A 55,000-nucleotide genomic window follows, 5' to 3' on the forward strand; every position below is an offset into this window, starting at 1 on the left:
ATTGTCTTTTTTAATATGAATAAACATAATTCTCGAGGCGCAGAAGAGCTCTGTTTCGAAGAAATAGCACCTTCATCGAATAAGCCGATGGAACCATCACAAATATGCTTCAGTGAATTCACACCCGTGTCCCCTGTGAGACGAGCACGTTTCTCTTCGTAAAACGGCGTGAAAAGCATCATAGAGAATCATCATGTGCAGTCTTCCCCGTAGAAGAGAAATGGCGAGCCAAGACGTTGCCAGGCAAATAAATCTAGTGTCTCGAGAGAGAGGAGGTTAGAACTATCCGTTAACAAATAGGGTGGAACCTGACATAGGAGAAAAGATAATAAATATTCAGATGTTTCCAGTGGGAAAGAAAGCTAGGTCCCTTAAAAGACTTATTAAATTAAAAAGACTCACCAATTTAGTGTTTTTAGTAAGCTAAGATATCCCCCCTTTTATATATTATAAATCACAAAAAAATCTAAACTAAATATAGAATAATTATTTCAACTTAAGAATTCTACTTAATATATTTATTACATCTTTATGATTATGAAGCAAATTTTCGAGAAATACTTGACATAAAATCATGAGAATAGAGTATTTATGAATTAAGAGTCAATTTACATGGATATAAAGATACCGATCGGTTGGTATTTTTGTTTATTTGATTTTGATTTTTTAATACTTTGTAATCTCTAAGAATCCTAGTTGAATAAAATTGAAGTTTAGATAAAGCGCGTTAAAAGGAGGAAATAATGAATCACATTACAGAATTACAAACAAGGTACTGTGAATCAGATGCATTAGGGCATATTAATAGTGTTAGTTATTTTATATATTTAGAACAAGCTAGAGTTAACTTTATTCTAGATAGTAAAATTATTTCTAATATTAAAGATTGGCCGTTTGTCCTTGCCTCTATACGCTGCGATTTAAAAAGGCAAATTTATATAAACGATTTCCTATTAATAAAATCATTTATATCTGAGATTAATCAAAGTAGTTTTAAGCTGGAACACGAAATTTATAATAAAGATTCACATGAACTACTTGCTGTTGGTTCCGTTGTGATAGTGCACTTCAACTTTGATGAGCAAAAAAGTGTAGTGCTTTCATCCGATATGCGAAAGAAATTAAAGGAATTCAAAAAATAGTTAAGATTACTAATGTAATAGTTTAACTAGTTGTAAAGGTGTGATTATTTTGGCCAAGGAATCTTCCAATGTAACAAGAAGAATGGGCAAGGATACAAAAACAGAAATATTGGATATTGCTTTATCGTTATTTGTTCAAAAAGGATACCATCAAACATCAATGCGAGATATTGCAGAAACTGCTGGATTTACTAAAGGTGGATTGTATTACTACGTAACAAGTAAAGATGATATCTTATATTTTTTACATGATCGATTTATCAAGGAGGGTTTAAGTCGCTTACGTTTGGTTGCTAAAGAGAATTTAAGTCCAGAGCGCAAACTCATTAAGCTTCTAAAAACTCACCTTGAAATTATTCACCTATATAAAAATGACATTACTCTGTTTTTTGAAGCAATTAAATATTTGACACCAGAAAGGTATCACGAAGTGAGAAAAAAGAGGGAAAGTTATGAGAACTTATTTGTGAAAACAATTGAAGAGGGAAGAGAGTTAGGTGTCTTTCAAGTGAAGGATAGTCGAATAACAGTTTTATATATTCTGGGAGCGTGTAATTTTATGCACACCTGGTATGATCCCAATGGTAAAAAATCTATTGAAGAACTATCAGAATTGTTTATAGAGCTCACAATGGAAGGACTTAATAAATAGTAGATTAGAAAGAATAGTAATATTTTATGTAAATACCAAGTATTAATTAAACTGATTAGAAACATACCGGCCACTCGGTATTAATTGGGTAGTAGGCATAAGTGAGGAGGAGTATTATGACAAAAAAATTAGATGAAAATCAATTAGCTTTGAAGGAAAAATTTATAAGGGAGAGAGGATACTGGGCAGAGTTTTGGGATTATTTGCTGGAATTAAATTCAGACTTTTTCAAGGCATATTTAGAATTTTCTTCAGTACCATGGAGACATGGTGTGCTTGAACCAAAGGTAAAAGAACTGATTTATATTGCAATTGATGTTGCTACAACTCACCTTTATGAACCAGGTACAAAAGTTCATATGCAAAATGCAATTAAATACGGAGCAACAAAAGAAGAAATAATGGAAGTTTTTGAGCTAACTAGTGTATTAGGTATTCATTCATGTACGGTAGGTGTACCAATATTAGTAGATGAGTTGAGAGAAAAAGGTGTTGAAATATCCGAGGAACTTACAGAGAAACAAAAGAAGCTAAAAGAGCAATTTATTAATGAACGTGGATATTGGTCAGAGCTTTGGGATCAATTATTAGTATTAAACGACAGATACTTTGAAGCATATTTGAACCTTTCTGCTGTCCCATGGAAAAAAGGAACTATAGATCCAAAAATAAAAGAATTTATTTATATAGCTATTAATGCATCAACGACACATTTATATGAACCGGGAATTAGAATTCATATAAAAAATGCCTTGAATTTAGGAGCAACGAAAGATGAAATTATGGAAGTTTTTCAGCTAATTAGTGTGCTCGGCATTCATACTTGTACGGAAGGGGTTCCTTTGTTGGTAGAGGAATTAAAGAAGAGAGGCCAAGGTTAGTTTTTATTAGATTTTAAATACCGGACGGTTGGTAAAAAAGTGAAATAGTGATTTGTTATTTTAATAGGACGGAGGGGAAAAGGTGAAATTTTCTAAGGAAGAATTATTAAAGTTTTACGAAACCATGTTAAAGATACGTAAGTTTGAAGAGAAGGTTTCTGATTTATTTTCAGATGGACATATACCTGGCTTTTTACATCTTTATATTGGTCAAGAGGCTGTAGCAACAGGGGTGTGTTCGAACCTGAAGAAAGATGATTATATTGCAAGTACACATCGTGGCCATGGCCATTGTATTGCTAAAGGAGCTGATGTCAACAAAATGATGGCAGAGCTTTTTGGAAAAGAGACTGGATATTGTAAAGGAAAAGGAGGGTCAATGCATGTAGCTGATATTGATATAGGAATACTAGGTGCTAATGGCATTGTTGGAGCAGGAATTCCTATTGCTGTAGGCGCAGGACTAACTGCGAAAGTTAAAGGACAAGGGCAAGTTGCAGTTGCGTTTTTCGGTGAAGGAGCATCAGGTATTGGCTATTTCCATGAAGCACTAAATATGGCAGCGGTTTTAAAATTACCGGTTATCTTTGTATGTGAAAGTAACAATTATGCAGAATTCACTCCAAGAGAAAAGCACCTACCAATCCAAACTGTAGCTGAACGTGGAAGCGCTTATGGAATAAAGAGCTATATGTTAGATGGAAATGATGTCTTAGCAGTATACGAAACATTCGATGAAGTTGTATCTCGTACACGTAAAGGAGAAGGTCCTTTTTTAGTTGAATGCTTCACAGACCGTTGGAGTGGTCACTTTGTAGGAGATCCTCAACGGTATAGGCCACTAGGCGAAAAAGAAGAGTTGCAGAATAAAGATCCCATTATAAAGTTAAAAGTATTTTTACAGCAAGAGTATGAGAATGCAAACGACGAAATTAACAAGATTCACCAAACTGTCGACAATGAATTGGCGTATGCTGAAGAGTTTTCCAAAAGTAGTCCACTCCCTCATGGTGAATCAACTCTTGAGGACGTTTATGCACAGGGGAAACAATATGAGTGTAATTCGATTTAACAAGGCTATAAATATGGCTTTGAGTGAAGAAATGAAAAGAGATGCTAATGTATTCATTGCTGGAGAAGATGTAGCAGAAGCGGGTGGTTCTTTCGGTGTAACGAAAGGGTTATTAAATGAATTTGGAGAAAGCAGAGTGGTTGATACTCCCATTAGTGAAGGAGCAATAATAGGGTTAGCAGTTGGGAGTTCATTAACAGGTTTAAAACCCGTTGTAGAAATAATGTTTATGGATTTTATGGCTGTTTGCTTTGACCAAATTATTAATCAAGCAGCTAAAATGCGCTATATGTCAGGTGGAAAAATGAGCTTACCTCTTGTAATAAGAACACAAGCAGGGGCTGGTTTTAATGCTGGACCTCAACATTCACAAAGTTTGGAAGCCCTATTAATGCATATACCCGGTATTAAAGTCGTTATGCCTTCTAATCCATATGATGCTAAAGGTCTACTCAAGACAGCCATTCGAGATGAAAACCCAGTTATTTTTATCGAAAATAAAATGCTATACGGTTTGAAAGGTGAGGTACCCGATGAAGAATATGTTGTCCCATTTGGGAAAGCAAATATTGTACGCAAGGGTACTGATGTAACAATTGTAGCTTTAGGACAAATGGTAAATAAGGCTAAGAGCGTCACTAAACAGTTAGAACAACAAGGAATTTCAGCTGAATTGATTGATCCTAGAACCATTACACCACTTGATAAAGATACGATAGTAAATTCCGTTGCTAAAACTGGAAGGTTAGTGATTGTTCATGAGGCCGTAAAAACAGGAGGAGTTGGAGCAGAAATTGCAGCACTAGTACAGGAAGAGGTATTTGATTACTTAGATGCACCAATCCAACGTGTAGCTGCACCTTTTACCCCAGTTCCATATAGCAAACCGTTAGAGAATTACTTTTTACCCGATGAACAAAAGATTATAGAAGCTGTTAAAAAAGTATGTATTGGTCGTCAATTCCCACAATTAGTTGGGAGGGATTGACTTGATACAGTTTCCCGTTAAACATGTTATTGCATCACCTCGAGCGAGAGCAAAGGCTAAAAACTTAGGTATAAATCTTAGTGAATTTGAAGGCAGTGGACCTTTAGGTAGAATTATAGAGTCTGATGTGATTTTTAACCATCAACAAACAAAGTCAAATGTTGACCGCATCCTTCCTCAAAGCAAAGCGTCGCCATTAGCTAAGAAGATGGCAGAGGTCGAACAGGTAAGCTTACATTTAGTAGAGGGTAGTGGAGTAGGTGGGAAAATTGTTAGTAAAGATATTCATAATTATCTCAATTCTGCTACTCCAACCATACAAGAAATGCAACGTAAACCACTACAAGGTATTAGGAAGATAATTGCCGACAAAATGACCTATAGTAAAAAAAATATTCCCCACGTCACATTAACAGTTAAAGTAGATGCCTCCGATTTAGTCGATTTTCGTGATTCCATTAAAAGTAACTATGAAAATGTTAGTTATACCGACTTATTAATTAAAATATTAGCCAAAAGTTTAAAACAATTCCCATCAATTAATGTTTCCCTTGAAGAAGATACTATTATTTCGCATGAAGATGTAAATGTTGGAATGGCAGTTGCAATTAGCAACGGATTAGTTGTTCCTGTTATACAGAATGCAAATGAAAAAACAATTACTGAAATAGCTAAATTGACAAGTGAGTTAGTGAATAAAGCCCAGAAAGGTAAATTAACATCAACTGACTTATCTAATGGGAGATTCACATTAAGTAATTTAGGTATGTATGCTGTAGATGGATTTACACCTATTATTAATCCGCCAGAAAGTGCCATTCTAGGGGTGGGAAGAATCAAAGAAGACCTATTTGTAGAGAATAGCCAAATTAGGATCGGAAAATCGTTAGTTCTTTCTCTATCTTTTGATCATCGGGTTATTGATGGGGCCCCCGCAGCGGAGTTTTTAGGATATATAAAAGAATTAATTGAGAATTCTTCTTTTCTCAATAGAAGTTTAGGGGAATGATGATGAAGAAAAATATTATTATACCAAAAGCTGGATTAACAATGACAGAGGCAACAATTGAACACTGGATGGTTGATATAGGAGACTATGTCATGAAGGATCAGGCAATTGCAGAAATCCTTACGGAGAAAATGATAATAGAAGTAACGGCACCAGAAGAGGGAACGATAAATTCAATCATCAAGAATGTTGGGGATGATGTAAAAGTTGGTGACATAGTAGCCACGATGGAAGTAGAGGGTGAAGAAAGAGTAAGTGTTGATAGTGAAGAGAGAGAAAGACAAGAATTACCAGTAACTAACAAAGAATTAACGCAATATACTGTGGCCGTTATTGGTGGTGGGCCCGGTGGGTATACAGCTGCAATTCGTGCTGCACAACTTGGAGGTAAAGTCGTTTTGATTGAACGAGAGAATCTAGGAGGAGTATGTCTAAATTCAGGTTGTATTCCTACAAAAACCGTGCTTAAAGGCGTTGAATTCTCGAAAGTTCATTTGAAAGCTGCTGAGTTTGGGGTAAGGTACAATGCTCCCGATGTTGATTTCAAAAAGCTTATGGAACATAAAGGCAAGGTAGTAACACAGCTTAGAAAAGGAGTATCACATCTGTTACAAAAAAATGAGATTGACGTAATAAACGGAACAGGAAAAGTACTCGGTTCATCTCTCATTGAGGTAACAAAGGAAAATGGTGAAATAGAAAAAGTCAGCAGTGAAAATATCATATTAGCTACTGGTTCCAAAGCCGCAATTCCAAATATTGAAGGGATACATGAAACTTCCTATATGACTAGTGAAGAAGCATTAAAGCAAACACAACTACCAGAAAGTATTGCGATTGTAGGGGCTGGTGCTATTGGCTGTGAATTTGCTGGAATTTATGCACCCCTTGGGGTTAAAGTGACACTTATCGAAAGTAGTAATGATATATTACCGGGATTTGATAATGATGTAGTAAAAGTTCTAAAAGATTCGCTACGGAATGATGGAGTTACGATTTCAACTTCATCGTTCGTGACAGAAATTGTAGAAAGTGGAAATTATAAAAAGGTATTATTCGAGAAAGACGGACAATTAGAAGAAATTGAAGTAGAAGAAGTATTGGTTGCTACAGGGAGAAAGCCTAATATTGATGAATTAGAAGGTAGCGGGCTTCATATTACAGGTGGGAAAGTTACTGTAGATGAAAAAATGCGGACAAATATTTCTAACATTTATGCAGTAGGTGATGTAACTGGAAAGCATAATCTAGCACATGTAGCAGCTACTCAAGGAATAGTTGCAGCAGAAAACTGTATGAATATATCAAGTAAAATAACTGATCGCTATATTCCTGTGTGTATCTATACATCTCCTGAAATTGCTTCAATAGGTTTGAGTGAAACAGAAGCAAAGCAAAAAGGAATAAACTTTCAGGTAGGGAAGTTTCAATTCAATGCAAATGGTCGGGCATTATCAAATGGAAGTCCTGATGGCTTTGTTAAGGTGTTAAGGGAGGAAAAGTATAATCAAATACTCGGTGTTCAAATTGTGGGAGAATGTGCATCTGAGTTAATATCAGAAGCTACTTTAGCATTAAATTTAGAGTCAACAACTGATGAAATCAGTTTAACCATTCACGCACATCCTACGTTATCAGAAGGATTTCTTGAAGCGGTTCTAGCAAGTATGGGAAAAGCAATTCATTCATAAGGGGGAGAGTAGATGGAGACTAAGTATATCCACTGTGAAATAGAAGAGGGGATAGCAAAGGTTATCATTAATCGTCCTGAGACTTTAAACGCTATTGATAAAGATGTCTTAAATGAATTAGAGGACACCTTTACTAGTATAGAGAGAGAGGATAGCGTACGAGTTGTTATTCTAACTGGTGGAGGCGATAAAGCTTTTGTGGCAGGTGGAGACATTGCTGCTATGAAAGAGATGAACTTAATTGAAGGTGAAAAGTTCGTTTATCGAGGTCAACGTGTATTAAGCCAAATTGAAAATAGTAGTAAAGTCGTTATTGCTGCAATTAACGGTTATACACTTGGGGGGGAATGGAGTTAAGTTTGGCTTGTGATATTCGAATTGTATCCGAAAAAGCAGTGTTAGGGTTGCCAGAAGTTTGCATTGGTCTTTATCCAGGGTGGGGAGGTACACAAAGGTTGGTAAGGCTTATTGGCAAAGGGCTAACGAAAGAATTGATATTTACTGGGCGGAGAATCTATCCAGGTGAAGCAAAAGAGCTAGGCATTGCTAATAAGGTAGTCGCCCATGAGGATCTTATGCAAGAATCCATGAATGTAGCAAATATGATTGTGAAAAATAGCCCTATAGCCGTAATGCAAGCCAAAAAAGCGATAAATCAAGGGTACGAGACTTCTTTAGATCAGGCTTTGGCGTTAGAAGCGGAAGCATGGCTTGTCAATTTTACTACAGAAGATCGAGTTGAAGGATTAAGTTCTTTCTTAGAAAAACGAAGTCCAAACTATAAAGGAAAATAGTTATTTTGGGGGGACTTTCATGAGCATTGAAGGGAACAATAATTTCTCAGCAGTGATTAGACGTTGGGCAGAATTGACTCCAGAAAAGGAGGTAATCGTTTATCAGGATCAGAGAATCACATATAAGCAGCTTCATGATAGGATAAGCGAATTAGCACAGGGTTTTCTTAATTTAGGTGTAAGAAAAGGAGATGTTGTTGCAGTTCTTCTTTACAATTGTTCTGAGTTTTTAGAAGTTTATTTTGCAGCAAATAGAATTGGTGCAGTTTTTCTGCCACTAAATTTTCGATTAGCTGCTGAAGAGATCGCGTATGTACTAGATAACGCGGAAGCAAAAGTGATCGTAACAGAAGGTGATTTCCATGAACAAGTCGACTCAATTAAAGGAGAACTGCCAAACTTACATTATTATGTTTCGTTATCTTCATCCACAAAGTCACGATGGTTAAACTACTATATCTTGGTCAATGAAAACATGGGAGCGGTAATTCACGATGAAAATGTTGAACTAGATGATTTAAACAGGTTGATGTACACATCGGGTACAACTTCTAGACCAAAAGGTGTCATTATTACAAATGAAAACCTGTATTGGAAAAATATTGCTCATATTTGGGAATTTAATATTACTCCTGAAGATAAAACGTTAATAACTGGACCGCTCTATCATGTAGGTGGCCTAGACTTAACAGGGATAGGAACGATCTATCGTGGTGGAAGTGTAGTGATTATGAGGAAATTTGATCCAATTGACCTGCTTGAAATTATAGATAAAGAAAGACCAACAAATGTATGGCTAGCTCCAGCTATGCTTAATATGATCCTTCAACAGGAGAATAGTGGAAACTATAATCTGGATTCGATTCGCTACATTATAGCTGGAGGAGAAAAAATGCCGGAACAATTAATCCAAAAGGTTTTTACTATCTTTAGAAATACTAGATTTTGCGATGCGTACGGACTAACAGAAACAGTATCTGGCGACACATTTATGCCTCAAGATAAAACATTTGAAAAATTAGGTTCTGTTGGTCGTCCTTGTCTACATCTAGATATTAGGATCGTTAATTCATATTGGGAGGAAGTTAATACGGGTGAATTAGGTGAAATTGCTTTAAAAGGGCCTAAAGTAGCCAAAGGATATTGGAAAAATGAAGAAGCGACTAAAAAAGCATTCAGAGGCGGATGGTTTAACACTGGAGATATAGGATATTTGGATGAAGATGGCTATCTTTATGTAGTTGACCGAAAGAAAGATATGATTATCAGTGGTGGAGAAAATATAGCTTCTTTAGAGATAGAAAGAGTTCTTTATCAACATACTGATGTTTTAGAAGCTGCCGTTGTTGCAATCCCTCATGAGAAGTGGGGGAGGTTCCGAAAGCTTATATCGTAACAAAGAGTCATGCCAAACTAACTGCAGATGAAATAAAATCGTTTTGTAAAGGGAAGTTGGCTAATTATAAAATCCCTAAAGAATTTGATTTTATAAATGAATTGCCAAGAAACCCATCAGGGAAAGTATTGAAACGAATTTTAAGAGAAAACAACAGGATGGTTGAGGAGGGTAATAAATGAATTTTTCAATTACTGAGGAACAACGGATGTTAAAAGAAGGGGTAAGAAAACTAGTTCAAGATTTTGGTTTAGAGTATTGGAGAGAGAAAGATGACAAACATGAATTTGTTCATGAGCTTTGGAATGCCTTAGGTGAAAACGGTTACATCGGAGTTATGATTCCAGAAAAATACGGTGGGGTAGGATTAGGATTAGTAGAAATGGCCATGGTCATCGAAGAGTTAGCCAAAGGAGGGGCGGGGTCCACCGTAGCACAGTTGTTTATGTTAACTCCTGTCTTCGGTGGCGTGACAATAGAATTACACGGGAATGAGGAGCAAAAACAAGAATATTTACCCAAAATTGCCTCGGGCGAACTAAATTTTTGTATGGCGCTTACCGAGCCTAACGCAGGGAGCAATTCTCTTGAGATTAGCACATTCGCTGAAAAGAAAGACGAACATTACATTATAAATGGTCAGAAAATTTGGATTTCTGGTGTTGATGTAGCACAAAAAATGTTGTTAGTAGCTCGAACAACTAAAAAGGAAGATGTTAAAAGAAAAACAGATGGGATAACACTGTTCTTAGTTGATTGTGATGACCCAGCTATAACAGCTCAACCCATTGAAAAGGTAGGAACGCATTGTGTACGCTCTGATACTGTCTTTATTGAAAATTTAAAAGTCCATAAAGATAATATTATCGGAGAAGAAGGGAGAGGTTGGAATTATCTATTAGATACATTAAATGCAGAAAGAATTGTTACAACCGCTGGATTAATTGGAACCGGTCAATTGGCTACTAAACTTGCAGTCAATTATGCAAATGAAAGAGTGGTATTTAACAATAGACCTATTGGTGTTTATCAGGGTATACAGTTTCCACTTGCAAAATATAGTGCGGAATTACAGGTAGCACAACTAATGAATTATAAAGCTGCTTGGTTATACGATCAGTTACTTCCCAATGGGTCTGAGGCTAATACTGCAAAATTAATTGCAGGTGATGCTGCTTTTCAGGTTTGTGACCGTGCAATGCAAGTTATGGGTGGTTATGGATATGCAAAAGAGTATCATATTGAGCGTTTATGGCGTGATGTTCGACTATTTAAGATCGCTCCAGTTTCCGAAGAGATGATTTTAAACTTTATTGCTCAACATAATTTAGGGCTTCCTAGATCTTATTAAAATAAAAAAGTTTAAGGGGGAAAGTGAGATGAAAAAGAATTTCACGATCATAAAACTATTGACAACGGTAATGTCTTTCGTTTTAATTATGAGTCTTTTTGCGTGTAATTCTCCATCAGATTCGTCAGGTTCTGGTACGGATTCTAATGGACAATCAGATACCATTAAAATTGGGATGACGTCTGCATTAACTGGATCTTATAGTGAATTTGGAGAAGGGAATCGGCGTGCAGTCGAAATAGCGGTTGAAAAGTGGAACGCTGAGGGTGGTATCAACGGTAAGGAAATTGAGTTGGTTGTGTATGATGATCAGCTTGTACCCGACCAAGCAGCGGTAAATATGCAAAGAATACTTGATGATGATGAAATTGTTGCAGTCATCGGACCTGCTGGAAGTGGTCCGGCATTAGCGACAGTACCTATGACAGAGGCGAAAGGAATTGTACACATTAATCCAGTAGCCCAGACAATCGATGTTACTTATCCTCACGGAACAGATCAATCTCCTCGTGAAAATGTATTTTCATTTGCACTTCAAAATAATGTAGAAGCAGAAGCAATTGCTAATTTTGTAGGTGAAAGATGGGATAAAATTGGGATTGTTCATGAAAGTACAGCATATGGGGTTAGTGGGAGTGAATTAATAGAAGAAGTGTTACAGGAAAAGTTTAATAAAGAGCCGGTAGGAGTTGAACAGTATAATCAACAAGCGGCTGATATGACAGCACAATTATCTCGTATTAATAGAGAAGGTGCAGAAGTTGTTGTAACTATTGGACTAGGAGCCGATTTAGCTAATGTTAGAAGAGGAATGAGTAGATTAAATATGGATATCCCTCTTATTTCTTCAAATGGAGCATTATCACAACCTTATCAAGATGGAGCTGGGGACCTTATCGTTGGAACAATCGGTTCGATGATCGGTGCATTAGGTAATGATCCACTTGAGCCAGAAGCCGCTGAATTTGCGGAAATGTATCTTGAAAAGCACGGTAAGGATCAATATTGGGGAAATGGTGAAACGCCACAATTATTTATGTCACTCAATGTTATCAATGCCTATGATGGTGCAAATGTATTATTTGAAGCGATCAAGCAAGCAGATAGTACAGAAACAGATGAAATCATTGCAGCTCTACACAATATTAAGGATTTTAAAGGTGTAAATGCAACGTACTCTTTCGATAAGAGCAAACATCATGCAATAGAAACAGAGCATATTGGTATGTTCCATTACGTGGATGATGGGGATGAAATCAAATTAGTTCCGTATGTAGATTAAGGTATGACGGGGAAGGGATAACTTCCCCGAATCCCTTTTAGATTATTTTATGGAGGTGGCTTATGCAGTTTTTACTTGAATTGTTATTTATGGGTGTTTGTGTTGGGGCTGCCTATTCATTAATTGCTCATGGGTTTAATTTAACATTTTGGACGATGAAAGTTGTAAATTTTGCACATGGACCTTTTATAATGTTTTGTTCAATGCTCATTTTAACCTTTGCGTTACATGGAATGCCTTTGCTTTTCGCTGTTTTTCTTGGGCTGGTAATTATTTCTTTGTTAGGGGTTGTTTTAGAAAGAGTTTCTGTTAGTCCATTAGTCAAAAATCCGACTAGTATGGGCTGGGTAGTATCTACTTTAGGGATGGGGATCTTCTTACAAGCTCTTGCAACAAAAGTATGGGGAGCTCAAGCGATATCGTTCCCAGATATCATCTTTACGAGCACTGATTATATATCCGTATTTGGCGTTCAACTTTCAGCACAGTACTTGTTAGTTCTAGTTGTTTCGATAGGGATAATGATCTTATTGGAAGTGATTATGAATAGAACTATTTGGGGAAAAGCAATGAAAGGAGTAGCACATGATGCCAAGCTTGCCAGATTGCTAGGTATTAATTCAAAGCTTGTTGTTTCTCTTTCATTTTTATTAAGTGCATTGTTAGCTGGGATTGCCGGTACGTTAATTGCTCCTATATATGGTGCGATCAATCCTGCATTCGGTATGAATTTAATGGTACTAGGATTTGTAGCCGTAGTATTAGGAGGAATTGGAAATTCAAAAGGGGCTTTAATAGGTGGCCTATCATTGGGAGTAATTGAAAAATTAGTAGGTGGTTATATTTCGACTGCTGCAGAACATGGAGTAGCATTTGCCATTCTCATATTAATTTTAGCAATAAAGCCTGAAGGAATTTTCGGTAAAAAGGTGGTGGAGAAAGTATGAAGCATGTAATGCGAATTTTAGACAATCCAATATCAAAGATTGTCATACTTTTGTTATTAGTCATAGCACCTTTATTCGTATCGCAAAATTTACTTCAATTATTAATTTTCTGGGGAATCTTTATCATTCTTGCACAAAGTATCAATATTCTCACGGGATTCGCCGGACAATTATCCTTAGGTCATGCTGCTTTTTATGCAATAGGAGCATATACCTCTGCTATTCTTATGATGAAATTCGGACTTCCTTTGTTCATTACAATCATCATTTCAATGGTATTAAGTGCGATCGTCGGTTTTATCCTATCATTTCCAGCTGGAAGAGTGAAAGAATTTTATTTGGCGATGATGACTTTAGGGTTTGGTTTTTTAGTTCATGAGATTATTCGTGAATGGGCTTCTGTTACAGGTGGGGTAATGGGCATTAGTGGGATAAACTCACCAAAATTCGGAACGCTGACGATCTTTGGTATTTCAGTGAATTTAGTAGCGTACTATTGGTTTGTTTTAGCGATCACATTAGTAATCGTTTGGCTGTTAAGGAATTTTGTCCAATCTTATTTCGGACGTTCATTTTTGGCTGTGCATCAGAGTGAATTGGCTGCTTCGAGTATAGGAATTTCACCTAGATTCGTAAAACAGTTAGCCTACACAGTAAGTGCTGCAATGGCAGGTCTAGCTGGGGCATTATATGCTCATTTAATGGGATATATCGGGCCGGAGTCTTTTGAAATGATGAAATCAATTGAGATATTAGTCATGGGGATATTGGGTGGATTCGGAACGATTATTGGTCCGATACTTGGTGCCGCATTCTTAACTTTTATTCCTAGCCAACTACAACTTTTTGCAGAGTATCAACTTATGATTTACGGTCTACTTTTAGTATTTTCATTTCTAATTATCCCAAAAGGGTTTGCTGGATTATTAGGACTGAGAACAGATATGGAAAAAGGAAAGACGATTCAAAAATTAACAAAGATCAAGAGCAAAGCCGATCAATCGATTCAGGGAGAGTCACCTGACCAAGAACAAAGATTATTTAATATACTTAATAAAAAATTGGTCGTTGATAACTTAGTAAAAGATTTTCAGGGATTAAGAGCGTTAGATCAAACTTCGTTAGGGCTTCAACCGGGAACTATATTAGGATTAATAGGGCCTAATGGTTCTGGAAAAAGTACACTTGTTAATTTAATTAGTGGTGTTTACCCAGTGACAGAAGGGAAGATATCTTTTGGAGGGAAGGAAATTACAAATTTACCATCCCATTTGATTGCTAGGGAAGGGATTATAAGAACGTTTCAAGACCCAAATAATGTACCAAATATGACCGTGAAAGAAAACTTGCTACTAGGAAGTCAATTACTTTTTAAATCTAACATTGTCTCTTGCTCAATTAATAGTAAAAGTTCATTACTTGAGGAAAAACAAATGATTGAAAAGGTTTATAAAGTAATGGAACTTTGTAATTTAAAAGAATACGCTGATGAACAGGTTGAGAACCTGCCTTATGGGATTCAACGGATGGTTGAAGTTGCTCGAGCTATTTTAGCAGAACCTCAGTTATTAATGTTAGATGAACCGGCAGCGGGGTTATCTGAGGAAGAAATGGATGAATTAGTGCGAATGATTCGATATGTAAAGGAAAAAGGCATTTCGGTTATACTCATCGATCATCATATAGATTTTCTCGTCAAGCTTGTCGATACGGTAGTAGTTTTAGATTCAGGAAAAGTGATCTATTCAGGAGATGTTGAGGGGATGCAGAGTAACAAACAAGTAATTGAAGCTTACTTGGGGGTGGAAAATAATGCTTAATGTTAAAAATCTCGCCGTTAATTATGGGCCGATTAAAGCACTTAAGGGTGTTTCTATAACAGCTAAAGAAAATGAAATTACTGCCATTATTGGTGCAAATGGCGCTGGAAAATCAACGTTGTTAAATTCTATTTCAGGTCTTATCACAAAAGCAAGTGGAGACATTATATATCGAGGAAAATCGCTAAATGATATTCCTGTAGAAGAAAGGATGAAAATGGGCATAGCCCATGTATTAGAAGGACGTCATTTATTTAAAGATCAAACAGTTCATGACAACTTATTACTAGGAGCGTATTTTCGGAATAAAAAAAGTGAACGAAAAGATTCTATGAAAAGAATCAAAGAAGTGTATGAGAAATTTCCTGTTTTATATGAAAAGAAAAATCAGATTTCAGGTACGTTAAGTGGAGGACAACAGCAAATGTTAATTATTGCTGTTGCGTTACTTTCAAAACCTAAATTATTGCTTTTAGATGAACCATCCTTAGGGTTAGCTCCTATAATTGTTGATGAAGTGTATAAACTACTTCACGATCTCCAAAAAAGCGGCGTAACCATTATTATGTCGGAACAAATGGCGGGGCTTGCATTAAGAATAGCAGATGCGGGCTTTGTTATTGAAGGTGGGAAAATTGTTGACCAAGGTGATAACGAGTATTTAAAGAATTTGTTATCAAATGGGTTATCGTCTGTTTATTTAGGGAAATCAAAGGCTGATAAGGAGGAGTTGGTTACGAATGAGTACTAATAATAGTTTGTCAGGAGAATACAGATTTTTACCTGTGGAGCAGGTATACTTTGGAATTGGCATTATTGACAAACTAACAGATGAATTAAATCGCTTAGGTGCAAAGAAGGCAATTCTAATAACAAGTAACTCTCTTATTAATTCAAAGATTGTTAGTAACATTAAAGAGCAGTTAGGTGAGCGATTAACTTCGATTCATTGTGGAACATCTCAACATGTACCAAGTCAAACAGTCTTTGATATTGCTTCAAAAGTTAAGCAGGAAGAAGCAGATGTATTAATTAGTTTAGGTGGAGGAACGGTTATAGATTCTGTGAAATCAATTGCTTTAATATTAGCTGACGGTTTAAAAGGAGCAACAGAATTAAAAGATTATTCAGTGACATTTGAGTATCCAGATAAAGTGACAATTCCATCTATCAAAGGAGAAACCCTTCGACATATTGCTATTCCTACAACGCTTTCGTCTGCGGAATTTTCAAATATTGCAGGCATAACTGATGAGAATAGAAAAGTAAAAGAATTATATATAGATGACAAATTAACTCCCGTTAGTGTGTTTTTAGATCCCCAATTAACACTAGACACCCCAAAGTGGTTATGGAGTTCATCCGGAATTCGAGCCCTTGATCACGCAATAGAAACAATTTATTCTAAGAAATCACAACCAATTACGACTACGTTAGCATTAGAATCGATTAAGTGCTTATCTGAAAACCTGAGATTATGTTATGAAAACCCTTTAAATTTAGAAGCAAGGTTGAAATGTCAAATGGCTTCTTGGCAATCATTTTTTGGTGTAACAAATGTTATGATGGGTCTGAGTCATGGAATAGGGCATCAAATAGGAGCGCATGGAAATGTGCCACATGGCATAACTTCATGTATCATGCTACCACACGTCATGGAAGATGCTTTGGAAGTTACAGTGATACCGCAATCTCTAATATCTAAAGCTTTAGGTGCTGAAATAACTAACAAAACTACTGAAGAAGTAGCTAGTATTGCTCCAATATTAGTTAATAACTTAATTAAAGAGCTTAATTTACCAACAAGATTGAGTGAGGTAGGAATTAAGAAAGAGCAATTTGATTTAATTGCAAAAGATGCAATGGGAGATTTAGTAGTAGCAAGTAGTCCGAAACCTGTGAAAGGGAAAGAGGATATTTTAAAATTACTTCAAAAAGCATGGTAAATAATTAATTGAAAAGTTTACTACAAGGTGTGAAGATTAAATATCTCGCACCTTCTTTTTATATAGCAAAAAAATATAATTATTCAACAAATGTAAAGTCCAATTTGTCATACTTCCTTGCTTTATCTCGATAATTGATTAACATCTTGCCGAATGCTTGCTTATTATTAGAACATTTGTCATGTAGGAGGAATTTGTTCATAGTTTTAGCCAATATGTTACATAACGATAATAAATTTCAAGATATGGGGTGAGTATATGGATAATTCGTCACAAAAATATACGATAAAGGAAGTTTCTAAAAAGCTAAAAATTCCAGTAGGACAGTTGAGAGAATGGGAGGATGTGTTCTCAAGTGTTATTTATGTACAGAGGACAAAAACAGGAGCTAGGCTCTATACAGACCATGATTTGGAGGTATTAAAGAAAGTAAAATTATTAAAGGATAGCAATATAAGCAAAGAAGATGTTCATTTTATACTAGCAAATCATAATGAGGTTGAGGATCTACAAGAAGAGACTGAAGAGGTCCAAGTGAAAGAAGAGTTTATTGATATGTTACGTTCTCTTCAGAATGAGACAACAGAGACGATTGAACAATTAACTACTTCTTTTGAACGTTTTAAGGAGGAGCTAGTTAAAGATCTTAAAGATCAATTAAAATCGGAAATGAATGAAGGACAAAGCAAAACAAAATCTCTTATTCAATCTTACTCACATATGATTGTTGATACGCAGGAAAGTACAAAAGAAGAAATTGAGCGATTGAGACAGGATATTTATAAAGAAGAAGAGGAAAAGCTATTCATTCAGCAGAAACTTGAAGAAAGAGAAGAACAGTTTCAAGAATTTGTTTATGCCTATAGAGAAACAGCGGCAGCGAAAGAAAAACAAAGGTTTCCTAATTGGTTAAAGATCTTTAAGACAAAAAAAGAAAGCTCCGTTGATTTAACATAAATAAACTAGTTGAATGATTATAGACTAAAAGGGTTGGCGCTTTTAGAGTAGCGGCAGCCTTTTTATATGTTAATTAATGAACAGAAATTGGTGCTAAAGTATTTTCTTTTATTAACTTATAAAAAAGGGTTGTTTGTCTGTACAATCGATGGTAATATACTATTTAATTTAATGTATAACACATTAACTTTTTAATCCTTAATTAGTATGACATAATTGTTATTTTATAGTATTATAGTGTAGTACAATTTGTTTGTACTTTCTTTATCAACTACAAGGGTGTGAGAATTTCAAAATAAGAATTGCTTGCTTGATACATAGGGTAAGAGCTTGTAACAATCTAGTTGAAAAGGGGATTCGTTGTGGATAGAAAGGAAATGGTCTATGTCGTTTCTGATTCAGTTGGTGAAACCGCTGAATTAATGGTGAAAGCTGTTGCCTCACAATTTAATGGAGGGAATGTGGAGATTCAGCATATTTCCTATGTTGAGGACATCCAAGATCTTCAGAATGTCATCGCTGCTGCAAAATATAGTAATTCGATCATTGCCTACACAATTGTGATCCCTACTTTAAAGAATTTCTTAGACGAACGTGCAAAGGAAGAGGGAATTCTGGCAGTTGATTTGATGCACCCACTAATTGATGCCTTTACGCAGAAATTTAACAAAGATCCGAAATGGCAGCCGCGTCTTATGAGGAAATTAGATGATAACTATTTCAGAAGGGTTGAAGCGATTGAGTTTGCTGTTAAGTATGATGATGGGCAGGATATACGAGGGATATCAAAGGCAGATATTGTGTTAATCGGTGTTTCAAGAACATCAAAGACACCGCTTTCAATGTATTTGGCTCATAAGCGATTCAAAGTTGCCAATGTTCCGTTAGTACCTGAAGTACCACCTCCTGATGAAGTGTTTCATTTACCAAAAAATAAGTGTGTCGGATTAGTTATTACACCAGATAAATTAAATGAAATTCGTAAAGAACGCTTAAAAAGTTTGGGATTAATGCCAATGGCTAATTATGCAGACTTTAATCGTATATTAGAAGAGTTAGATTATGCCGAAAGAATTATGAAACGTATAGGATGTCCTATTATTGATGTTTCCAATAAGGCTGTTGAAGAAACAGCGGATTTAATATTAGCAATGTTAAAAAAGAGAGGGGCAGGAGTGCATGAGTAAATTCGTATACATGTTTGATGAGGGAAATGGTCAAAAAAGAGAGTTATTAGGTGGAAAAGGTGCGAATCTTGCAGAAATGACGCGCATAGGTTTACCAGTCCCTTATGGATTTACAATTTCAACAGAAGCTTGTAACGCGTATTATGATGCGGGAAAGGCACTAACATCTGAGGTAGAGTTGCAAATTTTGAAGGCTCTTTCACAACTTGAAGAGAAAACAGGAAAGAAGCTCGGTGATGCTTCTAATCCACTACTCGTGTCTGTTCGTTCAGGAGCCGTTCACTCAATGCCAGGAATGATGGATACAGTTCTAAACTTGGGAATGAATGATCAAACAGTGGAAGGGTTGGCTAAGCTTACAAACAATCCACGTTTTGCTTATGATTCTTACCGCAGATTTATTCAAATGTTTAGTGATGTTGTATTAAAAGTAGATGCTTTTTACTTTGAACAGTTGTTGGAAGAAGTCAGGGAAGAAAAAGGATATGCATCTGATCCTGAAATGTTAGCAGAAGATTGGAAGGACATTATAGAAGGATATAAAGAAATTGTGAAAAAGCATGCGAAGAGAGGTTTTCCTGAAGATCCTTATGAACAAATGTTTTTATCAATTAGTGCTGTGTTTGATTCATGGAATAATCAACGAGCGATCGTCTATCGCAGACTTCAAAAAATACCAGGACACTTAGGTACAGCTGTAAACATTCAAAGTATGGTATTTGGAAATATGGGTAGCGATTCAGGTACCGGTGTAGCTTTCACTCGAAACCCTTCTACAGGTGAAGCGAAGCTATACGGAGAGTACTTAATTAATGCCCAAGGGGAAGATGTGGTTGCGGGCATTCGTACCCCCAACCGATTGTTACATTAGCGAATGAAATGCCTGAAGTATATCAGCAATTTGTAGATACTTGTAATCTATTAGAAAAGCATTATAAAGATATGCAGGATATTGAATTTACAGTTGAACGTGGAGAACTGTTCATATTACAAACTCGAACAGGAAAAAGAACTGCTCAAGCAGCGATTAGAATAGCGGTTGAATTAGTGCAAGAGAAAATCATTAGTAAGAACGAAGCGCTTCTACGAGTTGACCCAGAACAGTTGAATCAACTTCTGCATCGCCGAATTGACGACTCAGTTGAAAAAACACCGTTAGCAAAAGGGTTGCCTGCTTCACCTGGAGCTGCTACTGGAATAGTTGTATTTAGTGCTGATGATGCAGAGCGACTTGCAAAAGATGAAGAGCGAGTTATTTTAGTTCGTCCTGAAACAACACCTGATGATATTCATGGAATTGTTGCTGCTCAGGCTACTATTACAAGTCGTGGCGGAATGACGAGTCACGCTGCAGTTGTAGCAAGAGGAATGGGAAAAGCTTGTATTTGTGGTTGTGAAGCATTAAATATTGATTTAAAAGGAAAGCAGTTTAAAGTGGGAGAGGTCATTGTTCGTGAAGGTGATGTAGTGACCATTGATGGCTCCACTGGTGAGATTATTTTAGGTGAGATTCCAATGATTGAACCAGAATTATCTGATGAATTTCAGCTGCTTTTAACATGGGCGGATGAAGAGCGTAAGTTAGGTGTTCGTGCTAATGCAGATAATCCTGAAGATGCAAAGAAAGCATTTAATTTTGGTGCGGGTGGAATTGGGTTATGCCGTACAGAGCATATGTTTATGGATGCAAACCGAATTCCAGTCGTCCAAGATATGATTCTAGCTGAGTCGTCTAGAGAGCGAGAGGAAGCGCTCTCCAAACTATTGCCAATGCAGCAAGAAGATTTTGAAGGGATCTTTGAGGCAATGGATGGCTTACCTGTTACCGTTCGTTTATTGGACCCTCCTCTTCATGAATTCTTACCTGATAAAGAAGAATTGCTGATCGAAGTGACCAAGTTACAATTGACAGCCCCTGATTCGGAAGAATTAAAGGAGAAGGAATTGCTATTACGTAAAGTTCGTCATTTAGATGAATTTAATCCGATGCTTGGACATCGTGGTTGCCGATTGGGGATGACGCATCCTGAGATTTATGTCATGCAAGCAAAAGCGATTTTTTATGCGATTGCGACAATGAAACAAAAAGGAATTGATGTAAAGCCTGAAATCATGATTCCGCTAGTTGGTCATGTAAATGAGTTGAAAGAGATGCGCGAGCTTGTCATAAAGGCTGAACAGTTGGTGAAGCACGAAACGGGAGTGGAGTTTGACTATTTAATTGGAACAATGATTGAAGTTCCTCGTGCAGCATTAACAGCTGATCAAATTGCCGAAGAAGCTGATTTCTTCTCGTTTGGAACAAATGATTTAACACAAACAACTTTTGGGTATAGCCGTGACGATGCAGAAGGAAAATTCCTTCAAATGTATATCGAAAATAAGCTTTTACCAGAAAATCCATTTGCTTCGTTAGATCAAGAAGGAGTTGGAAGATTAGTAGAAACAGGCGTGAAGCTTGGCAGAACAATTAAGCCAGGATTAAAAACAGGAATTTGTGGTGAGCATGGTGGAGAAAAGCAATCGATTCAATTTTGTCATGAAATTGGGTTGGATTATGTAAGTTGCTCTCCTTACCGCGTCCCACTAGCACGACTTGCTGCCGCGCAAGCTAGTATCAAAAATGATTTAACTCAATCTGTAAGCGCACTCCAAGTTCAAAAGTAATATGCGATGCACCTGACTTTTTACCTAAATAGTCGGGTGCATTTGTTTCGTTTTGAACGAAATATTCAGTAATCTGTAAATTTTTAACTTTAATAAAAGTCTTGATTTAAAAAGCGCTTACACGTATAATGACATTAGCAAGACAGTTGGTTTGTTTGATAAACAAATAAAAGAAACGAATTAACTGTAAACGTTATCTTACTTAATATAAGGGGAAAAAAGAATGAAAAAGGTCGTATCATTATTCTCAACGGCGTTTTTAGCAGTAAGTATTTTAGCTGCATGTGGAGGATCAAACGACGCTTCAACAGAAAGCGCTGACAATTCTGGAGACAACAAGGAAACTGTTACACTTACACTAGCTGAGAACCAGCCTGAAGATTACCCTACAACAGTTGGTGCAAAAGAATTCGCTAGACTAGTCGAAGAAAAAACAGATGGTCGCTACAAAATCGAGGTATATGCGGGTGGACAACTAGGTGATGAAAGAAGCGTTATTGAACAATTACAATTAGGTACGATTGATCTAACTCGTGTAAATGGAATTCCTTTAAGTGAGTTTTCAAGTGATATTGGTGTGCTAGCAATGCCTTATTTATTTGAAAATGAAGAGGAAAAATGGGAAGTTTTAAATGGTGAAATTGGTCAAGACCTTTTAGAAACTTTTGACGGGTCAAGTCTTGTTGGTCTTGCATTCTATGATTCTGGTGAAAGAAGTTTCTACAATACGCAACGTCCTGTAACAACACCTGAAGATTTAGAAGGTTTGCAAATCCGTGTTCAACAATCAGATCTTGCAATTGATATCATTAACTCACTAGGTGGTTCTGCAACTCCAATGGAGTATGGTGAAGTTTACTCAGCTCTACAAACAGGCGTTATTGATGGCGCAGAAAATAATTTCCCTAGTTACTTTACTTCTAACCACTATGAAGTAGCTCAGTACTTTACTGTTAATGGTTATCAAGGAGTTCCTGAAGTGTTATTAAGTTCTGAGAAGCTTTGGAATAGCTTAAGTGCAGAAGATCAAGAAGCATTTCGTGAGGCAGCCCTTGAATCTGTAGATATACAACGTCAAGCATGGGCAGAGCTAGTTGAAGAAGCTAGAGATGTTGTTTTAGAAAACGGTAGTGAACTTGTTGAAGTTGAAGATGTAACAGCTTGGAGAGAAGCAGTACAACCAGTATATGACAAATATGGTGAACAATTTGGAGAGTGGCTTGATCGTATCAATGCGAACTAAATTTTGATAACGGGAGAAAGTGGGGATCTTTTCTTTCCCGCTTTCTTACTCTTTATAGGAGGACGTTTTTATGAAAACGTTAAAGATGGTTAGAGACGGTCTCACTCGTCTACAATTAGGATTTTCGCTAATCTTATTAACTTTAATGACTTTATCCATTATTTATCAAGTCTTTTCAAGACAAGTACTTGGAACGGCACCTGCTTGGACAGAGCAGTTATCAAAATTATTATTTGTATGGGTAAGCTTTATGGGGATCGCATATGGATTTAAAGCAAAACTTCACATCGGTGTAGGTCTTTTCGTAGGAATGCTCCCTGAGAAATTACAAGATGTATTCGATTATATTGCAAAGGGATTAATAATCCTGTTTGGCGTAGTTCTCGTTTATTATGGGATGGAGTTTACAATTTTAATGAATAATTCAACAATTCCAGGTCTTGGAATTACTTCTAGTGTGTTGTATGCAGCTATACCAGTAACTGGCTTCTTCGTTTTACTTTACGGCGTTGAACTATTGTTCAAAAAAGGACTACATGAAAAATACGATGATGTCAGTGAGGAGTGATGAAATATGGGAATCTTTTTATTAATTGGTAGTTTTGTCATCTTTCTAATCGCTAGAGTCCCAATTGCCCTTTCCCTTATCTTATCTTCCTTCATTACAGGAATGTATTTAGATATTAACTTAGGCGCACTTGTGCAGCGTATGGTCGGTGGGTTAAATTCCTTTTCTTTATTAGCGATTCCGTTCTTTGTTTTAGCAGGAGAAATCATGAATGAAGGTGGGATTTCAAGACGATTAATTAATCTTTCTAATGTTATTATTGGAAAGATTAGAGGTGGACTCGCAATGGTTAACGTCTTAGCTAGTACATTTTTCGGAGGTATTTCAGGATCTGCCGTTGCAGATACATCATCTGTTGGGTCGGTATTAATTCCGATGATGAAGAAAAGTGGATATAAAACGGATTATTCTGTAAGTGTAACGATTTCCAGTGCTGCACAAGGTGTAATGATTCCACCGAGCCATAATATGATTATTTATTCGACCGCTGCTGGTGGTGTGTCCGTTGGTGCTTTATTTATGGGTGGCTTGCTTCCAGGCATTTTACTTGGGTTGGTGTTACTGGTTACCACCTATATTATTGCAGTTAAAAAGAATCACCCTAAAGGTGAACCAGTAAAAAAAGAAGAAATACCTAAAATTGTTCGTGAAGGTTTATTAGGATTATTTACAGCTGTTATTATTATCGGTGGTATCGTTAGTGGAATTTTCACAGCAACAGAATCAGCAGCTATTGGTGCTTTATATGCATTCATTATTACGTTTTTTGTTTATCGTGATATCCCGTTTTCAAGATTCGGTGTTATCTTGCACAGAACATTTAAGACGTTATCAATGGTGTTGTTCTTAATTGCAGCATCTTCTGCATTCGGTTGGTTATTAGCATTATTAAAAGTCCCAACAATGGTCTCTGAAACAATGTTATCAATTTCACCGAATGATATAATTACTCTATTAATGATTATTGTTATTCTATTAATACTTGGAATGGTTATGGACATGGCTCCACTCATTCTTATAGCAACGCCAATTCTTTTACCTGTAGCAACAAGTATTGGTATGGATCCTGTACATTTTGGAGTTGTATTAATGCTTTGTTTAGCAGTTGGGTTAATTACTCCGCCGGTTGGTACGGTTCTCTTTGTCGGTTCAGCTATTGGTAGAATTTCAATAGAAAAAGTAACAAAGGCTATGATGCCTTTTTACGGGGCAATTATTATCGTATTACTACTAATTGCCTTCTTCCCAAGTCTCGTATTATTCTTACCAGACCTTTTACTTGAATGATGATAGAAGAGAAGGCTGTCTCTTATTGTGACAGCCTTCTCTTTTTTTATATAGTTAATATATTTTTTGGAGTATAGTTGGCCGGGAGAGAAGAAAGAAATGGCCTACTCTCAACAATTATTTGTTTATTTCGTAATTCTTTATATATTTGCTGTAGGTGGTGCACGTAAGGTGTGTAAATATATGCTAGTACATCGTCGCTGAAAGAGAGTTCTTCAAGCTTCCAAAGCTCAAATTTATTTGAATTAATCATAAGCATGCTCCCAAAATGATAACAAATAAGAGGAGACTCATCGATAAAGAGCGTAGTTGAGCGTTTGCTTACTTGATGAACGCCTTTCATAACAAGGTTCCAAGGAGCGGTATCGATCCCTAAATGACCAATCGTCTTAATATTTGAGAAAAGGTGAGGGATTTGATTTAAATATTTTTGGTCTCCCCAGCGAAGTGGATCAAACTCGGAGTCGTAACACCAATCAAAACATTGTTCCTTCCACCAATTGAGTATTTTTCTACTATTTGGTTCTTGTTTGAAGCCAATTAATCCAGCTTGATAAATGCCATGAATACGTTCTATCTCTGGTGTGCTTCTTTGTTTGCTTAAAAATATGGAGGAGGTTGACCATTGGTCAAATAACGTTTTGGCACTACTAAAGAAATACATATCGGCGTCACAGTAGACGAGGTGATCGATTTCATTATATTGGTCTAATACATAAGAACATACGAGTGGTTTCATTGTCCAGCAAGTCTCAGTTAACGTACGATCGTTTTTTACTTCTTTTAATCTTGTTGTTTCAATTTGAGAAGATGGAATAAGAGTAACATGCTTCAAATCTAACTTTTTTAATGTTTTGATTGTTGCATCATCCATACAGCAGATCCAAAGGTGAAACGCATCTCCATGTTTTAGGAGTGATTGATAGAGAGCTAATCCTTTTATCAAGTATTCCTTGCTAATAATAGTAGTAAAACAATAAAAGTCGTCTGTTTCATCCATTTTTCGCCGTAAGGCAGTGTATTTGTAAAAGGTTTTAACTTTTGCCTTATCTTTGTTGCTATAAAAGCGTTGAATGCTAACTCCGGAGTATTTTAGCTTTTTGATTAGGTTGCGAATTTTAACGATATAAGCTTCATAAATGTTCTTCTTGATCGCTCGTTTTATCTTCAAATGATTTAAGGACCAAAGTTCATATTCATTTTCATTTAAGATGGAAAAGCATGCGAAGTGATAGACGATTAGTCTATCATTCTCAACATAAACCTCTCCGTTACTCTTCTCAATTTTAAAATCGTTATTATAAACACAATTCCAAGGTGCTGCATTTATTCCTAAATGAGAAGAAACTTTTACATTAGAAAATAAATTAGGAATTTGATCTAAATACTTTTGGTCTCCAAATCGACTTTCATCTGCTTCCGCAGAGCACCACTCTTCACAGCGCTTACGCCACCATTTGACGCTTTGTAAGCCATTACGGTCATTACGAAAACCGATCAGGCCAGCTTGATATTTCCCGTATTTCTTCTCGACCCAATCTAAATCTCGTTGAGGAGTTAAATAGACTGAGGCAGAACCCCATTCATCAAAAATTTCCTTCGGATCTGAAAAAAAGAATAAATCTCCGTCACAATAGAGAATGGAATCAAGATTATACGTTGTAAGAAGGTGTTGAATTAATGGTGCTTTAATTGTCCAACAATATTCATTCATTTTTCGCTGCTCGCGAAGCTGTTTGAGTCTAGTATTTTCAATTTGTTCAACGAAGAAGAGGACCATTTGTTTCATATTTAATTTTTTTAAAAGTTTAAATGTATGGATATCCATACAACAAACCCAAAGTTTAAAACTGTTCGAGTTCTCGTACAAAGACTCATAGAGAGCTAATACTCGAAGAACATAGTCTTTACTTGCAGTTACACAAAAGTGATAATGATTTTTATTATTTTCAATATTTCCAACCACTTTTGTTTTTCTAGTAAATGGAAGAAATTGTTCCAACAATAGTTATCTACCTCTTTTCTTATTTTCATCAAAATAGTTTATTTTTGATAATGTATGAGTTCTCTTACAGATTGCTCTAGTTCAATAGTCTGTTTCTTAAAAGATAGTAAATAAGTACTGCTGTTTAATAGACTTTCATACAAGCCAAATATATCTTTCTTCCATATGATTAAGAAGATTTAAAAAAGGGGTATAAAATGAAAGTTGTCATATTAGCAGGAGGTTATGGAACTAGATTAAGTGAAGAAACAAAGGTAAAGCCGAAACCAATGGTGGAAATAGGAGGAATGCCAATTTTATGGCATATCATGAAAATCTATTCAAGCTATGGGTATAGGGATTTTGTAATATGCCTTGGATATAAAGGGCATGCAATAAAAGAATTTTTCACTCAATATATGCTGAAAACAGCAGATGTTACCATTAACCTATCAGATAATCAAATGATTATTCATAACAAGAAGGTTGAGCCGTGGAAAGTCACATTAGTTGAAACGGGGGTTGAATCAATGACAGGTGGAAGAGTGGCAAGAATTAAGCCCTATTTAGATAATGAAACATTCATGCTGACATACGGTGATGGTCTATCGGATGTCAATGTGAATAAATTAGTTGCATTCCATAAAAGTCATGGAAAAACGGCTACTTTAACAGCTGTTCAACCGGATGGGAGATTTGGTTCCTTGGAGATCGATCCTATAAATAAAATAAGAAAGTTCGAAGAGAAGCCACAAGGAGACGGGAATTGGATTAACGGTGGTTTCTTTGTGTTAGAACCAGAGGTGTTCCGTCATATTCCTAGTGACTCTACTGTATTTGAAACAGATGTACTACCATCATTAGCTGAACAAGATGAACTAATGGCCTTTAAACATCAAGGGTTCTGGAAGCCTATGGATACAATTCATGATCGTAATACGTTGGAGGAGCTTTGGACTAAAGGAAATCCACCGTGGAGGAAGTGGAAAAAAGATGGTCGATAAAGAGTTTTGGAAGGGGAAAAAAGTTTTTTTAACTGGTCATACGGGGTTTAAGGGGACTTGGCTTAGTTTATGGTTAACAAGTATGGGAGCTCATGTTACTGGTTATGCTCTAGCTCCTCCTACTTCTCCTAGTCTATTTGAACTTACGAATCTAGAAAATATAGTGGATTCATATATTGGGGATATCAATGATTACAAAGAGCTGCAACGTTTAGTAAGTTCTGTTGATCCTGATATTGTGTTTCATATGGCGGCTCAACCAATTGTAGGTGATTCGTATAAAGAGCCCGTAGCTACCTTTCAAACAAATGTAATCGGTACAGTTAATATACTTGAAGCTGTTTATCATGCCGTAACGGAAGGGAGTAAGGTGCGAGCGGTTGTGAATGTTACAACTGATAAATGCTATCAAAATAAAAACTGGTATTGGGGGTACCGCGAAAATGAGCCGCTCGGTGGTAACGATCCTTACTCAGCTAGTAAAGCATGTTCCGAACTAGTGACAAATTCTTATCGGAAATCATTTTTTTCAGAAGGTTCTAAAGTAGCCATAGCATCTGCGAGAGCGGGGAATGTGATTGGAGGAGGCGATTGGTCCCCTGAGCGTTTAATCCCTCAATGTTTAAAATCTTTACTGAATGAAGAGCCAATTATCCTTCGCAAGCCAAATGCTGTTCGTCCTTGGCAACATGTTCTAGAGCCGTTATCAGGCTATTTGCTTCTAGCAGAAAAATTGCACACTGAAGGTCAAACTTATGCGCAAGCTTGGAATTTTGGTCCGGATTACAATGATTGTAAGGAAGTAGGAGTCGTAGTGAATCGATTAATTCAGTTGTGGGGAAAGAAAATTCCAGTGAAACATTTGACAGAAAACCTCTACGCTGAATCGGATCTTTTAATGCTAGATTGCTCAAAATCGAAATCGCTATTAAGTTGGAAGCCGATTTGGACGTTAGAACATTCGCTGTACCAAATTGTCAAGTGGACGAAAGTTTATCAACATCAAGGCGATGTAAGGGAAGTTACCTTAAAACAAATCTCTGAATATATGAAGGAAATACAAAAGAGGCAGAGTTTAGATGAGTAGTTTAAAAGGAGTTCGTATATTAGTTACTGGAGCAACAGGTTATATCGGATCACACGTTTCAAGAAAGCTCGTTCAAGAAGGGTGTGAAGTTCATATACTACTAAGACCAACATCTGGTAAGCATTTAATCTCAGATATTGAAGAAAACATTATTGAGCACTTGTATGATGGGAGTTACCAATCGATTGAACGAGCGGTACGTTTAAGTCGTCCAGAAATAGTGTTTCATTTAGCTTCATTTGCGTCTATTCGCTATGAGACAAAGGATGTTCCGAACATGCTAGAAAGCAATATTGTCATGAGTACCTTTCTGGTAGAAGCGATGACACAACACCAGGTGAAAAAATTGGTTAATACGAGTTCCTTTTCACAACATGTGAACCAGGAACTTTACCATCCTAATAGTCTTTATGCAGCGACTAAGCAAGCATTTGAAGATATACTCCTTTATTACACGAATGCTTCTTCTTTACAATCGATTACTCTAGTCTTATTCGATAATTATGGTCCTAACGATCCAAGGCCAAAGTTAATGAATTTGATTGATCGATCATTAAGAGAAGGAACGACATTGTTAATGACACCTGGTGAACAATATTTAGACTTACTCTATATTGATGATGTTGTTGATGCATATCTTGTAGCAGCAGAACAATTGTTCAGTTGTACTGGTAAAAGAAGAGAGAGATATGCGGTACGAAGTAAAAGTAGAATAAAATTACAACGGCTCGTACCTCTTTTTGCCGAGATTGCAGGCAAGCCTTTACGAGTGAAGTGGGGAGCATTAGAGTATCGACCTGGTGAGATTATGATCCCTTGGAATAAAGGTGAAGTACTACCACAATGGAGTCAAAAAATTCCGATAGAACAGGGCATTGCAAAGATGATATGTGAAAATGATGAAAACTTAAACAAAAAGGAAGTCAAGTGAATAATAAGGCGAAAGGAGAGTTCATGTGAAAACAGTTGTATTAATAAGTGGTCCTTCTGGCTCAGGCAAATCAACGATGAGAAGGATATTGAAACAAACGCTAGGCCATCGTTTTAATGATCGTATTGCAGGAGTCGAAGTTGATGATATATACCGTTTTATAGATCCGAGGTTTAATGCAAAGAATTACCTAGAGATTTGGCAAATGGCTAGAGAGAGCACTGGACATTTAGCGAGAGGGATGCTTTTAACTAAAATTGATGCAGTATTTATTTTTGGAAATACGTTATTTTCAGATGAATCAGTAGAGGATGTATTAAAAAATATAAAATTAGATGAAGAGGTGAAATTTTATCATGTTACACTTGCTCCAACTCGCGATACGGTAGCTAGTCGCTTGAAGAAGAGGCAGCATTCAGTTCCTGATTGGCTCGATGATCATTTAGCAGAACGGCAGCCATATATTACAACAAAGTGGACAAATGTTATTGATAATTCACAAATTACACCTGAAGAAACATTAAAAGCGATTTATAAAATTATTGAACACAACAAAGATATGAATCACTTCATGAGAATGAGCCAGCAACCTAATTGGTTTAAACGAGTTTTTAAAGGGAAATAAAAAAACAGCTACTGGTATTAGCTTTGGAAGATACCAGTAGCTGTTTTTTATTCTTCGTCTTCTAAAAAGGCTTCAATCTGATTCATTCTTTTGTCAAATTCTTCTGTGTCGATTTGCTCTTCTTGGTCATCTTCCCACTGTTTCATTTGCTTTGAAGTTTCCGTTATCTTTTCAATAGCTTGTGGAGCATGAGAGGCTTGTGTTCCAACTGGATGATCAATTTCTCGAAGACGAGAAAAAAGATCTTTATACTCCTCTTGTAGTCTTTCACGTTCTTGAAAGATTTGTTGCATTCTTAATTGGATTGCGGCTCTTTCATCAAACACAATTCTTCACTCCTATAATGACTATTATACGGTCTGAATTATACCATAATTTTGATAATTTATCGCCCGGTAGTCTGCTGATAACAAATAATTTATAATATGTTTTTTTAAACGTTAATAAAAAATACATAATAAATAAAAGCTATTGTTTTTTTTATAAATTTCAAATGATATAGCAACGTTAGGTCTAATTCTAATGAAAAAGCGTAAAAACCCTGATAAATTAACACTATTTCCAACGTAAAAACTAATTTAAAGGTATAAATAATTATAATTCCTAAATAAAATAAATTTTCTGTTAAATTATTGACACTTTATTTCGGTTGATTTATATTACGTTATATAAACGTTAGTAGTTAAAACATAATAAAAATTCGAGGGGTGTTATCAATGGAGAAACAAGAGTTATTAGAGAAGATTAAAAAGGGTTTTGTTCTAGAGGAAAAGGAGGATATGAATCAAGAGTATCTTGAAGCATTAAAACAAACGCTGATGATTGTTGCAGATACAGAGCTTTTAAGTGTTCCTCCACTGTTAACTGTTTATGAGCAAGCTCCAAGCTTAAACTTAAAGATTACGGCACTAGCAGTTATGCAAGATGAAATTGGCCATGCCCATATCGCATGGCGATTGTTAAAAGATTTAGGCGAAGATATTGAGAGCCTAATGTTTGATAGAGAAGCACATAAATGGAAAAATCCTTACGCTTTTGATTTTAAATTAGATAATTGGATTGAACTGGGAGTATTTAATGCGTTCTTTGACCGTGCTGGTTATACATTGCTAGGGGATGCTTATCAACATACGACTTACGGACCTTGGAAACGAGCTTTAGTAAAGGTTGATAAGGAAGAGCTTTTCCATCTACGTAATGGCGAAGTAATTATGAGAAATGCAATGAAGGATCCTGAGACAGCGAAACAAGTTCAAGATGCAGTAGATTGGATGTTCTTAATGGCATTAGAATTCTTTGGCGTTGCAGACAACTTAAAGAGTCGTTCGACACAGCTTGAATACAGTTTGAAGGGGAAAACAAATGATGAATTACGACAAGTTTGGTTATCGACGGCGATTCCGTTCTGTGAGTCAATCGGAGTAAATGTACCAGCTCACTATGATGAGGAAACAGAAAAGTATGTTTTGGATGTTCCGTTCCCATGTGTGTTTGACGCAGAGAAGAAAAAGTGGAACTTCGAACAACCAGATACATGGGACAATGTCATTAAACGATTTAAAGCACGGGGCCCGCAAAATGAGGAGTTCATTGAACGAGTACAAAGAGGACATTTCGAATTAGAAAATCTACGTAAAGAGGTGATCTAACATGCAAGAAACAAAGACTAAAAGAGAAGAAAGATTTTGGAAAGCGCTAACAGAGGTTATGGATCCAGAGTTTCCAATCAGCGTCGTTGATATGGGACTGATCTACGAGATAAAAGAACAACCTTGTGAAAAAGTTGATATCAAAATGACGTATACAGCTTCTTCATGTGCGTGTATGGAGTGGATTGAAAGTGACATCAGAGAACGCTTGTTACAGGAAGAAGACGTTAAGGAAGTTAATATTAATGTCGTATGGGTACCTGCTTGGACAGTAGACCGGCTAAGTGATAAAGCGAAAGAACAATTAAAACATTGGGGTGTGAGTTCAAAATGACAAACAATAAAAAGGAATATTTCGTCTTTACTCGGATAAAAAGAGGAGATGAGTTGCTGTTTATTGGATCAGTCGATGCAGATACTGACAATCTAGCAAAAGCTTATGCAAACTATACGTACGATGAAGAAGATTGGTTTGAAATGTATGTTGTCCAAAAAGAACATTTCCTAAAGGTTGCTCTTTCACAAGGTGTAATGAATTATGAATCTCGAGTTAAAGGAGCTGAAGTATTATGAGAAATCAACAAGCATTGGTCAAATTAATTGAGGGGATTGCAGATAATAAATATGTGTTAGGAGATCGTTTAGTAGAAGTTGGATTCAGTGGACCGGATATTGAATCAACTCTCTCGTCCGTTGCAATAGCACAAGGGGAATTGGGGCATGCAAGAATTTTATACAATTGGAGTCTAGACTTAAAAGGACATAAAGGTAGAAAGCCAGACCATAAATGTGAGACAGGTAAATCTTTTCGTGAGGTTCGTGAGATTAACAGTTGGGTGAAATTAATTGCTAGTTTCTATACAGTTAATTTGGCTATTGATATTGTAATGGAGTCACTAGCCGTTGCTGAAAATGAGGAGATTACAGCTTATATTAATAAAGTCTTTCTAGAACATAAGGAACACTGTGTCTATTCTGAAGGCTGGGCTTTAAAATTACTGAACGATCAAGGTGGAGTACCACGAAAGTTTGAGGAAGAACTGAATAAGGTGTTAGTAGAAGCAAAAGAGTGGTTAAAAGAAATTGAGGAGAATGAGGAATTAAGAGCATACTTAGCTTACACTAATTTAACTGAACTTTTTCAAAGAGACGTAGATCAGCTTAAAGACCAAGGGTTAATTGCCAATGTGTAAGAGAAAAGAACGACCTCACTGTTCATTTTGTCAATCGGAAAATGTGAAAGTTATTGCTCCATTTGGGACAGCACAGCTTGTAAGGCAGTTCTACTGTCATGATTGTAAAAGTGTGTTTGAGTATATCCGTTGGAGAAGTGAGAAACAAGATAAACATATTGAAAATGCAAGAGCGATCATGAATGCAAAATAAGAGTAAAGAGGCGTTTCTAAAGGTCAAACGAGACCTTTTGAGACGTCCTCTTTTTTTCGTTTCAGTTATGTTAAAGGGAAAATGGGAAAAAAAAGATCAACGTCGTGACTTTAATTGATGCTAAAATGAGTAAGGGTTTACATTCAAATAGCTTGGATCTAGAAGGGGAAGTCAACCGTGATAAAGATTGAACAATTCAAACAAAGAATTGAAGAAGAGTTACTACCATATATTGTCTTAAGCAGCCTAAACCAAAATGATCCAATTGTTGTAAAGAATAATACGAAAGATTGGCAGTTGGTAGGGTCTGGTAATTATGCTTCCGTTTTTTCTCATCCATCCGAAAAAGAGATCGTTGTGAAAGTTTATGGAAGAGAAGTTGAAGCGATAAAAGATGAAATTAGAGTGTATGAAGCTTTAGGTAATCACCCTGCCTACTCTGAGTTGTACGGTTATGGAGAGAATTATTTAATTTTAAAACGAATAACTGGCATTACTTTATATGATGCTGTTATTAAAGGTGTTGCGATTTCTCCCAAAGTGCTAATGGATATTGAAAAGGCCATTGATTATGCGAAAAAAGTGGGGTTGAATCCATTTGATGTACACGGCAAAAACATTGTCATGCAAAATGAAAAAGGGATTATTGTCGATGTCTCTGATTTTTATAAAAGCGGAGTGTGCAAAAAGTGGGAGGATCTACAGACAGCTTATAAGTGGTTTTACCAACCTTTTTTGTTAAAGAATCACCCTCGGATCCCTGTTTGGATGTTAAATTTAGTACGAAAAGGATATAGGGTCGCTCGAGGGATAGTTCCAATCAATAAGAGAAAATAGTTATCTTGCTAATAAGCGAAGTTTCGTGTTCTGAAAAAAAGGGATAGATAAAACGATGACAACCTTAGAGGAGGAAATATACGTAGACTCTTGGAGGGTCAAAAGGCAAGGGTGAGACCCCACAGTGCGTTAGCACGAGGAGGCTCACCAGCCGCCCGCGGAAAGTGAAGTATATTTCCGGAGCGGATGCTATGCACCGACCGTGATTACAATCGGATTTTTCATTAATAATAACGCTTTTGTCCCGGCAGTTTTAGTTTCCGGCACCGCGGTATTTTTTTACACCAGCATTCCATAATAATACAGATATTGTTAAAAAGACTAACCCCATTACAGGTGTTAAAAACGAATACACATACCATTCTTCTTTTTGTAGAAAATAGGCGGCAGGGTAGACACCTACAAAGGCGAATGGTAGGATCCAAGTTAAAATGTAACGGATCACACGGTGATAAATATCGATTGGATACCGGCCATAATTTCCAATGTTGTACATCATCGGCATGATATCTGTTCGACTATCTGACCAAGAACCTATAGATGCCAGTGAAATAAAAATTCCAGCATAAATAAAGGCACCGCCTATGACCATTGCAAGAAAGAGAAACACATCATACCAAGCGATCGTTAACCCGAGAGTTGTACCTGCGTAATACATAATAACAAGCCCTGTAATCACTCCAAACAGTGACTCTAGCTCCATGCGTTCCATAATAATCTGAAAGAGGCTATGAATTGGTCTTGTTAAAACACGGTCCATTTCTCCTTTAACGATATAGCGCTCATTAAAGTCCCAAATGTTGAAAAACGAGCTAAAGATAGCGTAAGGAACAAGGAAAAAACCATATATAAAAATGATTTCCTCGCGATTCCAGCCGCTTAGGAATGTAGTATGACCAAATACAACGAGAATGAAAATTAAATTTACCGCTTGGAAAAGGAGATCAGATAAAATTTCCACTATTGTATCAACACGATAGGTTAATCTCGTTTTTAAATATTGAGAGGCGTATTGAAAGAAAATAGATACATAGAACAAAGATTAGCCCCCCTGTACGATTAATTGTTTTTTTGCTAACATCCACAACAGTTGAATTGGGATGAGTAAAAGAACAGCCCAAAGTGCTTGTAACATAACTGCGGTATAGATTTCCCTTCCGACAAATCCTTCTGTGAAAATCATGCTAGGAATGTAACTAATGGCCTGAAATGGCAAGTACATCATGACAGATTGAGCCCATAAAGGATAAAAAGAAATTGGCAGAAGTAGGCCTGAAAATAAATCAATAACGACTCGTTTGGCACGAATTAACCCAGCGTTATTAAATAAGAAAAACGTCATAATTCCAGTTAATAGGTTAATTTGTGTATTAACGATAAAACTAAAAACTAATGATAGAAAGAAAAAGAACCAGGTTGTTAAGCTAGCAGAAAGACTAATAGGAAAAATGAGAGCGACAATCACCATTCCAGGCACCGAGAAAAACAATAATCGAAACAAGCCTTCTCCAAGACCTTGCATCGTCTTCATCCCTAAATAGTTATATGGCCGTATCATTTCGATTGCGACTTTTCCATCTTTAATTTCCATGGCGATTTCACGGTCAATATTATTAAAATAAAATGCTCTAGCCATCCATGCTACTGCCACATAAGTCGTCATTTGCAGGACTGATAACCCTTGAATGTTATCTTGCCCACTATAAATCGCAGTCCATAAAAAATAATAAGCACCAATATTAATGCTATATATTAAGATTCCACTATAATAGTTCGTTCGATAAGCAAGCATCATAAGGAAACGAACACGAATCATCTCAATGTAAGAACTCATGTCACTGCCATTCCTTCTTCATAAATCTTACGAATGATTTCCTCAGTTGATACTTCATTAATACGAACATTTTTAATTGGATTTTTTTGGACGACAATACTAATTAATTCAGAGACAATTCGTTCATCACCATTAACATTAGCGAGCCAAGTTGCTGCATCTTTTTGTTCCCATAAGACATTTGATGTTTCAGGAAGATCGGTTACAAACGTTTCTTTCAAAAATTCAAATTGAACTTGTTTTCCTTCAACTGCATTCATTTGAAGTTGGCTTAGTTTCCCGTCATAGACGATTTTTCCTTCATCTAACAAGACGACTCGTTCACAAAGCGCTTCAATATCCGTTAGATCATGTGTAGTAAGTAGTATCGTTGTTTTGTATTGTTCATTAATCTCTTTTAAGAATTTGCGGATTTTCAACTTAACTAACACGTCTAAGCCAATTGTCGGTTCATCCAAAAATAGTAAAGGAGGATTGTGGATTAAGGCAGCGGCTAGCTCGCAACGCATTCGTTGTCCTAATGATAACTTTCGAACTGGTTTATCTAGTAATGGACCGATCTCTAACGTTTCGATTACATGACCCATGTGATTTTCATAGTCTTCATCAGAAACACGATAGACTTTCTTTAATAAGCGAAATGACTCTTGAACAGCGATATCCCACCATAATTGAGAGCGTTGACCGAAGACTACACCGATAGAGCGAACAAATTGCTCTCTTTCTTTATGTGGATTCATGCCGTTGACAACAATTGAGCCTGATGTTGGGGTGAGGATTCCAGTCAGCATTTTAATTGTTGTTGATTTGCCAGCACCATTTTCCCCTATGTAACCAACCATTTCTCCTTGCTTCACTGTTAAAGAAATATTATCAACTGCAGCAAGTACTTTATAATTTCTGGTAAACAAATCACGAAAGGCACCTGTTAACCCAGAGCGACTTGAATACGATTTAAATTCCTTGCGTAAATGATGAACCTCAATTACGTTCTTATTTACGTTCACAGACATTCCTCCTAAGGGTAACTAATCAGCCTTTGATTACGAGGCTTTATTTGTATGAAAACCAAATAATAGTTTAACTCTTAGTTTGAAATCGGGCAAGTGGCTGAGCTTTTCTAAAAAGAAGAGGTTTAACCTTGACCAATTTGTTAAGGGATTAAAAATAGGGTAGATAAAATTAGCTATAAGGTATGAACGGGGAAGTCAACTGATTTTTTTGAAGGTCATAAGATATTATTTTCACAGCGATCGCTTAGCGAATTCCTAAAAAGGTAGTCGTTCTTTCTACGAAGAGAGGAACTTTACGTTTCTTTACTCTTTTAAATCTAAGTAAATGTTAATTAATACATCTAACTCTTCGCTACACCTTAAAACCTCGTTTGATAGAATTCCAAATTTACTAACATATATATGAAGCTGTTTCCGTTTTTGTTCGATCTTCGTAACCAATTCATTTTTCTTCATAGAGTTTTTCTCCTGAATTATCTTCTCTTATTACTATGGTAAACGATCTTTTACACATAAATTTTATTTTAATACATTTCTTACTAGTTTCTCAACATAATTACAAATATTAGAGAAGATATATAGGGAGGTAATTAAGTTAGATAGGTAAGTTCATTTCTTTTGGTACGAAAATACTACAAATATTATATAATGATTGTACGACAATAAGTGTTAATCATAAAAAAGGAAGTTACTAGATTTATATAAAATAGAAAAGGATGATAAAAGGTATCAAACGACTGTTTACCTTTTATCATCCTTGATCTTATTTATTTAGCAAAGGTCGATTTTGCAAATAATAGGGTAGGTTAGCGCTCTTTCCTGAAACGATATCTTCAGCGATGATTTTCGCGAGGATTTGACTATAGACTGTTCCGTTATCCCCAAATCCAAATAGAAAATAGCTATTCGGTCTATCATCATAAATCCCAATAATCGGCAAACCATCTATCGTTCCACCGTAAAAAGCTGCTAAAGAATATTCTGGGGTGATTCTAACATTTGGGAATAATTTATGAAATTCTTCAATTAGCCTTTTCTTTTTATGAACAAGCTTGCTATCACGATCCTCAGGATAGTTCGTGTTGTCATCTAGGCCGCCAATAATAATGCGATTGTCAGCCGTTGTGCGAGTATATACATATGGACGGGCTGTTTCCCAAATTAAAGTTCGATTGTACCAAAATGAAAGATCTGGGACGGGAGCTGTCGTTACTGTATACGTACTGACAAAAGATGCTTGTTTTTCTTTTTTAAAATCAATGCCTTCATAGCCAGCGCAATAAATAACTCGTTTTGCATGAATGGTATGTCCATTTTTTGTTCGTGCTGATACTTTCTTTCGTTTTTCATCAAACATTTGTCCGTTCATTTCTGTTTGTTCAAAGATACGAACATTTTTCTGTGCAGCATACTGCATTAATCCATGTGTGAATTTATAAGGGTTCATTTCTGCATCATTATAAGAATAAATTGCAGCTTTTTTTCTAAAAGAATATTTGTTCTCGATTTCATCTGCATCTAAAAAATTTAATTCAAATTGATGTTTTCTTAATAAGGTATACTCTTGTTTGAGACGTTCTACATCTTCTGGATAACTGGCAAAGTATAAGGAATCTCTTCTTTTAAATTCACAATCTAAATTGACGGTTTGTGCGGCTTCTTCCATTTCATTTATCGCCTCGCGACAAAGCTGTAAATGTTTCGATATGTATGATTCTCCGAACGTATTTACTAAATCGATAAAAAGTTTCTCTCCCGAATATTGAATGAAAGCCGTATTCGTACTAGTACTTCCCTGCCCAATCTTGTTCTTTTCAATGACTACGACATCTAAGTTTTTATCAGTTAAATAGTACGCACATTGAGCACCGGAACTACCGCCGCCTACAATTAACACATCACAAGTAAGGTCTTCATCTAGGACAGGATAAGAGGGGGCATCTGGATAAGTCGTTGACCAATAATAAGTACCGGATTTAACATTCATTTTCGTCACTCCTCACATATCGTTCATCGGTAGTATGAGAAGATAAAAGGAAAATCATGCTTATTATATGAGTAAGTTAAAAATCATGTCGTGTAGTTTTGAAATAATTAGGATATGCTTAATTAGAATAGACAACGATCGACGTTGTTTGAAAAATACATAGGAGTGTTGAGAATGGCAATTGATGTTTATATCAATTTTAACGGCAACTGTCGTGAAGCGGTGGAATTTTATGCTGATGTATTTGGAACAGAAAAGCCACAATTTATGACTTTTAAAGATGCACCGCCTAATCCTGAATATCCCCTTCCAGAGGAAGCGAACGATTTAATTATGCACACAAGACTAATGATTAATGGCAGCACGGTCATGTTTTCAGATGTTTTCCCGGGCTCTCCTTTTATTCAAGGAAACAATATCAGTCTTACTGTTGTTCATGAGGATCAAGCAACGATTCAATCCTATTTTAATAAGCTAAAAGAAGGTGGGAAAGTAGGGATGGAGCTACAAGAAACCTTTTGGAGTAAATGCTACGGGTCTGTACGTGATCAATATGGAGTTGAGTGGCAGTTGAGTCAGGGTACTGGTGCAGAGTAGAAGTTTAGTGTGAGAGTGATAGGAAGATAGGTGTGTATATGTCACCTTTCTTCCTCCATATCCTAGATTTAGTTTTTGTGATTATTGAGCCAGCGCTCTACATTGATTAAGGAAGCATCAGCAAACCGCTGGAGAACATCATATGTTATATAGCCGATATGTGGGGTTAAGACAGTATTTGTACTCTCTTGAAATGGATTGTCTTGTAATGGCTCATTAGAAAACGTATCAATTCCAGCCCCTAGAAGGTGTTTGTTTTCTAGCAGTTTCGCTAATGCTCGTTCATTAACAAGTTCCCCTCTTGAAGTATTAATGAAAAGGGCTCTTTTTTTTATTAATGATAATTTAGCTTCGTTTATAATCCCAACGAATTCCGGTGTTAGTCGTAGATGAATAGAAATAATATCGGAAGTAGATAGCACTTCGTCTAGGCTCAAGATGTTAACGTTAAAGTCTCGCTGTTCATTTCCTTTTGGTCCCCTTGGACGCCATGCAACGACCTCCATACCGATGCTGTTTGCGACCCTCGCTACGCCTTTCCCGATATTTCCGAATCCGATTAGTCCAAGTCGTTTTCCTTTTAGTTCAATACCAGGCAGTTGATCCCATCTTCCACTATTAAGGTTTTCTTGGTGCAGAGGAAATTGTCTTGCGCAAGCAATGATTAGTCCAATCGTCAACTCAATAACAGATTGGGAGGAAACTCCCTCCGTAGTGACGATTTTAATGCCAAGATTGGTAGCTGTTTCTTTATCAATATGATTTAAGCCTTTCCCAGTCTGTGAGATTAAAGAGAGCTTCGGAAGAGAAGAGAGAACGAAATGGTTCATATGGGTCCGTTCACGCATTAATACAACAACATCAGCGTCTTTTAAAGCGTTTACAATTTTGTGATCTGTCTGTAAAGGTGTGTTATAAATTTCTACCTCATGCCCTTGATTTTTTATTTGATCATAATGGCTAGATTGAGCATAAACGTTTTCATAGTCTCCTAAAATCGTAATTTTACTCATTTCATAACCTCCGTAGTTGTGATAGTTAACATAGTACATTAAAAACGGTTCTGTTTAATTTACTTTGTTGATAAAAAAATTTTATGATAAACAATAAATTAATTATATTTCACTAATAAAGGTTCCTCAGGTACGCTTTTAACTAGCAAGGAACTTTCTAAATAAGTCCATTACATTTCTTAGGAGGCGGAATATGACAAAAAAATTTGATTTAGTTGTTGTTGGTGCTGGTAATGCAGCTCTTTGTGCAGCGATTTCTGCAAAGGAGCATGGAATCGATGTATTGGTATTAGAGCGTGGACCGCGTCACAAAAGAGGGGGAATTCGTTTTTTACCGATGGTGCGATTCGCTTTGCTTATAATGGATTAGAGGATATAAGGGCCATCATTCCTAAAATTACGGATGAGGAAGCAGAAAAAATTCATATTCCTAGTTATAGTGAAGTAGATTATCATGGTGATTTAATGAGGGTGACGAATGGGCAGAGTGATCCAGAGTTAGCCAAACAGCTTGTAACGAAATCCTATCAAACAATTAAATGGATGAAAGAGCAAGGGGTTAATTTTGACCTTATTTATGATAATCAATCTTTCTTAAAAGATGGAGTGTATCATTTTTGGGGAGGTCTTCCTGTCAAAACCGAGGATAAAGGTGTTGGCTTAATTAAGCAATTAAATGCACGAGCCGAAGAACTTGGAATAGAGATTTGGTACGAGTCTCGAGCAGTTAAACTGAATACAGAGAATGATAAAATTTCCTCTATTCTCGTCCGACAAGGTGAAACAGAAATTACAGTTAATACGAAAAGTGTTATATTAGCTTGTGGTAGTTTTGAAGGGAATAAAAAAATGCGCAGTGAGTATATTGGGGCTGAATGGGAAGCGGCTATTGTACGCGGAACGGAATTCAATACGGGTGATGGCATTTCTATGGCACTTGAAGTCGGAGCTGTTCGTTATGGGGAATGGAATGGATGCCATTCAATTGGAACGGATGCTAAAGCACCAAAAGTAGGAGATTTCACAAAGCCTGGTGATATCTTCAAGAAGCATTCGTATCCTCTTGGAATTATGATTAATAAAGATGGTAATCGATTTGTCGATGAAGGGGCAGATTTTAGAAACTATACCTATGCGAAATATGGACGTGAAATCTTAAAGCAGCCTGATCATATTGCCTACCAAATCTATGATTCACAAGTTCGTCCAATGCTTAGAAAAGAGTACAATCTTGAAGAAGCAACATTCTATCAAGCTGATACAATAGAAGAACTTGTTGAGCAATTACCTGTAAACAAAGGGCAGTTCTTAAATACTATAAGTGAATATAACGATGCCGTTCAGGTGGGTGAATACAACCCTACTGAAAAGGATGGAAAAGGTACTAATGGAATTACACCTCCTAAATCCAACTGGGCTCTAGAAATTAAAGAAGGTCCTTTCTATGCTTTCCCTGTTACGTGCGGGATTACGTTCGCATTTGGAGGATTGCGAGTCAATTCTAACGGAGAAGTATTAAATACAAATGAGCAGCCTATATCTGGCCTGTTTGCAGCTGGAGAAATGGTGGGGGAATTTTCTACCAAAACTATCCAGGTGGTTCAGGATTGATGTCGGGAGCAGTGTTTGGCAAAATTGCAGGATCTCAAGCTGCTAAGTATGCTGCAAATGAAAAGGAAAACCTTGTAAAATAAAATCGAATATAAGCAAAAAACCTCTTTTTATCTAAAAAGAGGTTTTTTGTCTTGCAATTGATCTCAATGCTGAAATTATAAATTTTTTTTATTAGATTCAATAAGTTAATTGTATTTCACTTATTAAATTCGTTCCTGTAACATTCTATTTAGTAAAGAATAGTTAATCAACATTAGCACAGTGCAAATCATTAATAGGGGGAGAAAAAATGATATTTAAAAGAAAACAATTTTTCTTAGTAATTTTGTTAGCGGTTACATTTGTATTATCAGCTTGTACATCAAATGAGTCTGGAGGTAGAGATAGTGATGTTTTCTATCAGGGACAGAATATTGAAATGTTAGTGCCGTTTGGTGCTGGCGGAGGGACGGATGTATTCGCGAGATTTTTAGCACCCTATATAAGCGAACATATTGAAGGGAATCCAACTGTGCAACCTCTAAATGTCCCGGGCGGTGGAAGTATAACAGGTACGAATGAATTTTACAGATCAAAAGAAGCTAATGGGTTTAACATCCTAGCTACAAGTGGATCGACACACACGCCTTATTTATTAAAAGAAAGTGCCGTTCAATACGACTTAGCAAAATTAACACCAATAATAGGATTTGCTTCTGGAGGGGTCGTTTATACAACTCCAGAACTGAAAGAGAATTTACAGAATGAACAACTTGTTTATGCGGGAATTAGTGCAACGGGCCTTGACTTATTATCACTTTTGGCTTTTGAAGTACTAGAGTTAGACGTTCAGTCTGTATTGGGGTATGAGGGGCGTGGCCCTTCTCGAGTAGCGTTTGAGCAAGGAGAATCAACGATCGATTACCAAACTTCTTCTGCATACCTTACAAATGTTGAACCATTGGTAGATGAAGGGATGGCAGCACCATTATTTTCTTTTGGCCAACTAAGTAATGGGGAGATTGTTCGTGATCCAGTATTCCCTGAACTACCGAGTATTAAAGAATATTATGAAGAATTATATGGGAAAGAGCCGTCAGGTCCTGCTTGGGAATCATATAAAACATTCGTTGGATCTGCTTTTACTCTTCAGAAGATGATTTTTACACATGAGGATGCACCTCAAGAAGCGATTGATGCACTAGTTACGGGTTTTACAAACCTAATGGATGATGAATCATTTTTCATAGATGGTGAGGAAGTATTGGGTGGATATGAACCATACCTTGGTGAGGAATTAGATAGCGTCTTTGAAGATAGTTTTGTAAATGTTTCAGAAGAAAATATTGATTGGGTTATCAATTTCCTTAAAGAAAATTATGGTGTGACGATTGAGTAAGCGTTAATTTTTAAAGGTTCTGATCTCTATCAGAAATGGTTAAAAGGGATTAGAGCCTCTTCTTTTAAGGATAATGAGAAGGGAGGCGATGGAGTGTTAGAAGCGGCACATGAAGCATTACTCATGATATTAGATCCAAATAGGTTAGTGTTTATGTTTTTAGGGATTGCTATCGGGTTAACTCTAGGAATTATGCCTGGGTTGAGTGGAACGGTTGGGATGGCGATTTTACTACCGTTTGTTTACGGTATGGATCCCTTTACAGGAATGGCTTTATTGATAGGAATGGCGGCTGTCTTGCATACTGGTGATACGTTTCCATCGGTCCTTTTAGGAGTGCCGGGTTCATCAGGATCACAGGCAACGATAATGGATGGGCATCCGATGGCTCAAAAGGGTGAATCGTCAAAAGCACTAGGTGCGGCATTCTTCGCATCTATGATTGGTGGAGTAATTGGAGGCGTTGCTCTTTTCTTATCCATTCCAATCGTCCGGCCACTCGTTTTGGCATTTGGTTCCCCTGAATTATTTATGCTCTCACTACTTGGTCTGAGTATGGTAGGTGTATTGGCAGGAAAGTTTCCAATTCGAGGTGTCATTGCCGGGATTATTGGTTTAATGCTAGGAAGCATAGGGAGTGCACCTTCTACTCCGGAATATAGATATACCTTCGATAGTTTGTACTTAAGTAGTGGGATTCCGCTAGCTGTATTTGCTCTCGCGCTGTTTGCCTTTCCGGTAATTATTGATCTTCTTGCCGAAGATCGAAGTATTTCAAAAAAGCCCGAGATTAAAGGCCGTTGGTTTAGTGGAATGGTAGAAACGATAAAGCACAAATGGCTTGTTTTTAGAAGTGCGGTTTTAGGAGCTATTTTAGGATTTATACCGGGTATCGGCGGTAGTGTAGTAGATTGGGTCTCATATGGAATAGCTAAACAAACGGTGAAAAATAATGAGAGTTTTGGCAAAGGTGATATTCGAGGAGTTATTGCTCCTGAAAGTTCAAATAATGCAAAAGAGGGTGGAGCTTTAATTCCGACATTGATGTTTGGGATTCCTGGAAGTGGAACAACAGCTATTCTTCTAGGGGATTAACATTAATGGGATTGCAGGCCGGACCGAGATTAGTGACTACTGAATTATCATTGACTTTATCTATAGTTTGGACATTGATTATCGCAAATGTCATAGGGGCGGCACTTTGTATTCTCTTGATCAAACCAATATCAAAGCTGAGTTTTATACAAGCGAATAAATTGATGCCATTTTTACTTATTATCATTTTACTAGGAGCCTATCAGAGTACAACAAACTGGGGCGATTTAATCTTATTTGTTGTAATTGGGCTATTGGGCTGGATTATGAGCCGTTTAGATTGGCCAAGAGCTCCTATGTTAATTGGTTTCGTCTTGGCTGCTTCAACAGAGAGGTATTTATGGATTTCGATGACGAGATATGACCTTGACTGGATTACAAGACCTGGTGTTATCATCATCGGATTAATTATTCTTTTTGTATTAGTGGGTGGAATTATTATGAATTCTAGAGAGAGAAATAAAAAAGAGGAGGTAGAATTAGGAGATGGGACTAACACGTTCAAAAATTAATGTTATCTTCTTAGGCTTTATGCTCGTTGTTTTTATCTGGGCTTTTATTGAAGCTCGACAATTTGCTGAAGCGGCAAGGTTCTTTCCTTTATATATTTCAGCGGTTGGAATTATCTTGCTCTCTCTAGAATTAGCTATTACGTTTATCAGATTAAAGAAACAAGCAACCCCTGATGGTACATTGTTTCATCCAAACTTAAAATTAGCATTGAAATATATGGGGTGGGTAGGTGCTTTTCTACTCTGCATTTATATAATTGGTTTTAAAGTAGCCTCGGCATTGTTTTTACTGACGTTCTTAAAAATAGAGTCAAACTTCACTTGGTTCAGAACAGTACTTTCAGTGGCGTTGGTGGTGCTATTTCTAATTGTATTTGGTGATTGGTATTTGAATTTAAATTGGCCCAAAAATCTATTGAATTTTTAAAATGAGGAGAGAACGAAACAATAGCAGTTGGTACACAGCAGGTAGCGGCCATTAGGTGGATTACTTATAGGGTTGACTCAAAAGAGAATCTTTTTAGTCAACCTCTCCATGGGCAAGTCTATTTATTAGAATGTATTTGAGAATAATTAATTAAGGAATTAATAAACTCTTTTACTATCGGAAATTCAACTTCTGTCTCTTTGTATAAAAGCCATGTATTCCTTTGAAGTAGTTGACCCTTATTATCATTTAGTTCTATCTTTTCTAAATCTGGAATTGTTGATAGGCCTAAGCTTGGAACGATTGCATAACCTAGCCCTTTTGCAACTAACTTCTTACAAGTTTCAATATTATCAATCTCCATCGTAATTGTCGGAGGTTGTGAGAACTGTTGATGCCACCAGTTGTCAATAATCTGCTGGAGTTTAGGGTCGGTATTAAATGTAATTCTTGGTAATGACGGCAACTGCATCAAATCGATCGGTTTACTTGAAATGACACAGATTGTTTCTGTATTTAATAGAATCGAATTATGATGCCATGGGTTATCACCTCGAACAATACCAATGTGTATATTGTCTTGTTCTAAATGCTTTAAAATTTTATGACTCCAGCCTGTGAAGACACTGAATTGAACATTGTGATATTGCTCTAAAAAATTCTTTAAGATGTCAGGAAGGAGATATCTAGCAAAGTTACTTGAAACACCAATACGAATGATGCCTTCTAGATTTTCATTCATATTTAACAAATGATCCTTCGTTTTCTGTAGTTTATAAAGCATCTCATCAGCATACTTTACGAGATATTCACCTTCAGAAGTAAATTTAATCCCTTTTTTATTACGCCACAATATTTTAACACCGACCTCTTCTTCAAGATGATTCAGTCGGTAGGTAAGAGCAGGTTGTGAGATAAACAGTTTCTCAGCAGCTTTTGTGATGTTTTTTTCTTCATATATTGTTTTTAAAATTAACCAATCTTTTTCATCCATACAAGCTACCCCCTTTTAGGAAAGTATACTATATTCTATTTATCAAAAAGTGGTAATCTGAAAATTATTGAATTTATTAGAAAGTTAGGAGAGATATATATGAGAACCTATCAAATTGGAGTAATGGAAGGCGATGGAATTGGTCCTGAGATTGTAGGGGAAACGGTTAAAGTCTTAAAGGCAGTCCAGCAAAGTGTGGATGGTCTGGAGATAGAGTTTAAATATTATCCAGTTGGTCTGTCATCTTTTCAATCAAATGGTGCCACATTACCAGAAGAAACGGTAGAAGGGTTAAAAGAGTGTGATGCTGGTTTGTTAGGACCTTTAACGACTCACATTTATGATACAGGAAATCCTAACATGATCAATCCTAGCGGGGCGTTGAGAAAAGGATTTGATCTCTATGCGAATATTAGACCTACGAAAACATATGAGGGTGTTAAAACAAAGTTTAGTGATGTGGATTTAGTTGTTGTAAGAGAAAATACAGAAGGAATGTACGCAGATCGCAACATGCACTTTAACACTGGAGAGTTTATGCCAGATCCTGATACGGTATTATCCTTTCGTGTTGTAACTCGAAAGGGGAGTGAACGCCTTGCTCGAGTTGGATTTGAGTTAGCTCAAGGTCGAAAGAAAAAGGTTACCATTGTTCATAAAATGAATGTTCTTAGAAAGGGTTGCGGTCTCTTTTATGATAGTAGTCTTAAAGTAGGGAAAAAATATAGTGATACCGTAATCGATGATTATCATATCGATGCATTTGCGATGCATCTGATTCAACGTCCAGAAGACTTTGATGTGGTTGTCACAACGAATATGTTTGGAGATATTTTGTCAGATCAGGCGGCAGGTTTAGTAGGTGGTCTTGGATTAGCCCCTGGATTAAATTTAGGAGACTCGTTCTTGATCGCGCAAGCTACTCATGGATCCGCACCTGATATAGCAGGTAGAAACATAGCTAACCCTGTTGCAGAAATTCTCTCAGCAAAAATGATGCTAGAATGGCTTGGCTATAGAAACGGTCATCAAAGTGCTGTTCATGCAGCTAGTTTAATAGAGAGAGCTGTTGAAGAAGCGTTTAAACAAAAGATGATGACAACAGATCTTGGGGGGATTTGTCAACGACAGAATTTGGTGATAAGCTAGTTCATTTCATTCAAGATAGTGTTATTTACGAGAACTAACGATTATAGTATCTTTTAAAAATTAAAGAAGGCGATTATTGTGATCAAGAAACTTGTCTATTTAATGATAGCCGTTTCAGTAGGTGGGTTATTCTCGTGGCTTCAGATACCTGCTGGATGGCTTCTTGGTTCAATTTTAACTGGAATTATAAGTGCGTTCTTTGTTGTGAAAATCCATCTTCCAAATAATCTCTTTAAATTATCGTTAGCGATGATAGGTGGAACGATAGGGCTAATGCTCCGACCTGAACAATTTTTGGATTATCATTCGTTATTAGCACCTTTTTTATTTACTTTATTTCTTACATTAGTTGGCGGAGTTGGATTAGGTTTGTTTTTAAAGAGATATTCAAACCTAAATAGTAATACGGCGTTTTTTTGTTGTCTTCCAGGCGGGGCTTCAGAAGTGATCGGGTTAAGCCTACAATATGGCGCTAATCAGCAAATTGTTGCTGCTTTTCACACAACAAGAATTACCTTGTTTGTCCTTGTTATTCCTTTAGTCGTAGGATTACAGGCACCAACCTTTTCTCAAGGTCTTCAAAAAAGTGGTCTTGCATTAAACCATTATGCACTTGCTCTTTTCTTGCTTTTCGTTGTTATGGTATTAACAATTATTTTAAGTAAAAAGATAACTTTCCCAGGTTCATCTCTTTTTTTTGCCATTGGTTTAGGTTTCATTGCGCACCTGCTATTTCCAGCCGTTGAGATGCCTGGCTTTATTGCAGGTTTCGCTCAAGGGATTATGGGAGCTATTATCGGAATGCGTTTTGATAAGGATACCTTTAAACAAATTAGAGCCATAGGGTTAATCAGTGGAATTACGTTATTGATCTATTTTCTAATGAGTTTAGCATTGGCAACCGTATTTTATCTTCTAACACCGATAGGTTGGTTTACTAGTTTGTTAAGTATAGTCCCTGCTGGAGCAGCGGAAATGGCTTCGACAGCTACAGCCTTAAATATTGAACCTGCGATGGTAGCGACTTTGCAGATGGCAAGGGTATTAGCTTTATTTATTGCATTACCGTTCTTAATCAAGTTGTTTGCTGATAAAACGGATGAAAAGGTTGGGGCATATGGTAAGGAACAGTAAAAATTGGTTTAGCTAGGAAATCTTTGTTTTAATGAATTAACAAGTATTGATAGTAGAACTATATTAGTTGATTTTCAGGCAGGCTAGGAAGGGAACAGACTCTTGAGGATAATTTTGAAGTATTAAGGATATGTTTGTTGGCAAAGTGCCATGGTTATTGCCGAAGAGTTTCATGAAATAGATAGTGAAGCTTAAGCTCTGAAATTAATTAGATAGATTAAGGGTATGTCTCAAGAGATATCTTTTTGGTCTTTTGAGACACACCCATTACTATGTTAGCTGCTGTTCGGCAAATTCGCGGTACAGCAGATGGGATGAAACAAGCTCGTGGTGTGTACCTATTCCTGTAATTTGTCCTTTTTCAATGAAGATAATTTTATCTGCATGTACAATCGTAGACAAACGATGGGCGATTACAAATGTTGTTCTTCCTTCCATTAATCTTGTTAGAGCTTGTTGGACGATTGCTTCAGATTGACTGTCAAGGCTCGCTGTAGCTTCATCCATCATTAGTATTTTAGGATTTCTTAAGAAAGCGCGGGCAATAGCGATACGCTGCCTTTGTCCGCCTGATAATTTCACTCCACGTTCCCCTACTTCTGTATGAAGCCCTTCTGGAAACTCACTTATAAATTGATCGGCATAAGCCATCTTTGCTACATCCCATAGCATTTCATCTGTTATATTGTCTATGTTTTCCAAACCATAGCAAAGGTTTTCGCGAATGGTTCCCGCCATCATCGGGCTATCTTGAGAGACATAACCAATTTGGCTTCGCCAAGTATGCATTGATAATTTTGAGATAGGAATGTCACCAATACGTATTTCTCCTGATGTCGGCTCATAAAATCGTTCAAGTAAGCCAAACATCGTCGTTTTCCCACCACCACTTGGTCCGGCAAAAGCAACCATCTGGCCTGGAGTTACTTCAAATGATATTTCTTTTAATACGTCTTCCTCGGTGTTATAACCAAACGACACATTTTCTACAGTTATTGGTTGATTTGTAATATCAATATCTATACCTTGCTGACCTTCCTCTACGTCTAAGTCAAGAATTGCAATGATCCGTTCGGTAGCTCCTTTTGCTTTCTGAAGTTGGGTGAAGAACATTGCGAATGAAGTAATAGGAAAAATGATTTGGAATAAATAAAGTAAAAAAGCGACAAGTGAGCCTGTTGTCATCGAACCGTCAGCGACCCGAATGCCACCGTAGCCAATAATAATCACAATGACAACCATAATTACGAGATAGATAAGTGGGCCGATCACGGCAAAGATTCGGGCCTCCTTTAATCCGTATGTTAAAAGTTTATCAATTCCGTTCGTTCCTTTCGTTTCTTCTAATTGTTCAGCATTAGAGGCTTTCATTAAACGAATCTCACTAAGTGTTTGCTGAATACTTCCTGTGAAAGCTGCTGTTTCATCTTGTAATCCGCGTGAGATTTTTGCCATTTTGCGACCGAGTGGGAACATGATAAGCATTGTAACAGGAACTGATATTAACATTAACAATGTCATTTTCCAATCCATTATGAATAGAATGATCACTGCACCTATTATCGTTATGATTCCTGTAATAAATTGTGGGAAATGTTGTGAGATTAAATCTTTAACGATTCCTGTATCGTTGACAACACGGCTAACGGATTCCCCGCTTTTTTTCTTATCATAGTAATTCACGGGAAGCCGCAGTAGCTTAGACCACATTTTCTCACGTAACCTAGCGACAATTGATTGTCCAACATATGCAAGTAAATAGGTAGAAACGCCATCAATTAATGCTTGGGCAATAAAAACAAGAGCGATTAATCCAATAAGAACTATGCTTATCGAATCTACGGAAAAGCCATCAACCATTTCTCGTGTTAACAGTGGTATGGTTAAACCGACAAGTGTGGTAACGAGACTCCCTGCTAAGCCGAATGTAAGAGCAAGCTTAGGGATTTTTGTTGATAAAATGAGAGTGAAAAAAGGTTTTAAGCTATTTTTTTTTGTGTCCATAATGCAACCCCTTTTTATTTATCATTTAAATTAGAAAGATAGATTTTAAAAATTTTAATAGTAGACCGATCATGAAAGAATTATCAACAATGAGCAATCGCTTCTTTATGTGAGTTAAGTAATAGAATCAATTTCACATTATAAGAACGAGTTATGGAAGTGTTTTATTATCATGTTTTGGGAATTTACTATATAATCTGAATAGAAAAATGATTTATAAGAGAGGTGTGGGTGTGAAGGAGCATAGCGAACGTTCAACGATTAGAAAAGGTGAAATGACAAAGGAATTCTCTGAAAAAGGAGCGTTCATTCGACAGAGCAATCGTTTTACAACTCCGTTTGGGAATCAGAGGGGAGAATTACCGGTAGAAAAAGGAAGATACCGCTTGCTTTGGTCACCAGCGTGTCCTTGGGCTCATCGTTCCGTTATTGTACGTCAACTACTTGGACTCGAAAAGGTCATTAGTTTAGGGACAGCTAGCCCGCTTCGTCCTGACTTGCCACATGTTGATTGGGAATTTTCGCTTGATCCTAATGGTATTGACCCTGTATTAGGGATTAAGTACATAAGTGAAGTGTACCGTAATGCAGATCCTCACTATGAAGGAAGGCCAACGGTCCCTGTTATCGTTGATCTTAAGAGCAAGAAAGCGGTCAATAATGATTATTTTACATTAACCAACTACTTAGAAACGGTCTGGGCACCATTTCATAGAGCCGATGCGCCAGATCTTTACCCTGAGGATTTGCAAAACAATATTGATCAGTTAAATGAAGTTATTTTTCACGAGGTTAACAATGGAGTGTACAAATGTGGTTTCGCTCGTTCTCAAGAAATGTATGAACAAGCGTATGATCAATTATTTACTAGACTGGATCAATTAGAAGCTCGACTTTCAAATCAACGATTTTTGTTTGGGGACTTTATCACTGATACAGATATTCGCCTATATGCTACTTTGATTCGTTTTGATGTTGCCTACTACAATCGATTTCACACTAATCGAAATCTCATCCGCGAGTTTCACCATTTATGGGGGTATTTATGTGATTTATATCAAACTCCTGGATTTGGAGATACAACTGATTTTGATGCGATTAAACAACACTATCATACATCCATTACAATCTTTCACAACAATGGTGCCACGAAGATTTTGCCTAAAGGTCCAGACTTGCATGTATATAATGAGAAACATGATCGGGAAAGTTTTAGTAAGCTACAAGATAAATTTCTTAGGAGGAATCATGATGAAAATAAGGGACGCAAAAGCTAATGAGTTAGACTATATTCGTAACCAACGATTGGCTGCTTACAGTGAGCATGCGCAAGTCATTTCTGATGATCATTGGCAAGCGCTAAAGAAAGCAGTTTCTTCAAAGGCAGATACGCAAGATGGAGTAGAATTAATCGTTGCTGAAATAGAAGGACAAATTGTTGGGAGTGTCGCTTTATTCCCTCCAAAAGCAGATGCATATGAAGGATTAGTAGAGGAGGTTGACTACTCTGAAATACGTCTCCTAGCCGTATCTCCTGAAGCTAGAGGGAAAGGAGTAGCTTTAGCATTAGTTACCGAATGTATTGAACGAACAAAAATCAAAGGCTATAGTGCAATTGGTTTGCATACGGCTGACTTTATGGAAAGTGCCCTCAAGCTATACAATCGCCTTGGATTTAAACGGTTGCCTCAGTATGATTTTGAGCCTGCGAATGATGGAGTCATTGTTAAAGCATTTAGGTTGGCTATTTAAGGAGGAATAAAGGTTTATGAAATGTACCCATATCCGACTAATAGTAGATAATTATAAAGAATGCTTTTTGTTTTATCGAGATGTTTTAGGTTTTGCTGTGACTTGGGGAAATGAATCTTCTTTATATGGTCAGTTTGAAATTGGAGATATTCAGTTAGGGGTATTTGAAAGAAAGCAAATGGAAGAAGCGGTAGGTACTGAGTTTTCAAGAGAAGTTCAACAAATGAATCGAGCTGCATTGATTTTTAAGGTAGATAGTGTGGAGGATACATATAATCAGTTAAATGGAAAAGTTGAATTCGTTACTCAACCTAAAGAACAAGTAGGGTGGGGGCTTAAAGTAGCCCATTTTAGAGACCCTGATGGATCGTTAATTGAGATCTATGAAAATTTGTAATGCTAAGGTTATGTAAAGAGATTGATTAGGAGGGAAGCCTTTATTTAGTTGTGATAAAGGCTTTTTGTTTAATTATATGAATTTATTGACTTGAAGAAAGTAGGTATGTGTATTTTTATTTGTTGTTAATTGATTAAATATGTTGTAAGTTAGATGGGAATATGATAGATTAATAAATCTAGCGACAAAAAAACAAAATAACAGTTGCGCGGAATTTTTCATTGTGATATATTATTACTTGTCGCTGATAACGACGAGCTTTAAACTAAAACTGCGCGGTTAAAAAGATTTCAAAAAATGTTGCGTAGAACAATATGTTATGTTAAGATAGTGAATGTCGCAACTGATGAGCGACAAACGAGTTCTTTGAAAACTGAACAAAAGCCAAGCGAAAAAGAGATACATGATATCTCGTCAAAGAAATTTACCCGATAGGGCAAATTTCACCTTGAATTTTTAAATTGAGCTAATCAGCTTGCCATTTTTATGGAGAGTTTGATCCTGGCTCAGGACGAACGCTGGCGGCGTGCCTAATACATGCAAGTCGAGCGGACTGAATTAAGAGCTTGCTCTTAATTTAGTTAGCGGCGGACGGGTGAGTAACACGTGGGCAACCTGCCCTGTAGACTGGGATAACATCGAGAAATCGGTGCTAATACCAGATAACATCTGAGACCTCATGGTCTTAGACTAAAAGATGGCTCCGGCTATCACTACAGGATGGGCCCGCGGCGCATTAGCTAGTTGGTAAGGTAACGGCTTACCAAGGCGACGATGCGTAGCCGACCTGAGAGGGTGATCGGCCACACTGGGACTGAGACACGGCCCAGACTCCTACGGGAGGCAGCAGTAGGGAATCTTCCGCAATGGACGAAAGTCTGACGGAGCAACGCCGCGTGAGTGATGAAGGATTTCGGTTCGTAAAGCTCTGTTGTTAGGGAAGAACAAGTATCGTTCGAATAGGGCGGTACCTTGACGGTACCTAACCAGAAAGCCACGGCTAACTACGTGCCAGCAGCCGCGGTAATACGTAGGTGGCAAGCGTTGTCCGGAATTATTGGGCGTAAAGCGCGCGCAGGCGGTCTTTTAAGTCTGATGTGAAAGCCCACGGCTCAACCGTGGAGGGTCATTGGAAACTGGGAGACTTGAGTACAGAAGAGGAGAGTGGAATTCCACGTGTAGCGGTGAAATGCGTAGATATGTGGAGGAACACCAGTGGCGAAGGCGACTCTCTGGTCTGTAACTGACGCTGAGGCGCGAAAGCGTGGGGAGCAAACAGGATTAGATACCCTGGTAGTCCACGCCGTAAACGATGAGTGCTAGGTGTTAGGGGTTTCGATGCCCTTAGTGCCGAAGTTAACACATTAAGCACTCCGCCTGGGGAGTACGACCGCAAGGTTGAAACTCAAAGGAATTGACGGGGGCCCGCACAAGCAGTGGAGCATGTGGTTTAATTCGAAGCAACGCGAAGAACCTTACCAGGTCTTGACATCCTTTGATCACCCTAGAGATAGGGCTTTCCCCTTCGGGGACAAAGTGACAGGTGGTGCATGGTTGTCGTCAGCTCGTGTCGTGAGATGTTGGGTTAAGTCCCGCAACGAGCGCAACCCTTGATCTTAGTTGCCAGCATTAAGTTGGGCACTCTAAGGTGACTGCCGGTGACAAACCGGAGGAAGGTGGGGATGACGTCAAATCATCATGCCCCTTATGACCTGGG

Annotated in this window: 48 protein-coding genes, 1 rRNA gene and 4 pseudogenes (1 of these 53 cut by a window edge); 43 read left to right on the forward strand and 10 right to left on the reverse strand. The window is 37.0% G+C overall.

The window, feature by feature from the left end:
• Positions 1 to 743: 743 nt before the first annotated feature.
• The 22 genes and pseudogenes from BkAM31D_RS06905 to BkAM31D_RS07005 all read left to right on the forward strand — a co-directional run bounded on the left by BkAM31D_RS06905 (position 744) and on the right by BkAM31D_RS07005 (position 24,880).
• Positions 744 to 1,142, forward strand: coding sequence for an acyl-CoA thioesterase (locus BkAM31D_RS06905; RefSeq protein ID WP_066160107.1), 399 nt, complete (start codon positions 744 to 746; stop codon positions 1,140 to 1,142).
• 49 nt (positions 1,143 to 1,191) lie between these two features.
• Complete coding sequence (locus BkAM31D_RS06910; protein WP_066160104.1) at positions 1,192 to 1,794, forward strand: TetR/AcrR family transcriptional regulator; 603 nt, start codon at positions 1,192 to 1,194, stop codon at positions 1,792 to 1,794.
• A gap of 116 nt (positions 1,795 to 1,910) precedes the next feature.
• Positions 1,911 to 2,675, forward strand: coding sequence for a carboxymuconolactone decarboxylase family protein (locus BkAM31D_RS06915; RefSeq protein WP_066160101.1), 765 nt, complete (start codon positions 1,911 to 1,913; stop codon positions 2,673 to 2,675).
• A gap of 82 nt (positions 2,676 to 2,757) precedes the next feature.
• The gene (locus BkAM31D_RS06920) at positions 2,758 to 3,747 is read left to right on the forward strand and encodes a thiamine pyrophosphate-dependent dehydrogenase E1 component subunit alpha (RefSeq protein ID WP_257391639.1); all 990 of its coding nucleotides are present in this window, start codon (positions 2,758 to 2,760) and stop codon (positions 3,745 to 3,747) included.
• A complete protein-coding gene (locus BkAM31D_RS06925; RefSeq protein ID WP_066160098.1) occupies positions 3,728 to 4,735 on the forward strand; it encodes an alpha-ketoacid dehydrogenase subunit beta in 1,008 nt (335 codons plus the stop codon). Before BkAM31D_RS06920 ends, BkAM31D_RS06925 begins: the two co-directional genes overlap by 20 nt.
• A gap of 1 nt (position 4,736) precedes the next feature.
• On the forward strand, positions 4,737 to 5,744 hold the full coding sequence (locus tag BkAM31D_RS06930) for a 2-oxo acid dehydrogenase subunit E2 (protein WP_066160096.1): 1,008 nt from the start codon (positions 4,737 to 4,739) through the stop codon (positions 5,742 to 5,744).
• Positions 5,741 to 7,435, forward strand: a complete 1,695-nt coding sequence (lpdA, locus tag BkAM31D_RS06935; RefSeq protein ID WP_084372498.1) for a dihydrolipoyl dehydrogenase — start codon at positions 5,741 to 5,743, stop codon at positions 7,433 to 7,435. The genes BkAM31D_RS06930 and lpdA overlap by 4 nt, the downstream gene beginning before the upstream one ends.
• Positions 7,436 to 7,447: 12 nt before the next feature.
• Positions 7,448 to 8,229, forward strand: a pseudogene (locus tag BkAM31D_RS24190) (enoyl-CoA hydratase/isomerase family protein).
• Between the two features lie 19 nt (positions 8,230 to 8,248).
• The gene (locus BkAM31D_RS06945) at positions 8,249 to 9,625 is read left to right on the forward strand and encodes an acyl-CoA synthetase (protein WP_218970370.1); all 1,377 of its coding nucleotides are present in this window, start codon (positions 8,249 to 8,251) and stop codon (positions 9,623 to 9,625) included.
• Complete coding sequence (locus BkAM31D_RS24820) at positions 9,595 to 9,807, forward strand: AMP-binding enzyme (RefSeq protein ID WP_218970371.1); 213 nt, start codon at positions 9,595 to 9,597, stop codon at positions 9,805 to 9,807. The genes BkAM31D_RS06945 and BkAM31D_RS24820 overlap by 31 nt, the downstream gene beginning before the upstream one ends.
• Positions 9,804 to 10,976, forward strand: a complete 1,173-nt coding sequence (locus BkAM31D_RS06950; RefSeq protein WP_066160085.1) for an acyl-CoA dehydrogenase family protein — start codon at positions 9,804 to 9,806, stop codon at positions 10,974 to 10,976. Before BkAM31D_RS24820 ends, BkAM31D_RS06950 begins: the two co-directional genes overlap by 4 nt.
• Before the next feature lie 28 nt (positions 10,977 to 11,004).
• Positions 11,005 to 12,258: an ABC transporter substrate-binding protein gene (locus tag BkAM31D_RS06955; protein ID WP_218017049.1), complete on the forward strand. Its 1,254-nt coding sequence runs from the start codon at positions 11,005 to 11,007 to the stop codon at positions 12,256 to 12,258.
• 62 nt (positions 12,259 to 12,320) lie between these two features.
• A complete protein-coding gene (locus BkAM31D_RS06960; protein WP_066160081.1) occupies positions 12,321 to 13,205 on the forward strand; it encodes a branched-chain amino acid ABC transporter permease in 885 nt (294 codons plus the stop codon).
• The gene (locus BkAM31D_RS06965) at positions 13,202 to 15,025 is read left to right on the forward strand and encodes a branched-chain amino acid ABC transporter ATP-binding protein/permease (RefSeq protein WP_066160079.1); all 1,824 of its coding nucleotides are present in this window, start codon (positions 13,202 to 13,204) and stop codon (positions 15,023 to 15,025) included. Before BkAM31D_RS06960 ends, BkAM31D_RS06965 begins: the two co-directional genes overlap by 4 nt.
• Entirely contained in the window at positions 15,018 to 15,776 is a 759-nt protein-coding gene (locus BkAM31D_RS06970; protein WP_066160076.1) for an ABC transporter ATP-binding protein, read from the forward strand. The genes BkAM31D_RS06965 and BkAM31D_RS06970 overlap by 8 nt, the downstream gene beginning before the upstream one ends.
• Positions 15,766 to 16,971 carry an iron-containing alcohol dehydrogenase gene (locus BkAM31D_RS06975; protein ID WP_066160074.1) on the forward strand — a complete coding sequence of 402 codons (1,206 nt, stop codon included), beginning with the start codon at positions 15,766 to 15,768 and terminating at the stop codon, positions 16,969 to 16,971. Before BkAM31D_RS06970 ends, BkAM31D_RS06975 begins: the two co-directional genes overlap by 11 nt.
• A gap of 258 nt (positions 16,972 to 17,229) precedes the next feature.
• Positions 17,230 to 17,928: a helix-turn-helix domain-containing protein gene (locus BkAM31D_RS06980; protein WP_066160071.1), complete on the forward strand. Its 699-nt coding sequence runs from the start codon at positions 17,230 to 17,232 to the stop codon at positions 17,926 to 17,928.
• A gap of 362 nt (positions 17,929 to 18,290) precedes the next feature.
• Positions 18,291 to 19,115 (forward strand): pyruvate, water dikinase regulatory protein, encoded by an 825-nt coding sequence (locus BkAM31D_RS06985; RefSeq protein ID WP_066160067.1) that lies wholly within the window; start codon positions 18,291 to 18,293, stop codon positions 19,113 to 19,115.
• Positions 19,108 to 21,782 (forward strand): annotated as a pseudogene (gene ppdK / locus BkAM31D_RS06990) (pyruvate, phosphate dikinase). The gene BkAM31D_RS06985 and the pseudogene ppdK overlap by 8 nt, the downstream one beginning before the upstream one ends.
• Before the next feature lie 223 nt (positions 21,783 to 22,005).
• Positions 22,006 to 23,025 (forward strand): TRAP transporter substrate-binding protein, encoded by a 1,020-nt coding sequence (locus tag BkAM31D_RS06995; RefSeq protein ID WP_066160061.1) that lies wholly within the window; start codon positions 22,006 to 22,008, stop codon positions 23,023 to 23,025.
• A gap of 70 nt (positions 23,026 to 23,095) precedes the next feature.
• On the forward strand, positions 23,096 to 23,593 hold the full coding sequence (locus tag BkAM31D_RS07000; RefSeq protein WP_066160058.1) for a TRAP transporter small permease: 498 nt from the start codon (positions 23,096 to 23,098) through the stop codon (positions 23,591 to 23,593).
• A gap of 6 nt (positions 23,594 to 23,599) precedes the next feature.
• Positions 23,600 to 24,880 (forward strand): TRAP transporter large permease, encoded by a 1,281-nt coding sequence (locus BkAM31D_RS07005; RefSeq protein ID WP_066160055.1) that lies wholly within the window; start codon positions 23,600 to 23,602, stop codon positions 24,878 to 24,880.
• Positions 24,881 to 24,926: 46 nt separating this feature from the next.
• On the opposite strand, the gene BkAM31D_RS07010 is transcribed toward BkAM31D_RS07005, so the two are convergent.
• The gene (locus BkAM31D_RS07010; protein ID WP_066160052.1) at positions 24,927 to 26,885 is read right to left on the reverse strand and encodes a glycosyltransferase; all 1,959 of its coding nucleotides are present in this window, start codon (positions 26,883 to 26,885) and stop codon (positions 24,927 to 24,929) included.
• A 197-nt stretch (positions 26,886 to 27,082) separates the two neighbouring features.
• Here BkAM31D_RS07010 and rfbF point away from each other — a divergent pair, with 197 nt between their 5' ends.
• Genes rfbF through BkAM31D_RS07030 form a run of 4 tightly spaced genes read left to right on the forward strand, consistent with a single transcriptional unit; the run spans position 27,083 to position 30,511 of the window.
• On the forward strand, positions 27,083 to 27,868 hold the full coding sequence (rfbF, locus tag BkAM31D_RS07015) for a glucose-1-phosphate cytidylyltransferase (protein ID WP_066160049.1): 786 nt from the start codon (positions 27,083 to 27,085) through the stop codon (positions 27,866 to 27,868).
• Positions 27,792 to 28,955 (forward strand): CDP-glucose 4,6-dehydratase, encoded by a 1,164-nt coding sequence (rfbG, locus tag BkAM31D_RS07020; RefSeq protein ID WP_306807455.1) that lies wholly within the window; start codon positions 27,792 to 27,794, stop codon positions 28,953 to 28,955. Before rfbF ends, rfbG begins: the two co-directional genes overlap by 77 nt.
• Positions 28,948 to 29,886: an NAD-dependent epimerase/dehydratase family protein gene (locus BkAM31D_RS07025; protein WP_066160043.1), complete on the forward strand. Its 939-nt coding sequence runs from the start codon at positions 28,948 to 28,950 to the stop codon at positions 29,884 to 29,886. Before rfbG ends, BkAM31D_RS07025 begins: the two co-directional genes overlap by 8 nt.
• 25 nt (positions 29,887 to 29,911) lie before the next feature.
• Positions 29,912 to 30,511: an AAA family ATPase gene (locus BkAM31D_RS07030; RefSeq protein WP_066160040.1), complete on the forward strand. Its 600-nt coding sequence runs from the start codon at positions 29,912 to 29,914 to the stop codon at positions 30,509 to 30,511.
• A 47-nt stretch (positions 30,512 to 30,558) separates the two neighbouring features.
• On the opposite strand, the gene BkAM31D_RS07035 is transcribed toward BkAM31D_RS07030, so the two are convergent.
• Positions 30,559 to 30,837 carry a hypothetical protein gene (locus tag BkAM31D_RS07035; protein WP_066160037.1) on the reverse strand — a complete coding sequence of 93 codons (279 nt, stop codon included), beginning with the start codon at positions 30,835 to 30,837 and terminating at the stop codon, positions 30,559 to 30,561.
• Between the two features lie 390 nt (positions 30,838 to 31,227).
• On the opposite strand from BkAM31D_RS07035, the gene BkAM31D_RS07040 reads away from it, so the two are divergent.
• The 6 genes from BkAM31D_RS07040 to BkAM31D_RS07065 all read left to right on the forward strand — a co-directional run bounded on the left by BkAM31D_RS07040 (position 31,228) and on the right by BkAM31D_RS07065 (position 34,383).
• Positions 31,228 to 32,160, forward strand: a complete 933-nt coding sequence (locus BkAM31D_RS07040) for a Phenylacetic acid catabolic protein (RefSeq protein WP_066160034.1) — start codon at positions 31,228 to 31,230, stop codon at positions 32,158 to 32,160.
• 1 nt (position 32,161) lies between these two features.
• A complete protein-coding gene (locus BkAM31D_RS07045) occupies positions 32,162 to 32,494 on the forward strand; it encodes a metal-sulfur cluster assembly factor (RefSeq protein WP_066160032.1) in 333 nt (110 codons plus the stop codon).
• The gene (locus tag BkAM31D_RS07050; RefSeq protein WP_066160029.1) at positions 32,491 to 32,733 is read left to right on the forward strand and encodes a hypothetical protein; all 243 of its coding nucleotides are present in this window, start codon (positions 32,491 to 32,493) and stop codon (positions 32,731 to 32,733) included. Before BkAM31D_RS07045 ends, BkAM31D_RS07050 begins: the two co-directional genes overlap by 4 nt.
• Positions 32,730 to 33,353 carry a Phenylacetic acid catabolic protein gene (locus BkAM31D_RS07055; RefSeq protein ID WP_066160026.1) on the forward strand — a complete coding sequence of 208 codons (624 nt, stop codon included), beginning with the start codon at positions 32,730 to 32,732 and terminating at the stop codon, positions 33,351 to 33,353. The genes BkAM31D_RS07050 and BkAM31D_RS07055 overlap by 4 nt, the downstream gene beginning before the upstream one ends.
• Complete coding sequence (locus tag BkAM31D_RS07060; protein WP_066160023.1) at positions 33,346 to 33,546, forward strand: PaaD-like zinc ribbon domain-containing protein; 201 nt, start codon at positions 33,346 to 33,348, stop codon at positions 33,544 to 33,546. The genes BkAM31D_RS07055 and BkAM31D_RS07060 overlap by 8 nt, the downstream gene beginning before the upstream one ends.
• 177 nt (positions 33,547 to 33,723) lie before the next feature.
• A complete protein-coding gene (locus BkAM31D_RS07065; RefSeq protein WP_066160020.1) occupies positions 33,724 to 34,383 on the forward strand; it encodes a protein kinase family protein in 660 nt (219 codons plus the stop codon).
• 253 nt (positions 34,384 to 34,636) lie between these two features.
• Here the strand turns inward: BkAM31D_RS07065 and BkAM31D_RS07075 are convergent, their stop codons facing one another.
• The 5 genes from BkAM31D_RS07075 to BkAM31D_RS07095 all read right to left on the reverse strand — a co-directional run bounded on the left by BkAM31D_RS07075 (position 34,637) and on the right by BkAM31D_RS07095 (position 39,217).
• Complete coding sequence (locus BkAM31D_RS07075; protein WP_066160017.1) at positions 34,637 to 35,422, reverse strand: ABC transporter permease; 786 nt, start codon at positions 35,420 to 35,422, stop codon at positions 34,637 to 34,639.
• Between the two features lie 3 nt (positions 35,423 to 35,425).
• Positions 35,426 to 36,217, reverse strand: coding sequence for an ABC transporter permease (locus BkAM31D_RS07080; protein ID WP_066160014.1), 792 nt, complete (start codon positions 36,215 to 36,217; stop codon positions 35,426 to 35,428).
• On the reverse strand, positions 36,214 to 37,224 hold the full coding sequence (locus BkAM31D_RS07085) for an ABC transporter ATP-binding protein (protein WP_235820563.1): 1,011 nt from the start codon (positions 37,222 to 37,224) through the stop codon (positions 36,214 to 36,216). Before BkAM31D_RS07085 ends, BkAM31D_RS07080 begins: the two co-directional genes overlap by 4 nt.
• Before the next feature lie 309 nt (positions 37,225 to 37,533).
• Positions 37,534 to 37,686 carry an aspartyl-phosphate phosphatase Spo0E family protein gene (locus BkAM31D_RS07090; protein ID WP_084372496.1) on the reverse strand — a complete coding sequence of 51 codons (153 nt, stop codon included), beginning with the start codon at positions 37,684 to 37,686 and terminating at the stop codon, positions 37,534 to 37,536.
• Positions 37,687 to 37,993: 307 nt separating this feature from the next.
• Entirely contained in the window at positions 37,994 to 39,217 is a 1,224-nt protein-coding gene (locus tag BkAM31D_RS07095; RefSeq protein ID WP_066160009.1) for an NAD(P)/FAD-dependent oxidoreductase, read from the reverse strand.
• 174 nt (positions 39,218 to 39,391) lie between these two features.
• Between BkAM31D_RS07095 and BkAM31D_RS07100 the strand changes: the two genes are divergently transcribed.
• Complete coding sequence (locus tag BkAM31D_RS07100) at positions 39,392 to 39,814, forward strand: VOC family protein (RefSeq protein WP_066160006.1); 423 nt, start codon at positions 39,392 to 39,394, stop codon at positions 39,812 to 39,814.
• 68 nt (positions 39,815 to 39,882) lie between these two features.
• Here BkAM31D_RS07100 and BkAM31D_RS07105 read toward each other — a convergent pair whose 3' ends face one another.
• On the reverse strand, positions 39,883 to 40,827 hold the full coding sequence (locus BkAM31D_RS07105; RefSeq protein ID WP_066160003.1) for an NAD(P)-dependent oxidoreductase: 945 nt from the start codon (positions 40,825 to 40,827) through the stop codon (positions 39,883 to 39,885).
• A gap of 193 nt (positions 40,828 to 41,020) precedes the next feature.
• Between BkAM31D_RS07105 and tcuA the strand changes: the two are divergent.
• From tcuA to BkAM31D_RS07125, 4 genes and pseudogenes are all read left to right on the forward strand, one after another.
• Positions 41,021 to 42,521: pseudogene (gene tcuA, locus BkAM31D_RS07110) on the forward strand (FAD-dependent tricarballylate dehydrogenase TcuA).
• Positions 42,522 to 42,730: 209 nt separating this feature from the next.
• On the forward strand, positions 42,731 to 43,819 hold the full coding sequence (locus BkAM31D_RS07115) for a Bug family tripartite tricarboxylate transporter substrate binding protein (RefSeq protein WP_066159997.1): 1,089 nt from the start codon (positions 42,731 to 42,733) through the stop codon (positions 43,817 to 43,819).
• A 192-nt stretch (positions 43,820 to 44,011) separates the two neighbouring features.
• A pseudogene (locus BkAM31D_RS07120) lies at positions 44,012 to 45,426 on the forward strand (tripartite tricarboxylate transporter permease).
• Positions 45,401 to 45,853, forward strand: a complete 453-nt coding sequence (locus tag BkAM31D_RS07125) for a tripartite tricarboxylate transporter TctB family protein (protein ID WP_066159990.1) — start codon at positions 45,401 to 45,403, stop codon at positions 45,851 to 45,853. The pseudogene BkAM31D_RS07120 and the gene BkAM31D_RS07125 overlap by 26 nt, the downstream one beginning before the upstream one ends.
• A gap of 118 nt (positions 45,854 to 45,971) precedes the next feature.
• Here BkAM31D_RS07125 and BkAM31D_RS07130 read toward each other — a convergent pair whose 3' ends face one another.
• Positions 45,972 to 46,847 (reverse strand): LysR family transcriptional regulator, encoded by an 876-nt coding sequence (locus tag BkAM31D_RS07130; protein ID WP_066159987.1) that lies wholly within the window; start codon positions 46,845 to 46,847, stop codon positions 45,972 to 45,974.
• Between the two features lie 99 nt (positions 46,848 to 46,946).
• On the opposite strand from BkAM31D_RS07130, the gene BkAM31D_RS07135 reads away from it, so the two are divergent.
• Together BkAM31D_RS07135 and BkAM31D_RS07140 are read left to right on the forward strand one after the other, a co-directional pair.
• Positions 46,947 to 47,996 (forward strand): isocitrate/isopropylmalate dehydrogenase family protein, encoded by a 1,050-nt coding sequence (locus BkAM31D_RS07135; protein ID WP_085449752.1) that lies wholly within the window; start codon positions 46,947 to 46,949, stop codon positions 47,994 to 47,996.
• A 78-nt stretch (positions 47,997 to 48,074) separates the two neighbouring features.
• Complete coding sequence (locus BkAM31D_RS07140) at positions 48,075 to 49,130, forward strand: AbrB family transcriptional regulator (RefSeq protein ID WP_066159981.1); 1,056 nt, start codon at positions 48,075 to 48,077, stop codon at positions 49,128 to 49,130.
• Between the two features lie 270 nt (positions 49,131 to 49,400).
• On the opposite strand, the gene BkAM31D_RS07145 is transcribed toward BkAM31D_RS07140, so the two are convergent.
• Positions 49,401 to 51,134: an ABC transporter ATP-binding protein gene (locus tag BkAM31D_RS07145; RefSeq protein WP_066159978.1), complete on the reverse strand. Its 1,734-nt coding sequence runs from the start codon at positions 51,132 to 51,134 to the stop codon at positions 49,401 to 49,403.
• Between the two features lie 275 nt (positions 51,135 to 51,409).
• Here BkAM31D_RS07145 and BkAM31D_RS07150 point away from each other — a divergent pair, with 275 nt between their 5' ends.
• From BkAM31D_RS07150 to BkAM31D_RS07165, 4 genes are all read left to right on the forward strand, one after another.
• Positions 51,410 to 52,411: a glutathione S-transferase family protein gene (locus BkAM31D_RS07150; protein ID WP_218017050.1), complete on the forward strand. Its 1,002-nt coding sequence runs from the start codon at positions 51,410 to 51,412 to the stop codon at positions 52,409 to 52,411.
• A complete protein-coding gene (locus BkAM31D_RS07155; RefSeq protein WP_066159972.1) occupies positions 52,386 to 52,886 on the forward strand; it encodes a GNAT family N-acetyltransferase in 501 nt (166 codons plus the stop codon). Before BkAM31D_RS07150 ends, BkAM31D_RS07155 begins: the two co-directional genes overlap by 26 nt.
• A 16-nt stretch (positions 52,887 to 52,902) precedes the next feature.
• The gene (locus tag BkAM31D_RS07160) at positions 52,903 to 53,283 is read left to right on the forward strand and encodes a glyoxalase/bleomycin resistance/extradiol dioxygenase family protein (RefSeq protein WP_066159970.1); all 381 of its coding nucleotides are present in this window, start codon (positions 52,903 to 52,905) and stop codon (positions 53,281 to 53,283) included.
• 483 nt (positions 53,284 to 53,766) lie between these two features.
• Positions 53,767 to 55,000, forward strand: a 16S ribosomal RNA gene (locus tag BkAM31D_RS07165); it runs 322 nt beyond the window's last position.

It is taken from the genome of Halalkalibacter krulwichiae (genome assembly GCF_002109385.1).
GTDB lineage: Bacteria > Bacillota > Bacilli > Bacillales > Bacillaceae_D > Halalkalibacter > Halalkalibacter krulwichiae.

Coding starts and splice junctions, on each gene's coding strand:
- BkAM31D_RS07125 (WP_066159990.1), top strand. CDS start 45,401: ATGGGACTAACACGTTCAAAAATTAATGTTATCTTCTTAGGCTTTATG.
- BkAM31D_RS07135 (WP_085449752.1), top strand. CDS start 46,947: ATGAGAACCTATCAAATTGGAGTAATGGAAGGCGATGGAATTGGTCCT.
- BkAM31D_RS07150 (WP_218017050.1), top strand. CDS start 51,410: ATGACAAAGGAATTCTCTGAAAAAGGAGCGTTCATTCGACAGAGCAAT.
- BkAM31D_RS07090 (WP_084372496.1), bottom strand. CDS start 37,686: ATGAAGAAAAATGAATTGGTTACGAAGATCGAACAAAAACGGAAACAG.
- BkAM31D_RS07080 (WP_066160014.1), bottom strand. CDS start 36,217: ATGAGTTCTTACATTGAGATGATTCGTGTTCGTTTCCTTATGATGCTT.
- BkAM31D_RS06905 (WP_066160107.1), top strand. CDS start 744: ATGAATCACATTACAGAATTACAAACAAGGTACTGTGAATCAGATGCA.
- BkAM31D_RS07050 (WP_066160029.1), top strand. CDS start 32,491: ATGACAAACAATAAAAAGGAATATTTCGTCTTTACTCGGATAAAAAGA.
- BkAM31D_RS06995 (WP_066160061.1), top strand. CDS start 22,006: ATGAAAAAGGTCGTATCATTATTCTCAACGGCGTTTTTAGCAGTAAGT.
- BkAM31D_RS07060 (WP_066160023.1), top strand. CDS start 33,346: ATGTGTAAGAGAAAAGAACGACCTCACTGTTCATTTTGTCAATCGGAA.
- BkAM31D_RS07040 (WP_066160034.1), top strand. CDS start 31,228: ATGGAGAAACAAGAGTTATTAGAGAAGATTAAAAAGGGTTTTGTTCTA.
- BkAM31D_RS07100 (WP_066160006.1), top strand. CDS start 39,392: ATGGCAATTGATGTTTATATCAATTTTAACGGCAACTGTCGTGAAGCG.
- lpdA (WP_084372498.1), top strand. CDS start 5,741: ATGATGATGAAGAAAAATATTATTATACCAAAAGCTGGATTAACAATG.
- BkAM31D_RS06975 (WP_066160074.1), top strand. CDS start 15,766: ATGAGTACTAATAATAGTTTGTCAGGAGAATACAGATTTTTACCTGTG.
- BkAM31D_RS07115 (WP_066159997.1), top strand. CDS start 42,731: ATGATATTTAAAAGAAAACAATTTTTCTTAGTAATTTTGTTAGCGGTT.
- rfbG (WP_306807455.1), top strand. CDS start 27,792: ATGATCGTAATACGTTGGAGGAGCTTTGGACTAAAGGAAATCCACCGT.
- BkAM31D_RS07045 (WP_066160032.1), top strand. CDS start 32,162: ATGCAAGAAACAAAGACTAAAAGAGAAGAAAGATTTTGGAAAGCGCTA.
- BkAM31D_RS07095 (WP_066160009.1), bottom strand. CDS start 39,217: ATGAATGTTAAATCCGGTACTTATTATTGGTCAACGACTTATCCAGAT.
- BkAM31D_RS07025 (WP_066160043.1), top strand. CDS start 28,948: ATGAGTAGTTTAAAAGGAGTTCGTATATTAGTTACTGGAGCAACAGGT.
- BkAM31D_RS07160 (WP_066159970.1), top strand. CDS start 52,903: ATGAAATGTACCCATATCCGACTAATAGTAGATAATTATAAAGAATGC.
- BkAM31D_RS07055 (WP_066160026.1), top strand. CDS start 32,730: ATGAGAAATCAACAAGCATTGGTCAAATTAATTGAGGGGATTGCAGAT.
- BkAM31D_RS07130 (WP_066159987.1), bottom strand. CDS start 46,847: ATGGATGAAAAAGATTGGTTAATTTTAAAAACAATATATGAAGAAAAA.
- BkAM31D_RS07005 (WP_066160055.1), top strand. CDS start 23,600: ATGGGAATCTTTTTATTAATTGGTAGTTTTGTCATCTTTCTAATCGCT.
- BkAM31D_RS06915 (WP_066160101.1), top strand. CDS start 1,911: ATGACAAAAAAATTAGATGAAAATCAATTAGCTTTGAAGGAAAAATTT.
- BkAM31D_RS06965 (WP_066160079.1), top strand. CDS start 13,202: ATGAAGCATGTAATGCGAATTTTAGACAATCCAATATCAAAGATTGTC.
- rfbF (WP_066160049.1), top strand. CDS start 27,083: ATGAAAGTTGTCATATTAGCAGGAGGTTATGGAACTAGATTAAGTGAA.
- BkAM31D_RS06950 (WP_066160085.1), top strand. CDS start 9,804: ATGAATTTTTCAATTACTGAGGAACAACGGATGTTAAAAGAAGGGGTA.
- BkAM31D_RS06945 (WP_218970370.1), top strand. CDS start 8,249: ATGAGCATTGAAGGGAACAATAATTTCTCAGCAGTGATTAGACGTTGG.
- BkAM31D_RS07145 (WP_066159978.1), bottom strand. CDS start 51,134: ATGGACACAAAAAAAAATAGCTTAAAACCTTTTTTCACTCTCATTTTA.
- BkAM31D_RS07000 (WP_066160058.1), top strand. CDS start 23,096: ATGAAAACGTTAAAGATGGTTAGAGACGGTCTCACTCGTCTACAATTA.
- BkAM31D_RS06970 (WP_066160076.1), top strand. CDS start 15,018: ATGCTTAATGTTAAAAATCTCGCCGTTAATTATGGGCCGATTAAAGCA.
- BkAM31D_RS06925 (WP_066160098.1), top strand. CDS start 3,728: ATGAGTGTAATTCGATTTAACAAGGCTATAAATATGGCTTTGAGTGAA.
- BkAM31D_RS07105 (WP_066160003.1), bottom strand. CDS start 40,827: ATGAGTAAAATTACGATTTTAGGAGACTATGAAAACGTTTATGCTCAA.
- BkAM31D_RS06980 (WP_066160071.1), top strand. CDS start 17,230: ATGGATAATTCGTCACAAAAATATACGATAAAGGAAGTTTCTAAAAAG.
- BkAM31D_RS07155 (WP_066159972.1), top strand. CDS start 52,386: ATGAAAATAAGGGACGCAAAAGCTAATGAGTTAGACTATATTCGTAAC.
- BkAM31D_RS06955 (WP_218017049.1), top strand. CDS start 11,005: ATGAAAAAGAATTTCACGATCATAAAACTATTGACAACGGTAATGTCT.
- BkAM31D_RS06960 (WP_066160081.1), top strand. CDS start 12,321: ATGCAGTTTTTACTTGAATTGTTATTTATGGGTGTTTGTGTTGGGGCT.